At 59.8% G+C, this 57212-nt stretch carries 51 protein-coding genes (2 of these 51 running past the window's edge); 31 read left to right on the plus strand and 20 right to left on the minus strand.

The window, feature by feature from the left end; all coding sequences use genetic code 11:
• The 5 genes from AB4N44_RS03195 to AB4N44_RS03215 all read left to right on the plus strand — a co-directional run.
• Positions 1 to 1182 carry the 3' portion of a glutamine synthetase family protein gene (locus AB4N44_RS03195; RefSeq protein ID WP_460110254.1) on the plus strand. It extends 177 nt beyond the left edge of the window, so only the last 1182 of its 1359 coding nucleotides appear in the window; its start codon lies off the left edge, out of view; it ends in the stop codon at positions 1180 to 1182.
• Between the two features lie 174 nt (positions 1183 to 1356).
• Complete coding sequence (locus tag AB4N44_RS03200) at positions 1357 to 2445, plus strand: polyamine ABC transporter substrate-binding protein (protein ID WP_460110252.1); 1089 nt, start codon at positions 1357 to 1359, stop codon at positions 2443 to 2445.
• Positions 2442 to 3743: an NAD(P)/FAD-dependent oxidoreductase gene (locus AB4N44_RS03205; RefSeq protein ID WP_460110250.1), complete on the plus strand. Its 1302-nt coding sequence runs from the start codon at positions 2442 to 2444 to the stop codon at positions 3741 to 3743. The genes AB4N44_RS03200 and AB4N44_RS03205 overlap by 4 nt, the downstream gene beginning before the upstream one ends.
• Before the next feature lie 239 nt (positions 3744 to 3982).
• Positions 3983 to 5638, plus strand: a complete 1656-nt coding sequence (locus AB4N44_RS03210) for a PqiB family protein (protein WP_127927760.1) — start codon at positions 3983 to 3985, stop codon at positions 5636 to 5638.
• Between the two features lie 16 nt (positions 5639 to 5654).
• Positions 5655 to 6209 carry a PqiC family protein gene (locus AB4N44_RS03215; protein ID WP_460110248.1) on the plus strand — a complete coding sequence of 185 codons (555 nt, stop codon included), beginning with the start codon at positions 5655 to 5657 and terminating at the stop codon, positions 6207 to 6209.
• Between the two features lie 5 nt (positions 6210 to 6214).
• Here the strand turns inward: AB4N44_RS03215 and AB4N44_RS03220 are convergent, their stop codons facing one another.
• Complete coding sequence (locus AB4N44_RS03220) at positions 6215 to 7060, minus strand: site-specific integrase (protein ID WP_238704415.1); 846 nt, start codon at positions 7058 to 7060, stop codon at positions 6215 to 6217.
• A 447-nt stretch (positions 7061 to 7507) separates the two neighbouring features.
• On the opposite strand from AB4N44_RS03220, the gene arnB reads away from it, so the two are divergent.
• The 8 genes from arnB to AB4N44_RS03260 are packed head-to-tail and all read left to right on the plus strand — an operon-like array spanning position 7508 to position 16308.
• Positions 7508 to 8656, plus strand: coding sequence for a UDP-4-amino-4-deoxy-L-arabinose aminotransferase (gene arnB / locus AB4N44_RS03225; protein ID WP_460110247.1), 1149 nt, complete (start codon positions 7508 to 7510; stop codon positions 8654 to 8656).
• Positions 8653 to 9669: an undecaprenyl-phosphate 4-deoxy-4-formamido-L-arabinose transferase gene (gene arnC, locus AB4N44_RS03230; RefSeq protein WP_127927766.1), complete on the plus strand. Its 1017-nt coding sequence runs from the start codon at positions 8653 to 8655 to the stop codon at positions 9667 to 9669. Before arnB ends, arnC begins: the two co-directional genes overlap by 4 nt.
• The gene (arnA, locus tag AB4N44_RS03235; RefSeq protein ID WP_460110245.1) at positions 9666 to 11657 is read left to right on the plus strand and encodes a bifunctional UDP-4-amino-4-deoxy-L-arabinose formyltransferase/UDP-glucuronic acid oxidase ArnA; all 1992 of its coding nucleotides are present in this window, start codon (positions 9666 to 9668) and stop codon (positions 11655 to 11657) included. Before arnC ends, arnA begins: the two co-directional genes overlap by 4 nt.
• Positions 11657 to 12541: a 4-deoxy-4-formamido-L-arabinose-phosphoundecaprenol deformylase gene (gene arnD, locus AB4N44_RS03240; RefSeq protein ID WP_455805362.1), complete on the plus strand. Its 885-nt coding sequence runs from the start codon at positions 11657 to 11659 to the stop codon at positions 12539 to 12541. The genes arnA and arnD overlap by 1 nt, the downstream gene beginning before the upstream one ends.
• Positions 12538 to 14190 carry a lipid IV(A) 4-amino-4-deoxy-L-arabinosyltransferase gene (arnT, locus tag AB4N44_RS03245; RefSeq protein ID WP_460110243.1) on the plus strand — a complete coding sequence of 551 codons (1653 nt, stop codon included), beginning with the start codon at positions 12538 to 12540 and terminating at the stop codon, positions 14188 to 14190. Before arnD ends, arnT begins: the two co-directional genes overlap by 4 nt.
• On the plus strand, positions 14187 to 14531 hold the full coding sequence (arnE, locus tag AB4N44_RS03250; protein ID WP_127927774.1) for a 4-amino-4-deoxy-L-arabinose-phosphoundecaprenol flippase subunit ArnE: 345 nt from the start codon (positions 14187 to 14189) through the stop codon (positions 14529 to 14531). Before arnT ends, arnE begins: the two co-directional genes overlap by 4 nt.
• Entirely contained in the window at positions 14528 to 14932 is a 405-nt protein-coding gene (gene arnF, locus AB4N44_RS03255; RefSeq protein ID WP_150775961.1) for a 4-amino-4-deoxy-L-arabinose-phosphoundecaprenol flippase subunit ArnF, read from the plus strand. The genes arnE and arnF overlap by 4 nt, the downstream gene beginning before the upstream one ends.
• Complete coding sequence (locus AB4N44_RS03260) at positions 14929 to 16308, plus strand: UDP-glucose dehydrogenase family protein (protein ID WP_134175313.1); 1380 nt, start codon at positions 14929 to 14931, stop codon at positions 16306 to 16308. The genes arnF and AB4N44_RS03260 overlap by 4 nt, the downstream gene beginning before the upstream one ends.
• 363 nt (positions 16309 to 16671) lie before the next feature.
• Here the strand turns inward: AB4N44_RS03260 and AB4N44_RS03265 are convergent, their stop codons facing one another.
• A complete protein-coding gene (locus AB4N44_RS03265; RefSeq protein WP_460111625.1) occupies positions 16672 to 17730 on the minus strand; it encodes an IS110 family RNA-guided transposase in 1059 nt (352 codons plus the stop codon).
• Between the two features lie 127 nt (positions 17731 to 17857).
• Here AB4N44_RS03265 and AB4N44_RS03270 point away from each other — a divergent pair, with 127 nt between their 5' ends.
• From AB4N44_RS03270 to AB4N44_RS03290, 5 genes are all read left to right on the plus strand, one after another.
• Positions 17858 to 18370 carry a GNAT family N-acetyltransferase gene (locus AB4N44_RS03270; protein ID WP_460110240.1) on the plus strand — a complete coding sequence of 171 codons (513 nt, stop codon included), beginning with the start codon at positions 17858 to 17860 and terminating at the stop codon, positions 18368 to 18370.
• Between the two features lie 200 nt (positions 18371 to 18570).
• Complete coding sequence (locus AB4N44_RS03275; RefSeq protein ID WP_127927782.1) at positions 18571 to 19749, plus strand: MFS transporter; 1179 nt, start codon at positions 18571 to 18573, stop codon at positions 19747 to 19749.
• Positions 19750 to 19906: 157 nt separating this feature from the next.
• The gene (locus AB4N44_RS03280) at positions 19907 to 20593 is read left to right on the plus strand and encodes an HPP family protein (RefSeq protein WP_460110238.1); all 687 of its coding nucleotides are present in this window, start codon (positions 19907 to 19909) and stop codon (positions 20591 to 20593) included.
• A gap of 234 nt (positions 20594 to 20827) precedes the next feature.
• Entirely contained in the window at positions 20828 to 21934 is a 1107-nt protein-coding gene (locus AB4N44_RS03285) for an enoyl-CoA hydratase/isomerase family protein (protein ID WP_127927786.1), read from the plus strand.
• A gap of 3 nt (positions 21935 to 21937) precedes the next feature.
• Positions 21938 to 23089 (plus strand): acyl-CoA dehydrogenase family protein, encoded by a 1152-nt coding sequence (locus AB4N44_RS03290; protein WP_460110236.1) that lies wholly within the window; start codon positions 21938 to 21940, stop codon positions 23087 to 23089.
• A 340-nt stretch (positions 23090 to 23429) separates the two neighbouring features.
• Here the strand turns inward: AB4N44_RS03290 and AB4N44_RS03295 are convergent, their stop codons facing one another.
• The 6 genes from AB4N44_RS03295 to AB4N44_RS03320 form a co-directional block, all read right to left on the minus strand.
• A complete protein-coding gene (locus AB4N44_RS03295) occupies positions 23430 to 24203 on the minus strand; it encodes an enoyl-CoA hydratase (RefSeq protein WP_460110235.1) in 774 nt (257 codons plus the stop codon).
• A 16-nt stretch (positions 24204 to 24219) separates the two neighbouring features.
• Entirely contained in the window at positions 24220 to 25347 is a 1128-nt protein-coding gene (locus AB4N44_RS03300) for an acyl-CoA dehydrogenase (protein WP_460110234.1), read from the minus strand.
• Positions 25348 to 25490: 143 nt separating this feature from the next.
• Positions 25491 to 26684: an acetyl-CoA C-acyltransferase gene (locus tag AB4N44_RS03305; protein ID WP_460110233.1), complete on the minus strand. Its 1194-nt coding sequence runs from the start codon at positions 26682 to 26684 to the stop codon at positions 25491 to 25493.
• Between the two features lie 12 nt (positions 26685 to 26696).
• Positions 26697 to 27458 (minus strand): SDR family NAD(P)-dependent oxidoreductase, encoded by a 762-nt coding sequence (locus AB4N44_RS03310; protein ID WP_007918867.1) that lies wholly within the window; start codon positions 27456 to 27458, stop codon positions 26697 to 26699.
• Positions 27459 to 27474: 16 nt separating this feature from the next.
• Positions 27475 to 29139 carry an AMP-binding protein gene (locus AB4N44_RS03315; RefSeq protein ID WP_460110231.1) on the minus strand — a complete coding sequence of 555 codons (1665 nt, stop codon included), beginning with the start codon at positions 29137 to 29139 and terminating at the stop codon, positions 27475 to 27477.
• Between the two features lie 907 nt (positions 29140 to 30046).
• Entirely contained in the window at positions 30047 to 31063 is a 1017-nt protein-coding gene (locus AB4N44_RS03320) for an AraC family transcriptional regulator (RefSeq protein WP_160040203.1), read from the minus strand.
• Between the two features lie 290 nt (positions 31064 to 31353).
• Here AB4N44_RS03320 and efeU point away from each other — a divergent pair, with 290 nt between their 5' ends.
• Genes efeU through efeO (AB4N44_RS03340) form a run of 4 tightly spaced genes read left to right on the plus strand, consistent with a single transcriptional unit; the run spans position 31354 to position 35578 of the window.
• The gene (efeU, locus tag AB4N44_RS03325; RefSeq protein ID WP_077572785.1) at positions 31354 to 32199 is read left to right on the plus strand and encodes an iron uptake transporter permease EfeU; all 846 of its coding nucleotides are present in this window, start codon (positions 31354 to 31356) and stop codon (positions 32197 to 32199) included.
• Positions 32200 to 32207: 8 nt separating this feature from the next.
• A complete protein-coding gene (gene efeO, locus AB4N44_RS03330) occupies positions 32208 to 33407 on the plus strand; it encodes an iron uptake system protein EfeO (protein ID WP_460110230.1) in 1200 nt (399 codons plus the stop codon).
• A gap of 18 nt (positions 33408 to 33425) precedes the next feature.
• The gene (gene efeB / locus AB4N44_RS03335; RefSeq protein ID WP_460110228.1) at positions 33426 to 34724 is read left to right on the plus strand and encodes an iron uptake transporter deferrochelatase/peroxidase subunit; all 1299 of its coding nucleotides are present in this window, start codon (positions 33426 to 33428) and stop codon (positions 34722 to 34724) included.
• Positions 34725 to 34753: 29 nt separating this feature from the next.
• Entirely contained in the window at positions 34754 to 35578 is an 825-nt protein-coding gene (gene efeO, locus AB4N44_RS03340; RefSeq protein ID WP_127927807.1) for an iron uptake system protein EfeO, read from the plus strand.
• 123 nt (positions 35579 to 35701) lie between these two features.
• On the opposite strand, the gene pssA is transcribed toward efeO (AB4N44_RS03340), so the two are convergent.
• Positions 35702 to 37045: a CDP-diacylglycerol--serine O-phosphatidyltransferase gene (gene pssA / locus AB4N44_RS03345; protein WP_150776603.1), complete on the minus strand. Its 1344-nt coding sequence runs from the start codon at positions 37043 to 37045 to the stop codon at positions 35702 to 35704.
• A 216-nt stretch (positions 37046 to 37261) separates the two neighbouring features.
• Here pssA and AB4N44_RS03350 point away from each other — a divergent pair, with 216 nt between their 5' ends.
• Both AB4N44_RS03350 and AB4N44_RS03355 read left to right on the plus strand, forming a co-directional pair.
• Complete coding sequence (locus AB4N44_RS03350) at positions 37262 to 37825, plus strand: TetR/AcrR family transcriptional regulator (RefSeq protein ID WP_127927811.1); 564 nt, start codon at positions 37262 to 37264, stop codon at positions 37823 to 37825.
• A 55-nt stretch (positions 37826 to 37880) separates the two neighbouring features.
• Positions 37881 to 38360, plus strand: coding sequence for a nuclear transport factor 2 family protein (locus AB4N44_RS03355; protein ID WP_460110226.1), 480 nt, complete (start codon positions 37881 to 37883; stop codon positions 38358 to 38360).
• Between the two features lie 122 nt (positions 38361 to 38482).
• On the opposite strand, the gene sfnG is transcribed toward AB4N44_RS03355, so the two are convergent.
• Positions 38483 to 39565, minus strand: coding sequence for a dimethylsulfone monooxygenase SfnG (sfnG, locus tag AB4N44_RS03360; protein ID WP_460110225.1), 1083 nt, complete (start codon positions 39563 to 39565; stop codon positions 38483 to 38485).
• 335 nt (positions 39566 to 39900) lie between these two features.
• Between sfnG and AB4N44_RS03365 the strand changes: the two genes are divergently transcribed.
• Complete coding sequence (locus tag AB4N44_RS03365) at positions 39901 to 40680, plus strand: TSUP family transporter (protein ID WP_103302453.1); 780 nt, start codon at positions 39901 to 39903, stop codon at positions 40678 to 40680.
• On the opposite strand, the gene nudC is transcribed toward AB4N44_RS03365, so the two are convergent.
• From nudC to AB4N44_RS03385, 4 genes are all read right to left on the minus strand, one after another.
• Positions 40648 to 41478 (minus strand): NAD(+) diphosphatase, encoded by an 831-nt coding sequence (nudC, locus tag AB4N44_RS03370; protein ID WP_160040213.1) that lies wholly within the window; start codon positions 41476 to 41478, stop codon positions 40648 to 40650. The genes AB4N44_RS03365 and nudC overlap by 33 nt on opposite strands.
• A gap of 6 nt (positions 41479 to 41484) precedes the next feature.
• Entirely contained in the window at positions 41485 to 42297 is an 813-nt protein-coding gene (locus AB4N44_RS03375; protein ID WP_129393953.1) for a crotonase/enoyl-CoA hydratase family protein, read from the minus strand.
• 203 nt (positions 42298 to 42500) lie between these two features.
• Positions 42501 to 43424: a magnesium transporter CorA family protein gene (locus tag AB4N44_RS03380; protein ID WP_110718565.1), complete on the minus strand. Its 924-nt coding sequence runs from the start codon at positions 43422 to 43424 to the stop codon at positions 42501 to 42503.
• Positions 43425 to 43431: 7 nt separating this feature from the next.
• Positions 43432 to 45006: a RimK family protein gene (locus tag AB4N44_RS03385; protein ID WP_127927824.1), complete on the minus strand. Its 1575-nt coding sequence runs from the start codon at positions 45004 to 45006 to the stop codon at positions 43432 to 43434.
• Positions 45007 to 45098: 92 nt separating this feature from the next.
• On the opposite strand from AB4N44_RS03385, the gene AB4N44_RS03390 reads away from it, so the two are divergent.
• Complete coding sequence (locus AB4N44_RS03390; RefSeq protein ID WP_460110221.1) at positions 45099 to 46199, plus strand: peptidase C39 family protein; 1101 nt, start codon at positions 45099 to 45101, stop codon at positions 46197 to 46199.
• Positions 46200 to 46307: 108 nt separating this feature from the next.
• On the opposite strand, the gene AB4N44_RS03395 is transcribed toward AB4N44_RS03390, so the two are convergent.
• A complete protein-coding gene (locus AB4N44_RS03395; RefSeq protein ID WP_460110219.1) occupies positions 46308 to 47462 on the minus strand; it encodes a PQQ-dependent sugar dehydrogenase in 1155 nt (384 codons plus the stop codon).
• Positions 47463 to 47515: 53 nt separating this feature from the next.
• Positions 47516 to 47836 (minus strand): hypothetical protein, encoded by a 321-nt coding sequence (locus AB4N44_RS03400; protein ID WP_460110217.1) that lies wholly within the window; start codon positions 47834 to 47836, stop codon positions 47516 to 47518.
• Between the two features lie 190 nt (positions 47837 to 48026).
• Here AB4N44_RS03400 and ku point away from each other — a divergent pair, with 190 nt between their 5' ends.
• Positions 48027 to 48893, plus strand: coding sequence for a non-homologous end joining protein Ku (ku, locus tag AB4N44_RS03405; RefSeq protein ID WP_160040221.1), 867 nt, complete (start codon positions 48027 to 48029; stop codon positions 48891 to 48893).
• Between the two features lie 164 nt (positions 48894 to 49057).
• Here the strand turns inward: ku and lpxO are convergent, their stop codons facing one another.
• Positions 49058 to 49957 (minus strand): lipid A hydroxylase LpxO, encoded by a 900-nt coding sequence (gene lpxO, locus AB4N44_RS03410; RefSeq protein ID WP_160040233.1) that lies wholly within the window; start codon positions 49955 to 49957, stop codon positions 49058 to 49060.
• A gap of 376 nt (positions 49958 to 50333) precedes the next feature.
• On the opposite strand from lpxO, the gene AB4N44_RS03415 reads away from it, so the two are divergent.
• Entirely contained in the window at positions 50334 to 51920 is a 1587-nt protein-coding gene (locus AB4N44_RS03415; RefSeq protein ID WP_077572769.1) for an ABC-F family ATPase, read from the plus strand.
• Positions 51921 to 52197: 277 nt separating this feature from the next.
• Positions 52198 to 53385, plus strand: a complete 1188-nt coding sequence (locus AB4N44_RS03420; protein WP_127927836.1) for an MFS transporter — start codon at positions 52198 to 52200, stop codon at positions 53383 to 53385.
• Positions 53386 to 53408: 23 nt separating this feature from the next.
• Here the strand turns inward: AB4N44_RS03420 and AB4N44_RS03425 are convergent, their stop codons facing one another.
• Positions 53409 to 54446, minus strand: coding sequence for an alpha/beta hydrolase family protein (locus AB4N44_RS03425; RefSeq protein ID WP_127927838.1), 1038 nt, complete (start codon positions 54444 to 54446; stop codon positions 53409 to 53411).
• Between the two features lie 236 nt (positions 54447 to 54682).
• Complete coding sequence (locus AB4N44_RS03430) at positions 54683 to 55294, minus strand: FMN-dependent NADH-azoreductase (protein ID WP_034153941.1); 612 nt, start codon at positions 55292 to 55294, stop codon at positions 54683 to 54685.
• A gap of 127 nt (positions 55295 to 55421) precedes the next feature.
• Between AB4N44_RS03430 and AB4N44_RS03435 the strand changes: the two genes are divergently transcribed.
• Positions 55422 to 56330, plus strand: coding sequence for a LysR substrate-binding domain-containing protein (locus tag AB4N44_RS03435; protein ID WP_127927842.1), 909 nt, complete (start codon positions 55422 to 55424; stop codon positions 56328 to 56330).
• Positions 56327 to 56686 (plus strand): MmcQ/YjbR family DNA-binding protein, encoded by a 360-nt coding sequence (locus AB4N44_RS03440; RefSeq protein WP_127927844.1) that lies wholly within the window; start codon positions 56327 to 56329, stop codon positions 56684 to 56686. Before AB4N44_RS03435 ends, AB4N44_RS03440 begins: the two co-directional genes overlap by 4 nt.
• Positions 56687 to 56807: 121 nt before the next feature.
• Here AB4N44_RS03440 and AB4N44_RS03445 read toward each other — a convergent pair whose 3' ends face one another.
• Positions 56808 to 57212: the 3' portion of a DUF1294 domain-containing protein gene (locus AB4N44_RS03445; RefSeq protein WP_460110213.1), read on the minus strand. Its footprint extends 24 nt past the window's final position; 405 of the gene's 429 nt are visible here — the last part of the coding sequence; its start codon lies beyond the right edge, outside the window; the stop codon is at positions 56808 to 56810.

Raw genomic sequence — 57212 nt, forward strand, 5'->3', positions numbered from 1 at the left:
GGGGATTTTGTCGACGACGACATCTACTACGACCTGCTTGATCCTGCCGATATCGACATGGTCTGCAAGCCCGTGGCTGACGCGGTCTACGTGATTCCATGGGCGATCGAGCCGACCGCCATCGTCATCCACGACACCTTCGACAAGTTCGGCAACCCGATCGAACTATCGCCGCGCAACGTGCTGAAGAAAGTCTTGCAGCTGTACACCGACAAAGGCTGGAAGCCGATTGTGGCGCCGGAAATGGAGTTCTACCTGACTCAGCGCTGCGAAGACCCGGACTTGCCGCTCAAGGCACCACTGGGCCGCTCGGGCCGTGCTGAAAGCGGTCGGCAGTCGTTCTCCATCGATGCTGCCAACGAATTCGATCCGTTGTTTGAAGACGTCTACGACTGGTGCGAACTGCAAGGCCTGGACCTCGACACGCTGATCCACGAAGACGGCCCGGCGCAGATGGAAATCAACTTCCGCCACGGTGATGCGCTGGATCTGGCTGACCAGATCACCGTGTTCAAACGCACCATGCGTGAGGCCGCACTCAAGCACAACGTCGCCGCGACCTTCATGGCCAAGCCGATCGGCGATGAGCCGGGCAGCGCCATGCACATTCACCAGAGCGTGGTCGAAATCGCCACCGGCAAGCCGATCTTCGCCAATGAAGACGGGCAGATGAGCGAGCTGTTCCTGCATTACATCGGCGGTTTGCAGAAGTACATCCCGAAAGTGCTGCCGATGTTCGCGCCGAACGTCAACTCGTTCCGCCGCTTCCTGCCGGACACCTCGGCGCCGGTCAACGTCGAATGGGGCGAAGAAAACCGCACCGTCGGCCTGCGTGTACCGACGTCCAGCCCGGAAGCCATGCGCGTGGAAAACCGCCTGCCGGGCGCCGATGCCAACCCGTACCTGGCGATTGCCGCGAGTCTGCTCTGCGGTTACATCGGCATGGTCGAAGCCATCGCGCCGAGCGCTGCGGTCCAGGGCCGCGCTTACGAACGCCGCAACCTGCGCCTGCCGATCACCATCGAGGAAGCGCTGACGCAGATGGAAGAGTGCGAGACCGTGGCGCGATATCTGGGCGACAAGTTCGTCCGTGGCTATGTCGCGGTGAAGCGTGCCGAGCATGAAAACTTCAAGCGCGTGATCAGCTCGTGGGAGCGTGAGTTCCTGATGCTGAGCGTCTAACCCAAATCTGCACAAATCCCTGTGGGAGCGAGCCTGCTCCGGGCGGCGTTCCGACGAAGGCGTCAGCACAGTCACCATTGATGTTGCCTGACCCACCGCTTTCGCGAGCAGGCTCGCTCCCACAAGGGATTAGCGAACCACCTGAGAAATCCAATAAATTTAAGAGGTGTCGAAATGCGTCTGTTGAAAACCATGGTTCCCGCCGCTCTGGCCCTGATGTGCAGCATCGGAGCCCAAGCCCAGCCACAAGTCAGCGTCTACAACTGGACCGACTATATCGGTGAAACCACCCTCGCCGACTTCCAGAGCACAACCGGGATCAAGGTGATCTACGACGTTTTCGATTCCAACGAAACCCTCGAAGGCAAACTGCTCGCCGGCCGCACCGGGTATGACGTGGTCGTACCATCCAACCACTTCCTCGCCCGTCAGGTGAAGGCCGGCGCGTTCCTCAAGCTCGACCGTGCGCAACTGCCGAACTTCAAGAACCTCGACCCGAAACTGCTCGAACTGCTGGAGAAAAACGACCCGGGCAATGAGCACTCGGTGCCGTACCTGTGGGGCACCAACGGCATCGGCTACAACGTCGACAAGGTCAAGCAAGTGCTGGGCGTCGACCACATCGATTCCTGGGCCGTGCTGTTCGAGCCTGAGAACCTGAAAAAACTCAGCCAGTGCGGCGTGTCGATGATGGACTCCGCTGACGAGGTGTTCCCTGCCGTGCTCAACTACATGGGCATGGACCCGCGCAGCGAAAATCCGGAAGACTTCAAAAAGGCCGAAGCCAAACTGCTGAGCATTCGTCCGTACATCACCTATTTCCATTCATCGAAATACGTGTCGGACCTGGCCAACGGTGATATCTGTGTGGCGTTCGGTTATTCCGGCGACGTGTTCCAGGCCGCCAACCGCGCCAAGGAAGCCAAGAACGGCGTGAACATCGCTTACGCCATTCCGAAAGAAGGCGCCAACCTCTGGTTCGACCTGCTGGCCATCCCGGCCGACGCCAGCAACACCAAAGAAGCCCATGCCTTCATTAATTACCTGCTCGATCCGCAAGTAATCGCCAAGGTCAGCGCGTCGGTCGGTTACGCCAACCCGAACCCGGCGGCCAAGCAATACATGGATCAGGAGCTGGTCAACAATCCAGAGGTTTACCCACCTCAAGCAGTCCTCGACAAACTCTATATTTCTACCACCCCGCCCCAAGCGATCATGCGTCTGATGACCCGTTCCTGGAGCAAAGTGAAGTCGAACAAATGAATCAGTACACCCAGGAGCACGCCCGCTCCTATTACGCCGCTTCGGCGCGGGCGACCACACCTTATCCAGTACTGGACGGTGACCTGACGGCCGATGTCTGCGTGATCGGCGGCGGGTTCACCGGCGTCAACACCGCCATCGAACTGGCTCAACGCGGATTGTCGGTGGTGTTGATCGAAGCCCGGCGCATCGGCTGGGGCGCCAGCGGGCGCAACGGCGGTCAGTTGATTCGCGGGATCGGTCATGAGGTTGAAGGCTTCGCCAAGTATGTCGGTCAGGAAGGCGTGCGCTATTTGCAGCGCGCCGGCATCGATTCGGTGGAACTGGTGCGTCAACGCATCGGCGACAACGCCATCGAGTGTGATCTGCGCTGGGGCTTCTGCGATCTGGCCAACACCCCGGCGCAATTCGATGCCTTCAAGGATGAATTGCTCGACCTCGCCGAACTCGGCTATGCCCACGAAACCCGCCTGATCGGCCCGGAACAGATCCGCCAGCAAGTGGTCAACTCCGACATTTATGCCGGTGGGCTGGTGGACATGGGTTCCGGCCACCTGCACCCGTTGGATCTGGTGCAAGGCGAAGCGCGGCTGGCAGCGTCGCTTGGCGTGCGGATTTTCGAGCAGAGCGAGGTGCTGGAAATCATCCACGGCCCGACCGTACAGGTGCGTTGCGCAAACGGCACCGTGCGCGCGGGCAGTCTGGTGCTCGGCTGCAATGCGCATCTGGACGACCTCGAACAACAACTCAGTGGCAAGGTGCTGCCGGCCGGCAGCTACATCATCGCCACCGAACCGTTGTCAGAGGCGCGCGCCGCGCAGCTGATCCCGCACAATCTGGCGGTGTGCGACCAGAAAGTCGGCCTCGATTACTACCGGCTCTCGGCGGACCGGCGCTTGTTGTTCGGCGGTGCCTGCCACTATTCCGGCCGCGATCCGGCGGACATCGCCGCTTATATGAGACCGAAGATGCTCAAAGTCTTCCCGCAACTGGCGGACGTGCGCATCGATTACCAGTGGGGCGGCAAGATCGGCATCACCGCCAACCGCTTCCCGCAGGTCGGCCGGCTCAAGCAGCACCCGAACGTGTTCTACGCGCAGGGCTATTCCGGTCACGGCCTGAACGTCACGCACTGGTGCGCGAAACTGCTCGGCGAGGCAATTCATGCCGGTCACAGTCAGGGCATGGACGTGTTCAGCGGCGTGCCGCACATGACCTTCCCCGGCGGCCCGGCCCTGCGCTCGCCACTGCTGGCACTGGGCATGTTCTGGTATCGCCTGCGGGAAATGCTCGGCTGACAGCACAAGCAGCGCTGTCGCGATCTGATCGTTCCCACGCTCTGCGTGGGAACGCAGCCCGTGACGCTCCGCGTCACTGGACGCAGAGCGTCCCTTGAGGCATTCCCACGCAGAGCGTGGGAACGATCATCAAGCACAGGTGAGCTATACACATTTGCTCTATCGCCAAGCACTTCTATATTGATGAGGTGCTTTTGCGTTCCTGACGCTCAGTGCCCAATCAATCGAGGAGGACATGGATGAAGTCGTCAGCCACCGACGAGCCGCGAGCACCAGGCCAAGCCCCAGTCAAAACCCGCCGTTTCGGCATTTCGCTCGTCTGGATTGTGCCGATCGTGGCGGTGCTCGTGGGCATCTCGCTGGTGGTGCACAACGTGATGCAGGAAGGGCCGACGATCATCGTCAACTTCAAGACCGGCAGCGGCCTGACGGCGAACAAGACCGAGGTCAAATACCGCAACGTGGTCATCGGTCAGGTCACGGACGTCGAGTTGAGTGGCGACCAGAAAAGCGTCGACGCCACCATCAAACTGTCCAAACAGGCGGAAACCTTCACGCGCGAAGATTCACAGTTCTGGGTGGTGCGCCCGCGCATTGGCGCCGGCGGCGTCTCGGGCATCGACACCCTGCTTTCCGGTGACTACATCGGCGCCGACGTCGGCCAGTCCGATAGCCGCGCAAAGAACTTCAAGGGTCTGGAAAATCCTCCGCCGATCACCTATGGCGAACCCGGCAAGCGCTTCATGCTGCATGCGCCGGATCTCGGTTCACTGGACATCGGTTCACCGGTTTATTACCGCAAGATTCCGGTCGGCCAGGTCGTCACTTACGCCCTTAACCCGGAAGGCAAAGGGGTCGATATCGAGGTGTTCATTCACGCGCCGAACGACGCGTTCGTCACCGAAAACACCCGTTTCTGGAATGCCAGCGGCATCGACATCAATGTCGGTGCCAACGGCTTTGCCGTGAAGACCGAATCGCTGTCAACCATGCTGGTGGGCGGCATTGCGTTCCGTGCTCCGGATTACAGTCCCAACGATGTGGCCGCCGCCGACGACAAGGATTTCGAACTGTTCGCCGACCAGCAGAGCGCCCTCGCCCCGCCGAACGGCAAGGCGCAATACATGGTGCTGCGTTTCGAGCAGTCACTGCGCGGACTCAAGGTCGATGCGCCGGTCGAGTTCCTCGGTATGGAAATCGGCCGGGTCGTGGGCATCAACCTGGATTTCGATGCGAAAAAACGCACCTTCCCGCTGAACGTCGGCATCGTCATTTACCCGCAGCGTCTCGGTCAGGCCTACAAAAAGATGCTCACCGAATTCAAGCACGACCCCAACGACGAAGCGGCCGGCATCCGCCTGCTGGGCACCTTCGTCGATAATGGCCTGCGTGCTCAGGCGCGCAGTGGCAACCTGCTGACCGGCCAGTTGTACGTGGCACTGGACTTCTTCCCGAAAGCGGAGAAAGTCGCGTTCGACCCGAGCGCTCGCCCGGTCGTTCTACCGACCGTTCCGGGAAGCCTCGAACAGCTGCAGGAGAAACTCGAAGCCGTGGTCGACAAGCTCAACAAGCTGCCGGTCGATCGCATCGCCAACAACCTCGACAGCAATCTGATCGAGCTGCGCAAAGGCCTGACCCAGTTCAACGCCAAGACCCTGCCGGGCGTGCAGAGCACCCTCGCCGACGTCAGCAAGACCTTGCAGTCCGCCAGCTCGACCCTGGCCGAAGATTCGCCGCAACGCGAGAAACTCACCGAGACCCTCGACGAACTCGGACGCATGTCGCGTTCGCTGCGTGAGCTGTCGGATTACTTGGGCCGGCATCCGGAATCGCTGATTCGTGGTCGCCCCGATAACGCCGCGCCTATAGACCTGAAAGGCCCGCCACGCAACTGAGCACAGGAGCTGAACCATGGCTGTACCGCTGAAAATCACCGTGCTCGCTGCGTTCATGCTGCTTGGCGCCTGCCGCAGCGACCCGATCAGCTTCCACACCCTGACGCCGGTACAGATCGCCAACACCCGGACCGGCGCGCAGATTCCGATTGAAGCGCTGAGCGTGCCGCCGCAGGTCGACCGTGCGCAAATCGTTATCCGCCAGGGCAACAGCGGCCTGGCGATTCTGGAAACCGATTGGTGGGGGGCGACACTGGCGGATGAGTTGCGCGGTGCGTTGGCCGATCAATTGAGCAATACCAGTGGGCAAGGCAATGTTTCGGTGCGCATCGAAGTGCAACGCTTCGACTCGATCCCCGGTCAGTACGGCCTGATCGACGCCAAATGGCGCTTGCGTCCTGTCGGCGCCACTGACAATGGCTCGCTGACCTGCCGTTCGACCCTGCAAACACCGTCCGGCCCGACCATCGATGATCTGGTGGGCGCCCAGCAGCACAACGTCAAACGGCTGGCCGAGCAGATCAGTCGGGCGGCAACCGGCAACGCGCGCACCTGCCCTTCCCCGTCCTGACAGGCCTACAGATCGAAGCGATCCACCGCACGCCGCCGCTCGTTGTCATCACGCACATCGTAGTTGGCGGTGGTCTGGATGTTGCTGTGGTGCGCGAGCTTCTGCGCGATCGACAGATCATGCTCCTCGATGACCCGCGTAATAAACGAGCGGCGGAAGTCGTGAGGCATGATCTTCACCCCGACCTGGGTGCCACGCTGACGGGCGATGTAATAGATCGCGTGTTTGGTGATGCGCTCGCGGGTGATGTGGCTGCCGCGACGGATACGATTGAACAAAAAGGCATCGTCGCTCTCGCCTTCCTTGAGTTGCGAACGCCGCAGCTCCAGCCACGCATCGAGTTTGGCGAACGCCCACGCCGGCGCGTACTTGATCAGTTGTTTATTGCCCTTGCCGGTGACGGTCAGGCTGCGCTCAGTGAAGTCGACCTGATTCAAGTCCAGGTCCACCGACTCCGATTTACGCATGCCGGTGCCGTACAACAGCGCAATCACTGCCGCGTCGCGCAGGCCTTGTGGGCGTGGATCGGCGGCGCAAACTTCCATCAGTTCGTGAATCAAGGTGCGCTTCAAGTTGCGGCCCTGAGATAACCGCGTGCCGGCAATGCCTTTGACCGAACGCATCTTCAAAAGATGATCCTGACTGATCAGACTCATGCGCCACGCTTCATTCATCACCCCGCGCACGGCATTCACATACAGCGACGAGGTATTCGGCGCATAGCCGTCGGCGCGCAATGCGGCGACCAGCGCCACCACATCTTCTGGTTGCAAGCCGTGCCAGGGGATTTCTTCGATATCCACGTCTTCGAAACCGAGGCGGTCCGCAGCATCCTGCAAGACATAGCGCATGGTCAGTTGGCTGGAAGGCGCCAGTCGCGCCAGATAAAGCGTCAGCGGATTAGTGTTGGACGGGGTGGATTCAGTACTCGACAAGTCAATCAAACGAAACGGCCTTGAATAGAAAACAGTTCAACAAAACAACTTAAAAGTGCAAACAAACTTATATAAAGAGCGACTCTTCCGTAAGACTTTCCGACTAAAACAGCCGATGAACGGAAGAAGTCTGAACGGCGGCTGTATGGCTTACAGATAGACGAATCGCCGACCGTTTTTTCATGTTCCTTTGACAAAAACGCGCATAACCTTAGTTACAACAGGTTGCCCCGAAAGGCCTGCAACCCTGCCGGCCGCGGACTGGAAAGTCAATCAGGTATTCCCCGACCGGTAACTCAACCCTTTGAAATTCCGCGTTTTTCAGACAATCGGCTGAAGGATGGCTGTCGCCCCGAGGTTCTTATGAGTCAAGCGTTTCTGCCGTTTTCCCGTCCGAGTATCGGCGAAGAAGAAATAGCCGCCGTCGAACAAGTATTACGTTCGGGCTGGATTACTACCGGCCCTAAAAACCAGGCACTGGAAGAACAGTTCGCACACTATGTCGGTTGCAAACACGCCGTGGCACTTTCCTCGGCCACCGGTGGCATGCACATCACCTTGTTGGCTTTGGGCATCGGCCCGGGCGACGAAGTCATCACCCCGTCGCAGACCTGGGTGTCGACGGCCAACATGATCTCGCTGCTCGGCGCCACACCGGTATTCGTCGATGTTGATCGCGACACCTTGATGACCGACGCCGCGCGCATCGAAGCGGCGATCACCTCGCGCACCAAAGCAATCATCCCGGTGCATTACGCCGGCGCCGCGTTTGATCTTGATCCGCTGTACGCGCTGGCCAACAAACACGGCATCGCCGTTATCGAAGACGCCGCCCACGCTGCAGGCACCCGTTACAAGGGTCGCCACGTCGGCTCGCAGGGCACGGCGATTTTCTCCTTCCATGCGATCAAGAACATGACCTGTGCCGAAGGCGCGATGTTCGTCACCGACGACGAGGCCTTGGCCAATCGCGTGCGCATGCTCAAGTTCCATGGTCTGGGCGTTGACGCCTACGATCGCCTGACGGGTGGCCGCAAGCCGCAGGCCCAGGTGATGGAACCGGGATTCAAATACAACCTCGCCGACATCAACGCCGCGATTGCGTTGGTGCAGCTTGAGCGTCTGGACGCGATCAACGCCCGTCGCTCTGAATTGGCCGCCGCCTACCGGCAAAAACTCGAAGGCCTGCCGGTGCAACCGCTGGCCCTGCCCGCCTACGCGCAGACCCACGCCTGGCACCTGTTCATCCTGCGCATCGACAGCGAGCGCTGCGGCATGGACCGCGAAGCCTTTATGAAAGGTTTGCAGGACCAAGGCATCGGCACCGGTATCCATTTCATCGCCACCCACCTGCACACCTGGTATCGCCAGCGTGACCCCGACCTCTACCTGCCCGACACCGAATGGAACTCGGCGCGGCTGTGTTCGATTCCGCTGTTCCCCGACATGAGCGATCAGGACCTTGATCGCGTGGTCGGCGCCATCGCCACCCTTATGGACAAACGCCCGTGAAAACCTATCCGATCCGCTGTGTGTCGATCGTCATCCCGGTCTACAACGAACAGGACAGCCTGCCGGAACTGCTGCGCCGTACCGAAGCTGCCTGCCGGATGCTGCGTCACGACTATGAAATCGTCCTCGTTGACGACGGCAGCCGTGACGATTCCGCCCACCTTCTGGAAGAAGCCGCGAGCCGTGAAGACAGCCCGTTCGTGGCGGTCATCCTCAACCGCAACTACGGCCAGCACGCGGCAATCATGGCCGGTTTCGAGCAGTGCAAAGGCGATGTCGTCATCACCCTCGACGCCGACCTGCAGAACCCGCCGGAAGAAATCCCCCGGCTGGTCGCCGAAGCCGAAAAGGGTTACGACGTGGTCGGCACCGTGCGCGGCAACCGCCAGGATTCGGCCCTGCGCCGCTATCCGTCGAAGCTGATCAACCTCGCCGTGCAGCGCTCTACCGGCGTCGCCATGAGCGACTACGGCTGCATGCTCCGTGCTTACCGGCGCACGATCATCGACGCGATGCTCGCCTGCCGTGAACGCAGCACCTTCATTCCGATTCTGGCCAACAGCTTCGCTCGCCACACCACCGAGATTGTCGTCGCCCACGCCGAGCGTGAACACGGCGATTCGAAGTACAGCCCGATGCGTTTGATCAATCTGATGTTCGACCTGATCACCTGCATGACCACCACGCCGCTGCGCCTGCTGAGCATTGTCGGCTTCGCCATGGCCGGCCTCGGCGTGCTGTTTGCCGCCGCACTGATCGTGTTGCGCCTGGTGTTCGGTGCCGGCTGGGCCGGTGACGGCATGTTCGTGCTGTTCGCGGTGTTGTTCGTGTTCACCGGTGGCCAGTTCATCGGCATGGGCCTGCTCGGCGAATACCTGGGGCGCATGTACAGCGACGTGCGCGCCCGCCCGCGTTTCTTCGTGGAAAAAGTCTTGCGCGGCCAACCCGCCATGCCGCCGCGCGCCATCACCGTCGACGGTCTCTCCTCCTCCAATGATCAGGTTCTCTCATGAGCGCAAAAACGGTTGTCTTCGCTTATCACGATATCGGCTGCGCCGGCATTCAAGCCCTGCTGGACAGCGGCTATGACATCGCGGCGGTGTTCACTCACGCCGACGACCCGAAAGAGAACGCCTTCTACGCCTCGGTTGCGCAACTGTGCGCACGCAAAGGCATTCCGGTGCACGCCCCGGAAGACGTCAACCACCCGTTGTGGATCGAGCGGATCGCCAAACTCAATCCGGACTACGTGTTTTCCTTCTACTACCGCCACCTGCTGAGCGAATCGTTGCTGGCCACCGCAAAAAAAGGCGCGTTCAACCTGCACGGTTCTCTGTTGCCGAGCTACCGTGGCCGCGCCCCAGCCAACTGGGTGCTGGTCAACGGCGAAAGCGAAACCGGCGTCACCCTGCACCGCATGGTCAAACGTGCCGATGCCGGCGCCATCGTCGCTCAACAACGCGTGGCCATCGAACGCAGCGACACCGCGTTGAGCCTGCACGGCAAGCTGCGCATCGCCGCGACGGATCTGCTGCGCGACACTTTGCCAGCCATGCTGCAAGGCAAGATCAGCGAAACCGCACAGGACGAATCGAAGGCCACAGTATTCGGGCGTCGCATGGCGGCGGACGGCAAACTGCTCTGGGCCAAACCCGCCGAGCAACTGTTCAACCTGGTGCGTGCGGTGACTCAACCGTATCCGGGTGCTTTCTGCGCGGTCGGTGAGCACAAACTCATCGTCTGGAGCGCCGAAGTCGTCAAAGGCAATGACGGCCAGGCGCCGGGCCGGGTGATCAGTGTCGATCCACTGCGCATTGCCTGCGGTGAAGATTCGCTGGTGATCCTCTCCGGCCAGCGCAATGACAGCGGCCTGTTCCTCAGCGGCCCGCAACTGGCCAGTGAACTCGGTCTGGTCGACGGCTCGCTGCTGCGCGGCGCCGAGTCCGGCCGTGGGCCACGCCGTACGCGGGTGCTGATCCTCGGTGTCAACGGTTTTATCGGCAATCACTTGTCCGAACGCCTGCTGCGTGATGACCGCTATGAAGTCTATGGCCTGGACATCGGTTCCGACGCCATCGACCGTCTGCGCAGCCATCCGCACTTCCACTACGTCGAAGGCGACATCAGCATTCACTCCGAGTGGATCGAGTACCACATCAAGAAGTGCGACGTGGTGCTGCCGCTGGTGGCCATCGCCACGCCGATCGAATACACCCGCAACCCGCTGCGCGTGTTCGAGCTCGACTTCGAAGAAAACCTCAAACTGGTGCGCTACTGCGTCAAGTACAACAAGCGCGTGATCTTCCCGTCGACCTCGGAAGTCTATGGCATGTGCCAGGACAAGCACTTCGACGAAGACACCTCCAACCTGGTGGTCGGCCCGATCAACAAGCAGCGCTGGATCTACTCCGTCTCCAAGCAACTGCTGGACCGGGTGATCTGGGCGTACGGCGCCAAGGGCTTGAATTTCACCCTGTTCCGCCCGTTCAACTGGATGGGGCCGCGCCTTGATCGTCTGGATTCGGCACGCATCGGCAGTTCGCGCGCCATCACTCAACTGATCCTCAATCTGGTCGAAGGCACGCCGATTCGCCTGTTCGACGGCGGCGAGCAGAAACGCTGCTTCACCGACATCGCTGACGGCGTCGAAGCCTTGGCGCGGATCATCGATAACGACAACGACGTCTGCAACGGCCAGATCATCAACATCGGCAACCCGGACAACGAAGCGAGCATCCGTCAGTTGGGCGAAGAGCTGCTGCGTCAGTTCGAAGCGCATCCGTTGCGCGACAACTTCCCACCGTTCGCCGGTTTCCGCGACGTGGAAAGCAAGGCGTTCTACGGTGCGGGTTACCAGGACGTCGAACACCGCAAACCCAGCATCGCCAACGCCAAGCGCCTGCTCGACTGGACGCCGACCGTGGAGATGCGCGAGACCATTGGCAACACACTGGATTTCTTCTTGCGTGAAGCCATGCTCGAACAAGCGGACAAGCGCTAATGCAGGCAGGCCTTCGTATCGACGTCGATACCTATCGCGGCACCCGAGAAGGTGTGCCGCGCTTGCTGGAAATGCTCGATGAAGCGCAGATCAAGGCGACGTTCTTCTTCAGTGTCGGCCCCGACAACATGGGCCGGCATCTGTGGCGCCTGATCCGCCCGCAGTTCCTCTGGAAAATGCTCCGCTCCAATGCGGCCGGCCTGTATGGCTGGGACATTCTGCTGGCCGGTACGGCGTGGCCGGGCAAACCGATTGGCCGCGAACTCGGGCACCTGATGCGTCAGGCCCGGGATGCCGGTCATGAAGTGGGTTTGCATGCGTGGGATCACCACGGCTGGCAGGCCAATGCCGGGCGCTGGAGCAACGCGCAACTGATCGAGCAGATCCGTCAGGGCGTCGACACTTTGAGCGACATTCTCGGCGAGAAAGTCGAGTGCTCGGCCGCCGCCGGTTGGCGTGCGGACGAGCGCGTGATCGAGGCCAAGCAAGCCTTCGACTTTCGCTACAACAGCGATTGCCGAGGCAATCGCCTGTTTCGTCCGCTGCTGGCCGACGGCACGCCGGGCACGCCACAGATTCCAGTGGATCTGCCAACTTTCGACGAAGTCGTCGGCCCCATCGTTGCCGCGCGGGATTACAACGCGTTCCTCCTCGATCACTTTCGCCCGCAACAGCTCAACGTCTACACCATTCATGCCGAGGTAGAAGGGATTCTGATGGCCGAGGATTTTCGTCAATTGCTGGCCGCTGCACGTCAGCGCAACATCGATTTCAAACCGCTGGGCGACTTGCTGCCCGAGTTCTTCAACACCTTGCCCGTAGGTCGCGTGCAGCGCGGCGCCCTCGACGGCCGTGAAGGCTGGCTGGGAGTGCAAGGCGCATGACTAAACGCTGGACGCTGCCACTGTTGTTGCTGGTCATTTGCTTGCTGGCCTATCTGCTGCCGCTGGGCACGCATGGCTTGTGGATTCCCGACGAAACCCGTTACGCGCAGATCAGCCAGGACATGCTGCTCAGTGGCAACCGGGTGTCGCCGCACTTCATGAGCCTGCGTTATTTCGAGAAGCCGATTGCCGGTTACTGGATGATCGCACTGGGTCAGCAATTGTTCGGGCAAAACCTGTTCGGCGTGCGCTTCGCTTCAGCGCTGAGCACCGGGTTGAGTGTGTTGCTGTGCTATCTGGTCGCCCGGCGTTTGTGGAACGAGCCGCGCAAAAGCTGCGTCTGCGCCCTGCTCTACATGAGTTTCACGATTGTTGCCGGTCAGGCTGGGTACGCCAACCTTGATCCGCAATTCACCTTCTGGGTCAACCTCAGCCTGGTGGCGCTGTGGGTTGCCGTCGTCAGTCATACCACTGGCAAGCGCATGGCCGCGTGGGCCGTATTGGGTCTGGCCTGCGGCATGGGTTTCATGACCAAGGGGTTTCTTGCCTGGTTGCTGCCGGTGTTGATCGCGGTGCCGTGGATGCTCTGGCAAAAACGCTGGCGTGAACTGCTGATGTTTGGCCCGGTGGCGATTGCCGTGGCGATCCTGATCAGCCTGCCGTGGGTGCTCTCGGTGCATGCGCAGGAGCCGGACTACTGGCGGTTCTTCTTCTGGCACGAACACATTCGTCGCTTTGCCGGCGACGATGCGCAACACGACGCGCCGTGGTGGTTCTACCTGCCGCTGCTGGTCGCGTTCAGTCTGCCGTGGGCGGGATTGCTGCCGACGGCGTTCAAGCAAGCCTGGCAAAGCCGCGCTCAGCCCAAAGTCGTATTCCTGCTGCTGTGGCTGCTGATGCCGCTGCTGTTTTTCAGCCTGAGCAACGGCAAATTGCCGACGTACATCCTGCCGTGCCTGCTGCCGATGGCGCTGTTGCTGGGCAATGCGCTGGCCGACCGCTTGCGTCTTGAGCAAGGTCGGGCGCTGAGCATCAATGGCTTGCTGAATCTGTTGCTGGGCGTCGTCACGTTGATCGCGCTGGTCTATCTGCAACTGAGCAAACCGGTCTACGACCACGAACTGCACAGCATGGTGCTGGTGTTTATCGCGCTGATCGGCTGGATCATCGCCAACCTGCTGCAAGCCTTTCTGCCGCTGCAATGCTGGGCCGCGCCGGCGCTGGGCAGCCTGTTGCTGATCGCGGTGTTGCCGGCGGCGCTGCCGAAGTCGGTGGTCGCCAACAAGATGCCGGATCAGTTCATCAAGCATCACGTCACCGAACTGGCGCAAACCACCCACCTGCTGAGTAACGACCTCGGTGCCGCGTCCGCACTGGCCTGGCGCCTGAAAACCCCGCAAGTCGCGTTGTACAACACGATAGGCGAATTGAAATATGGCCTTGCCTATCCTGACGGCATTCAACAGCGGGTCGATCCCGATCACGTGCAACAGTGGATGCGCGAGGCACGCCGCAGCGGTGCGGTCGGCGTGGTGATGCGCGTCAAGGGGCAGGACGAACTGGACGAAATCGACAGATTGCCAAAGGACGGCGTCCGTTATGAGCAGGGCAACCTGGTGATCATGATCCTGCCCAAGGAGGCGTCATGAGCCTGTTGCTGCTGTTGGCTGCGTGCCTGCTGACCTGTCTGGGCCAAGTGGCGCAGAAATACGCCGTCGAGAGCTGGCGTGGCGTCGAGTCGGGCTGGGCCGACAAACTGCGCTCGCCGTGGTTATGGCTGGCCCTGCTCGCCCTCGGCTCGGGTCTGTTGGTCTGGCTGCTGGTGTTGCAGCGTCTGGAAGTCGGCATCGCCTACCCGATGCTCAGCCTCAATTTCGTCCTGATCACCCTGATCGCGCGCTTCGTCTTCGGTGAACCCATCGACCGCCAGCATTGGCTTGGCGTGGCGTTGGTGATCGGCGGCGTGGTGTTGCTGGGGCAACAGTCATGAACCAACGTCGTGGCATCACCTTCGCACTGGGCAGCGTGTTCCTCGTCAGCGCTGCGCAACTGGGCATGCGCTGGAGCATGACCCGCCTGCCCGTGCCGGACCAATGGCTGCACATTGACAGCCTCGACTGGCGTGCGCTGGCCGTGGTCATCGCGGCGATTTTTGCCTACGCGCTGTCGATGCTCTGCTGGCTGGCCGCCCTGCGCGATCTGCCGTTGGGCCGGGCTTATTCGCTGCTGAGCATCAGCTATGCGCTGGTGTATCTGCTGGCGGCCAGTCTGCCGCTGTTCAACGAATCCTTCAGTTTCACCAAATCACTGGGCGTGGCGCTGGTCATGCTCGGGGTCATCACCATCAACACGCGTCCGGCTCGTGCGCCCGAATTCAGGAGTGCTCCATGAAAATCACAGTATTTGGCAGCGGTTACGTCGGTCTGGTGCAAGCGGCGGTGTTGGCCGAAGTCGGCCATGATGTCGTGTGCATGGACGTCGACCAGAAGAAGGTCGACCTGTTGCGCCAGGGCCATGTCAGCATTTTCGAACCGGGGCTGGCCAGTCTGGTGCGTGAAGGGCTGGACTCCAAACGCTTGCAGTTCACCACCGACGAAAAACTCGCCGTGCAGCACGCTCGGGTGGCGTTTATTGCCGTGGGTACGCCGTCGCGTGAGGACGGGTCGGCCGATCTGCGCTACGTGCTTTCCGTGGGCGACGCGATTGCCCGGCATCGTGAACAGCCGTTGATCATCGTCGAGAAATCCACGGTGCCGGTGGGCACTGGCGACACCCTGCGCACGCACATCGAAAAAGCCCTGATCAAGGTCGGCCGCCTGCTGCAATTCGATATCGTCTCCAACCCGGAATTCCTCAAGGAAGGCTCGGCTGTTGCCGACTGCCGCCGTCCGGACCGTATCGTTATCGGTTGCGAAGGCGATGACGTACGCGATGTGATGCGTGATCTGTACTCGCCGTTCAACCGCAACCACGACCGCATCATGTTCATGGACCTGCGCAGCGCCGAGCTGACCAAATACGCCGCCAACTGCATGCTGGCGACCAAGATCAGTTTCATCAACCAGATCGCCGAACTCGCCGAACACCTGGGTGCCGACATCGAATCGGTGCGTCAGGGCATCGGTGCCGACACGCGCATCGGTTACCACTTCATCTACCCGGGCTGCGGTTATGGCGGTTCGTGCTTTCCGAAAGACATGCGCGCGTTGATCCACAGCGCCGAAGAAGCGCATTGCTCCAGCGATTTGCTGCAAGCGGTCGAGGCGATCAACCAGCGGCAGAAACACAAGTTGTTCGAGCGCATCAACGCGTTCTACCGCGGTGATCTGCGAGGTAAAACCTTCGCCTTGTGGGGCTTGGCGTTTAAACCGAATACCGACGACATGCGTGACGCGCCGAGCCGCGTGCTGCTGGAGGAGTTGTGGGCCGCTGGTGCCAGTGTGCGCGCCTTCGACCCGGAGGCCATGCAGGAAACCCAGAACCTTTACCCGGACGAATCGAAACTGATGCTGATGGGCACGCCGGAATCGGTACTGCCCGGGGCCGATGCGCTGATCATCTGCACCGAGTGGCAGCAGTTCAAAGCCCCGGATTTCGACTTGATCAAACAGCGCCTCAACACCCCGGTGATCTTCGACGGGCGCAACCTGTACGACGCCGAGCGTCTGGCGCGCAACGGCTTCCAGTACTTCCCGATGGGCCGTGGCGAATCGCGTAAGTTGCCGATCCCGCTGCAGCAGTGGCCGCACGCGTCCGACGTCGCTTGATGACGCCATCACTCTGTACACCGCCCCCCTTGTAGGCGCTGCCGAAGGCTGCGATCTTTTGATCTTGTTTCTTGAAATCCAGATCAAAAGATCGCAACCGGCGGCAGCTCCTATGTATGGACTCGCCCCACCATTCAACCCGCTTTTGAACACTGCTACCCGGTTGCATCTATGTATAAGGCCTATTCGAGGAAGCGTTAACCGGCTTCTGGCCAACATTGGGTAAGCTCGCGATATGCCGATTACAGTAAGGCCTCAAGGGCCAGTAGGAGCTCAGGCATCAATTCGCGACGGTCTGACCTGGGGTCAATGTTCTTAGCAGGGGTTGAAGCGGCTTAGCGCCTCGGTGGCAGAACTCTTTTATCAGTGACTCATCGTCGCCTCCTGGCCGTTGCCCGGCTGGCGACGATATGTTTGATCGTTTTGCAGCAGCACCCACAAAATCCGAAGGTTGCGATTAGCCAATCGCACCGCAGCTTCCTTGCGACCCAAGCGGTTGATCCAGCGTTGCAGCCGCTGATCGTCCGGCTGCTGTGAATCAGGCCGCAGTTGCCTTAAAACAGCATGAGCGCCCTGGATCGTCAGACTGCGCAAATACGCATCACCATGCTTGCTCATCTTGCCCAGTCGGGTCTTCTCGCCAGAACTGTGCTGGCTGGGCACCAACCCGAAATAGGCGGCGAACAAGCGGGCGTTGGCGAACCGTTCAGGCTCGGTCTGCTTGGCGATCAGCGCCGTGGCGATGATCGGGCCAACACCGCGCACCGTCATCAGCCGCTTCGCCGTCTCGTCTTCTTTCGCTGCCATTTCCAGCCGGCCGGTCAGCACGTTGACGCGATCGCCCAATTGACTCCATTCGCCCAGCAATTCAGCAATCAGTTCACGCAACAAATCAGGCAGCGGTTGGGTGGCATCTTCCAATATTCGAGGCACGAGCTGGCTGATCGCAATTTCGCCCTGTGCCATGGCCACTCCATGTTCGAGCAGTAAACCGCGCATTTGATTGCCGACCGCAGTGCGCCGCCGCACATATCCCTGACGCGCCCGGTGTAGAGCCTGCATCGCCATCGCGGCCGCGCTCTTGATCGGCACCGCCGAGATTTTGCAGTCGCGGCCGGCACGCAAGATAGCCAAAGCATCGTTGCGATCATTTTTCGGGCCGCTGCGGTGGCTGGCGACCAGTTGAGCGGGCAGGATGCGAACAGGATTACCCTGCACTTGCAGCAACCGCGCCCATGCTTGAGCACCGGGCCCGGTTTCCACCAACACCGTCACGCTCGGAGGAAGCTCACGGAGAAATACCTGAAAGGCTTCGCGTGACTTGATTCTCTCCTCGAATATCAGCAGGCCGAGGGCATCTTCCCCTGCCACCTGGAAAACCCTTTTGGCAAGATCCACTGCGACTGTGGAGCATGCCGACACGTCGGCTGACAAAGACTGATTATTCGTCGTATGCTTTTTCATGGCCTCGCCCTCGCTGTCGTTGGCTTCTATAAGAATGCCACCGTGGCGCACAGACGCCTCGGCTTGGGCGAGTCCATACAATTACATGAACATGATCATTCGCATCGCAAGGCCCGCTGACGCGTTGGCCCTCCCTGCCATCGAACGCTCGGCTGCCGAGCTGTTCCGTCTTGACCCGCAATTGGCCTGGCTGGCGGATGCCGAGGTGGCGGAGGTTGCGCAACATGTGCGGGCTATCGAGGAGGCGAATGTGTGGGTCGCCGAAAGTACCGAACTGGCAGGGTTTCTCCGCGCAGTCGAAATCGACCAGCACCTGCACATTGAAGAGTTGTCTGTCAGTCAGGCCTTTCAGGGCCAGGGCATCGGTCGACGGCTGGTTTCGGCGGCGATTGAACAAGCGCGCGCGTTGAGGTTGAACGCAGTGACATTGACCACGTTTCGCGACCTGCCGTGGAATGCGCCGTTTTATCAGCGCATGGGGTTTGTCGAGTTGACGTCCGCACCTACCGCTGGCTATTTGCACGACGCCGTACAGGCCGAAATCGCACTGGGTTTTCCCGCGAACCGCCGCTGCGCCATGCACCTGCCCCTGATTTGAACGCAACGAAAATCCCCTGTGGGAGCGAGCCTGCTCGCGAAGGCGCAGTGTCAGTCAACATTGATGTATCTGACACAACGCATTCGCGAGCAGGCTCGCTCCCACAGGGGATGGTGTTATGGCAGCTTGACCGTTGGTGATTGCCCGGTAAGGATGGCGTACGCCCGCCAGGCATTCTCAAATAAGGACATTGACCCTTCGTGGCCACCTACTCGCGCCTCATCCGCCGGTTGATGATCAGCTCGCTGACCGTCGTTATCAGCCGCGCCCTGATCAGCCCGCTACTGACGCTGTTCCTCAGCAACAAGCTCGGCCTCAACCCGCAAGACGTCGGTCTGCTGCTGGGCATTGCGGTGTTCAGCGCCACGCTGTTGTCGTTGTACGGGGGTTACATCATCGATCGGCTCGACAAACGCCAGTTGCTGATCCTGACCATGCTCTCCAGCGGTATCGGTCTGATCCTGCTGACCTTCGCGCAGAATCTGTATCTGGTCACCCTGGTGCTGATCATCAGCGAAACGGCATCGGCGCTGTTCCTCATCTGCTCCAAAGCCATCCTCAGTGAAAACCTGCCAGTCGGCCAACGGGTCAAGGCGTTTTCCCTCAACTACACATTGACCAACATCGGCTATGCCGTCGGCCCGATGATCGGCGTGGTGATTGCCGGGGTGCAGCCCTCTGCGCCCTTTATCGTGGCCGGTGCGATTGCCATCGGCAGCATCTTTCTGCTGCTCGGCGCCGGCCGGGAAGCCAGCCCGATTGCTCCAGTCGCCGCACCGCCGAGTTTTCTGAAAACCCTGATCATCCTGAAAAACGACCGCACGATGATCCTGTTTACTCTGGGCTGCCTGCTCAGCACGCTGGTGCACGGACGTTTCACCCTGTACCTGTCGCAATACCTACTGGTCACCCACACCCAGCAACAGACGCTGGACACCATGGCCGCCCTGCTCGCCTGCAACGCAATCACGGTGATCCTGTTGCAGTACCAGATCGGCCGCTTGCTCAGCCGTGAACACCTGCGTCACTGGATAGCCGGCGGCACCGCGTTGTTCATCGTCGGGCTGATCGGCTTCAGTCTGGCCGACAGCCTGATCGGTTGGTGCGTGGCGATGTTCATCTTCACCTTGGGCGAGATGATCATTTACCCGGCCGACTTTCTGTTCGTCGACACATTGGCCCCGGAAGACCTGCGCGGCAGCTATTACGGCGCGCAGAATCTGGCGGCGCTGGGTGGTGCGGCCAGCCCAGTCATGTGCGGATTTCTGCTGATGCACACACCGGCGCCGAGCATGTTCTATGCCTTGAGCGCACTGGCGGCGGTGGGCGGCTATTTGTGTTTCGTCAGTGGCCGTCGCGTCGCTTCAATTCAAAATTAATGCACTAAATGTGCATTAATATGAATTTGTCAGCATCGATTTTGATCGGCACACTGTGCGTGTTCCTCCCCCAATGTTGGAACGCTTCGAGGGCTTTCCGGATATGCCGGACAAGTCCTTTTTTTTGCCTCGAATTTGCTGCAAGGATCGGATTCACATGCTCGCTCGCTGGTTGCCCGCCGCCATCAATACCCGCCCCACCGAATGGAGCCGTGCCGCGATCGGCATGGCATTGGGCACATTGTTCAGTGTGTGGCTGTGCGCGCAGGTGTTTGGCCATGAAGTCGCCTATCACCTGATCGGACCGCTGGGGGCGTCGGCGGTGTTGCTGTTTGCCGTGTCGTCCGGTGCCCTCGCCCAGCCCTGGTCGATTCTCGGCGGCTACTTGTGTGCCGGCGTCGTGGCGTTGCTGGTGGCCCACGTGCTCGGCCGAACTCTGGGCAGCGCCTGTCTGGCGGCGGGCATGGCGCTGATTCTGATGTGCTGGCTGCGCTGTCTGCATCCGCCGGCCGGTGCGTTGGCACTGACACTGGTTCTGGCCGATCCGGCGACCATCGCGATGGACTGGAAAGCCATGGAACCGGTGATGCTCGGCGCGGCGTGCATGCTGCTCAGTGCCCTCGCTTACAACAACCTGACACGGATTCGTTATCCGAAACGTCCGGCTGAACCGGCGCCGCTGGTTGCACCGGTCGACAATCAGGCGATCACCGCCGAAGACCTCAAGCTGGCGCTGGCCGACATGGAGGCCTTCATCGACATCACCCCCGAAGATCTGGAACAGTTGATCCACGCCAGCGAACTGCACGCCAAGCGCCGCAGCATTACCCAAACCTTCCGCTGAATCCCTGTGTAGGAGCTGCCGCAGGCTGCGATCTTTTGATCTTGTTCTTAAAGGTCAAAAGATCGCAGCCTTCGGCAGCTCCTACATGAGCCCGCGTACATTTTCGACTAAGGTAAAAACGCAGACAGGCCCTGCACTTATCCCCGTTGTACAGGGCAAATTTGCACTGTTACGATCCGGTAACGCTCGCGCGCGAGCTTCTCGAATAAAGACAATAAAAGCAGGGAGTTACTGATGACAGCTCAGGCTTCATCCCCGCGGACTCAGTCCATGGACGCCACGCAGAACGAAGTGCTGGCCGAGGTTCGCAACCATATCGGTCACCTGACCCTCAACCGCCCCGCCGGTCTCAACGCCATTACCCTCGACATGGTGCGTTTGCTGCAACAGCAGCTCGATGCCTGGGCGACTGACGCCAATGTTCACGCCGTGGTCCTGCGCGGTGCCGGTGAAAAAGCCTTCTGTGCCGGCGGCGACATTCGTTCGCTGTACGACAGTTTCAAAAGCGGCGACACGCTGCACGAAGATTTCTTCGTCGAGGAATACGCCCTCGACCTGACGATTCATCACTACCGCAAACCCGTGCTGGCGCTGATGGACGGTTTCGTCCTCGGCGGCGGCATGGGCCTGGTGCAAGGCGCCGATCTGCGCGTGGTCACCGAGAAGAGCCGTCTGGCGATGCCGGAAGTGGCCATCGGTTATTTCCCGGATGTCGGTGGCAGTTATTTCCTGCCGCGCATTCCCGGTGAGCTGGGGATTTACCTGGGCGTCAGCGGCGTGCAGATCCGTGCCGCCGATGCGCTGTATTGCGGCCTCGCCGATTGGTATCTGGACAGCAGCAAACTGGCGCTGCTCGACGAAAAACTCGATCAGATGGAATGGCAGGACACGCCGCTCAAGGCGCTGCAGAATCTATTGGCCAAACACGCCGTGCAGACCTTGCCTGACGCTCCTCTTGAAGCTTTGCGCCCGGCCATCGACCATTTCTTCGCGCTGCCGGACGTACCGAGCATGGTCGAGCAACTGCGCGCGGTGACCGTCGCCGACAGCCACGAATGGGCGACCACCACGGCTGATCTGCTGGAAACCCGCTCGCCGCTGGCGATGGCAGTGACCCTGGAAATGCTCCGTCGCGGCCGTCACTTGAGCCTGGAACACTGCTTCGCTCTCGAACTGCATCTGGATCGCCAGTGGTTCGCGCGCGGCGACCTGATCGAAGGCGTACGCGCCCTGCTGATCGATAAAGACAAGACACCGCGCTGGAACCCGCCGACCCTCGCTGCGCTGAACGCTACGCATGTCGCGAGTTTCTTCCACGGTTTTGATGAGAGCGGGAGCTGAGCCATGCACGATCTCGAACTGACTGAAGAACAAGTGATGATCCGCGACATGGCCCGGGACTTTGCCCGTGGCGAAATCGCACCCCATGCGCAGGCCTGGGAAAAGGCTGGCTGGATTGACGACGCACTCGTCGCCAAGATGGGTGAGCTCGGTTTGCTCGGCATGGTGGTGCCCGAGGAATGGGGTGGCACCTACGTCGATTACGTCGCTTATGCACTGGCCGTGGAAGAGATTTCCGCCGGTGATGGCGCGACCGGCGCATTCATGAGCATCCACAACTCGGTCGGCTGCGGTCCGGTGCTCAACTACGGCAGCGAAGCACAGAAACAGACCTGGCTGGCGGATCTGGCCAGCGGCAAAACCATCGGCTGCTTTTGCCTGACCGAACCGCAGGCCGGCTCCGAAGCGCACAACCTGCGCACCCGCGCCGAACTGCGTGACGGCCAGTGGGTGATCAACGGCGCCAAGCAATTTGTCAGCAACGGCAAACGGGCGAAGCTGGCGATCGTGTTTGCGGTGACTGATCCGGATCTGGGCAAGAAAGGCATTTCGGCGTTTCTGGTGCCGACCGATACCGCCGGTTTTATCGTTGATCGTACTGAACACAAAATGGGCATCCGCGCTTCAGACACCTGCGCGGTGACGCTGAACAACTGCAGCATTCCCGAGGCCAATCTGCTCGGCGAGCGCGGCAAAGGCCTGGCGATTGCACTGTCCAACCTTGAAGGCGGACGCATCGGCATTGCCGCGCAAGCACTGGGTATCGCCCGTGCGGCGTTTGAAGCGGCGCTGGTGTATTCGCGTGATCGTATCCAGTTCGGCAAGCCGATCAACGAACACCAGAGCATCGCCAACATGCTGGCTGACATGCACATGCAGATCAATGCGGCGCGGCTGATGATCCTGCATGCGGCGCGTCTGCGTACGGCGGGCAAACCGTGTTTGTCCGAAGCGTCACAGGCCAAGCTGTTTGCATCGGAAATGGCCGAGAAAGTGTGTTCGTCGGCGATTCAGATTCATGGCGGGTATGGGTATCTGGAGGATTACCCGGTCGAGAAGTACTACCGTGATGCGCGGATTACGCAGATCTATGAGGGCTCGAGCGAGATTCAGCGGATGGTCATTGCGCGGGAGTTGAAGAACTATCAGTTGTGATGGTGTTGGCCCCTTCCCTCACCCCAGCCCTCTCCCAGAGGGAGAGGGAGCCGACCGAGGTGTCTGGCGTTATACGTCGACCTGAAAGACCGAGTCGATTACGGATTCAATAAAGCACTTTCAGGTCGGCGTACCTCCCAAGCATCCCCCAATCAGTCCCCTCTCCCTCCGGGAGAGGGTTAGGGTGAGGGGCTTTTGATTTTGATGTATATCAAACCTTAAAAGCTTCGCGAGCAGGCTCGCTCCCACAGAGATCTCCAGCGAACACAGATTGTGTGAACGCCGAGAACCTCATGTGGGAGCGAGCCTGCTCGCGAAGGCGTCAGCTCAGGCACCACATTTATTTGCCTTGGAATGCAGCCTCACGCTTGGCAATAAACGCCGCCATCCCTTCCTTCTGATCCTGCGTGGCAAACGCCGCATGGAACACCCGACGCTCGAAACGCACGCCTTCCGTCAGGTTCACTTCAAAGGCACGATTGACGCTCTCCTTGATCATCATCGCAATCGGCAGCGACTTGCTGGCAATCACCGCCGCCACCTTCAGCGCTTCATCGAGCAACTCATCACTCGGCACGATCCGCGCAACGATGCCGCAACGCTCGGCCTCAACCGCATCGATCAAGCGCCCGCTCAGGCACATCTCCATGGCTTTCGCTTTGCCGACGGCGCGCGTCAGGCGCTGGGTGCCACCCATACCCGGCAACACCCCGAGGTTGATTTCCGGTTGGCCAAACTTCGCGTTATCACCGGCCAGAATAAAGTCGCACATCAACGCCAGCTCACAACCACCGCCGAGGGCAAAACCGTTGACCGCCGCAATAATCGGCTTACGCCGGTTGGCCACGCGGTCACTGTCGCTGAACAGGTCGTCCATGTAGATCTGCGGGTAGGTCAGTTCGGCCATTTCCTTGATGTCGGCACCGGCGGCAAAGGCCTTTTTCGAACCGGTGAGGACAATGCAACCGATGTTCGCATCCGCTTCCAGCGCATCAAGGGCCTGGTTCACTTCGCTGACCAGTTGCGCATTCAGCGCATTCAGCGCCTGCGGGCGGTTGAGGGTGATCAGGCCAACGCCGCCGTGGGTTTCGAGCAGAATGGTTTCGTACGTCATGAATAAAAATTCCTTCTTAAAGATTGCGCGAAATGACAATGCGCTGAATATCGCTGGTGCCTTCGTAGATCTGGCAGACGCGTACGTCGCGGTAGATACGTTCCAGCGGGAAGTCGTTGAGGTAACCGTAACCGCCGAGGGTTTGCAACGCCATCGAACAGACCTTTTCGGCCATTTCCGAAGCGAACAGTTTTGCCATAGAGGCTTCGACCAGTGCCGGTTGCCCGCTGTCGCGCAGGGCCGCAGCGTAATGCACCATCTGCCGGGCGACGGCGATTTGCGTGGCCATGTCGGCCAGGCGGAATGCCACGGCCTGATGTTCAATAATTGGTTTGCCGAAGGTGTCGCGCTCACGGGCATAATCGCGCGCTGCTTCAAATGCGGCGCGGGCCATGCCTACCGATTGCGACGCAATGCCGACGCGGCCACCTTCAAGATTGGCCAGCGCAATCTTGTAGCCCTCGCCCTCTTCACCCAAACGGTTGGCCACCGGCACTTTCACATCTTCAAAGAGAATCTGGCAGGTGTCGGACGCGTGTTGACCGAGCTTGTCTTCGACGCGGGCGACTTTGTAGCCCGGTGAATCGGTCGGCACGATAAACGCAGTGATGCCGCGTTTGCCGGCACTCGGATCGGTCACCGCAAACACAATCACGATCCCGGCGTTTTGCCCTGAAGTGATGAACTGTTTGCAGCCATTCAGCACATAGTGATCGCCTTCCAGCCGTGCCCGGGTTTTCAGGCTGCTGGCATCGGAACCGGCTTGCGGCTCGGTCAGCGCAAATGCGCCGAGCATGGTGCCGCTGGCCAAGGGTTTGAGGAAGCGTTCGCGCTGATCGTCGTTGCCGAACTTGAGGATCGGCACGCAGCCGACCGAGTTGTGCACGCTCATGATCGTCGAGCAGGCGCCGTCGCCGGCGGCGATTTCTTCCAGGGCCATGGCGTACGCCAAGTAACCGGTGTCGCAACCGCCCCACTGCTCCGGCACGAGCATGCCGAAGAAGCCCAGCCCGGCCATCTGGCCGATGGCTTCCTTGGGAAAACGGTGCTCGCGATCCCACTCGGCGGCGAACGGTTTCAGGCGTTCCTCGGCAAACTGCCGGGCCATGTCGCGGATCTGGGTTTGGTCTTCGTTGGGAATCATGGGGAATCCTTAAATATCAGTCGCACCGCTTTCACCTGTAGGAGTGAGCCTGCTCGCGATAGCGGTGGGTCATATAAATCAGTGGTGACTGACACGACGTCATCGCGAGCAGGCTCACTCCTACAAGGGGATTGGCGTTTGTTTCAGTAGACGCATTCCACAGCCATGGCCGTCGCTTCGCCGCCGCCAATGCAGATCGCCGCGATGCCGCGTTTCTGCTTTCTCTGGCGCAAAGCCGAGAGCAACGTCACCAGAATCCGCGCCCCCGACGCACCGATCGGATGACCCAGCGCACAGGCACCGCCATGCACATTCAGCTTGTCATGCGGGATTTCCAGGTGCGTCATCGCCGCCATGCCAACCACGGCAAACGCCTCGTTGACCTCAAACAGATCGACATCACCCAGCGACCAACCGGTTTTCTTGATCAGTTTCTTGATCGCACCAATCGGCGCCACCGGGAACAGGCCTGGGGTGTCGGCAAACGCGGCATGACCATGGATCACCGCCAACGGTTTCAGACCGAGTTTCTGCGCTTGCGACTGACGCATCAGCACCAGTGCCGCCGCGCCGTCCGAGATCGAACTGGAGTTCGCCGCCGTCACCGTGCCGCCCTCACGGAACGCCGGTTTCAGCGAGGCCACTTTGTCGAGTTTGGCTTTCGGCGGCTGCTCGTCATGGCTGATCAGCACCTGTTCTTTGCCGACGGTCACGGTCAGCGGGACGATTTCGTCCTTGAAGCTGCCGTCCTTGATCGCCTGCTGCGCGCGGGTGGTCGAGGCGATGGCAAAAGCGTCCTGCGCCTCACGGCTGAAGCCATTGGTTTCGGCGCAATCCTCGGCGAAGGTGCCCATCAGGCGCCCTTTGTCGTAAGCGTCTTCAAGGCCATCGAGGAACATCGAGTCGAGCACACGGCCATGGCCCATGCGGTAACCGGCGCGGGCACGATCCAGCAGGTATGGCGAGTTGGACATGCTTTCCATGCCACCGGCGATCACCACATCGGCGCTGCCAGCGATCAGCATATCGTGGGCGAGAATGGTGGTTTCCATGCCCGAGCCGCACATCTTGTTGACGGTGGTGCAACGGGTCGATTTATCCAGCCCGGCGCCCAACGCAGCCTGACGCGCAGGCGCCTGACCGAGGCCCGCAGGCAATACGCAACCAAACAACACTTCATCGACTGCATCGCTGGCGACACCGGCGCGTTCAACCGCAGCCTTGATCGCCGCAGCACCGAGTTGCGGCGCGGTGAGATTTTTCAGTTCGCCCTGAAAGCCGCCCATTGGCGTGCGCACGGCGCTGACGATAACAATCGGATCGTTGGAAATAGTCATGACAAATCCTCCTTACTTGGCGGCCATACGCAAGGCGCCGTCGAGACGGATCACCTCGCCGTTGAGCATGCTGTTTTCGATGATATGCCGAACCAGCGCGGCGTACTCGGCAGGCTTGCCCAGGCGCGGCGGGAACGGCACGCCGGCGGCCAGCGAATCGCGGACTTCCGGGGTCATGCCAGCCATCATCGGCGTTTCGAAAATGCCTGGGGCGATGGTCATTACGCGAATGCCGAAGCGCGCCAGTTCGCGGGCAGCCGGCAGGGTCAGGCTGGCGATCGCGCCTTTCGAAGCAGAGTACGCCGCTTGGCCGATCTGGCCGTCGAACGCCGCGACAGATGCAGTGTTGATGATCACGCCGCGTTCGCCATCAGCGTTTGCCTCGGATTCGGCAATCGCCGCAGCGGCCAGACGCAGCATGTTGAAGCTGCCGATCAGGTTGACATTGATCACTTGCGCGAAGCTGCTCAGCGCATGTGGGCCGTTCTTGCCGAGGATCTTCTCGCCACGGACGATACCGGCGCAGTTGACCAGACCGTTGAGGCTGCCGAAGGCTTTGACGGTCGCCTGCACGGCGGCTTCTGCAGCGGCTTCGTTGCTGATGTCGGCGACCACACTTTGTGCGCCCAGACGCTGAGCCTGAGCGGCGACGGCTTCGGCGTTCATGTCCACCAGCATCACTTTGGCGCCGGCACTGACCAACAATTCAGCGGTGGCTGCACCGAGGCCCGATGCGCCGCCGGTGACGATAAAAACCTTGTTCTCGATCTGCATGACTGTATTTCCTGATTCAAGCTGAAACGTTATGCGCCGCAGCCTCTTGAGCTTTGGCGATTTCCTGGTTGCGCAAGATAAAGCGCTGCAATTTGCCACTTGGGGTCTTGGGCAATTCGCTGACAAATTCGATTTCACGCGGGTATGAGTGCGCTGCCAGGCGCTTACGCACATGTTGCCGCAGCTCTTCGGCCAGCTCGGGCGCGGCGCGGTATTGCGCACTCAATACGACAAAAGCTTTGACCAGCTCGGTGCGTTCCGGATCGGGTTTACCGACCACCGCTGCTTCGACCACCGCCGGGTGTTCGATCAGCGCGCTTTCCACGTCGAACGGGCCGACGCGGTAGCCGGAGGTGGTGATCACGTCATCGCTGCGACCGACGAAGCTGATGCTGCCGTCCGGGTTCCATTCCACGGTGTCGCCGCTCAGGTAGTAATCGCCGACGAAGGCTTTGGTCGGCGCGCCTTCATAACCGCCGAACCAGCACATCGGCGATTGCGGCCGGTCGATGGCGAGAATGCCCGGCTGTCCGACGCCGAGTTCGTTGTACTGCTCATCCAGCACGACGATGCGATGGCCCGGCGAGGCAAAACCGGCGGCGCCGACGTGCACCGGATGGTCGAGGCCGTGGTGATTGCACAGGACCATACCCAGTTCGGTCTGGCCGTAATGGTCATGAATGACCACATCGAGGTTGTCGGCGAACCAACGAATCACTTCCGGGTTCAGCGGCTCACCGGCGCTGCTGACGATGCGCAATTTACCTTTGATCGACTTGGCGAACTCATCGCCGCCGGCAATCAACAAACGATAAGCCGTTGGCGAACCGGTGAGGTTAGTGATGCCGTACTTGTTGATCACCCGGCAGGTGCTTTCGAGGGTGAACGGGCCATCGTAGAAGGTGATCGGATGGCCCATCGACAACGGGCCGGTGACGCCGAAATAGATGCCGTAGGCCCAGCCCGGATCGGCGACGTTCCAGAATGAATCTTCCGGGCGCAGATCGACGGCATCGCGAGTGTAACTCTGGAAGGCGACGATGGCTTTGAGTGGCACCGACAGCGCTTTCGACGGGCCGGTGGTGCCTGAGGTGAACATCAGCAAAAACGGGTCTTCACCCGTCAGCAATACCGGTTCGCAGACGCTGGAATGGTTGGCCAGTTCGGCCCAGAAACTGAAGTCGCCACGGACGATGCCCTGGCCTTTCGCGCCGCCGACGGTAACGAGGGTCGGGCAATCGGCGACTTCAGCGAGTTTCGGCCGGTTGACCGCGTCGGTGACCACGACTTTGGCGCCGGAGCTGTTCAGGCGATGTTCGAGGGCTTTGGGGCCGAACGCGGTGAACAGCGGCTGATACACCGCGCCAATGCGCCAGGTGGCCAACACAGTGATGAGCAATTCGACGTTGCGCGGCAGCAGACCAGCGACCTTGTCACCTTTCTGCACGCCTTGGGCGAGAAGGAAATTGGCGAAACGCGCGGCTTTGTCTTGCAGATCGCTGAAGGTGTACGTCGCACTGGCGCCGTCGCGGCCCTCCCAGAACAGCGCGATGCGCCCCGGCAAGGCATGGCGGTCGCAGCATTCGACGCAGGCGTTGAGCGCCTCAAGCGTACCGCTGAGCGCGGCATCCACGGTGTGCTGATAGTTGAACTGTGCGGTGGCAGACAAGTAATCGCGCATTGCCAGAATCCCTCTGTTTTTTATTAGGCTGGGAAGCGTAAACAACAGAGGGATAGTCGCGCTGTGCGGGGGTTGGGGCAATGGTCAAAGCTATCAATGTGGCTGACTGGTTTGGCCATGCCCTGCCACACCGATCGTTCCCACGCTCTGCGTGGGAATGCAGCCTCGGACGCTCTGCGTCCGCTCCAGAACTGGAACGCGGAGCGTCCCTTGAGGCATTCCCACGCGGAGCGTGGGAACGATCAAGCGGCGGGAAGTGTTCGATCAGACAACCTCATTCAGAATCAGCGTGCGGTAATGTCCCGGATTGGACCCCGACCACTTGCGAAACGCCCTCCTGCCACACCGATCGTTCCCACGCTCTGCGTGGGAATGCAGCCTCGGACGCTCTGCGTCCGCTCCGAGCTGGAACGCGGAGCGTCCCTTGAGGCATTCCCACGCGGAGCGTGGGAACGATCAAACGGCGGGATGTGTTGGGTCAGACAACCTCGTTCAGGATCAACGTGCGATAGTGGCCCGGATTCGACCCCGACCACTTGCGAAACGCCCTCCTGCCACACCGATCATTCCCACGCTCTGCGTGGGAATGCAGCCTCGGACGCTCTGCGTCCGCTCCAGAGCTGGAACGCGGAGCGTCCCTTGAGGCATTCCCACGCAGAGCGTGGGAACGATCAAGCGGCGGATGTGTTGGATCAGACAACCTCATTCAGGATCAGCGTGCGATAGTGGCCCGGATTCGACCCCGACCACTTGCGAAACGCCCTCCTGCCACACCGATCGTTCCCACGCTCTGCGTGGGAATGCAGCCTCGGACGCTCTGCGTCCGCTCCAGAACTGGAACGCGGAGCGTCCCTTGAGGCATTCCCACGCGGAGCGTGGGAACGATCAAGCGGCGGGATGTGTTGGGTCAGACAACCTCGTTCAGGATCAACGTGCGATAGTGGCCCGGATTCGACCCCGACCACTTGCGAAACGCCTTGTAGAACGAACTCGCATCGGCAAACCCCAAGCGGCTGGCAATCTCGACAAAACTGATAGAAGGTTCCGCCAGCCAGATAATCGCCAACTCCTTGCGCACGCTGTCCTTGAGGCCTTGATAGGTCTGCCCTTCCTCGGCCAGTCGCCGGCGCAAGGTCGAGGCCGACATGCACAACTGTTGCGCCAGTGCCTCGGTTTCCGGCCATTGTTCAGCGGGCAGTTGTCGCAGGTCGTGTTTGATCCGACTGGCCAGACTCTGCGGGTCGCGGTACTTCACCAGAATGTTCGCCGGTGCATGAGCTAGAAAGCGTTTCAGTTCTTCCGCGCTGCGCTTGATCGGCAGATCGAGGCAATCCGCCGAGAAAATCATCCGCGTACGCGGCCGCTCGAAACGCAGGTTTTCCGAGAACATCACCCGGTAATCATCGGTGAAGTCCGGCGCCGCGCAGCGCAGTTCGATGGCCAGAATCGGAATCCGCCGCCCGGCCAGCCAGCAGGCCACACCGTGGACGATCATCCAGTAGGTGAAATAAGTGAAGGCGCGGCGCGGTTCGGGGTCATCCTCCAGCAGGACGATTTCCGCGAGACTTTGCTGGTGCACCAGTTGCGCCGGCATGCGTTCAAGCATCAATGACAGAAAGCTCAGGCCCGTGCTCAAACCCGCTGCCAGCGTCGGTTGCGCCATCGCGCTGCGACAGAGGAATTCAAGGCTGCCGGACTTGAGCTTGCGCGGGTCCATGCCGAAGAACTCGTCATCGCCACGGCGGGCCAGCAAGCGCCAGAGCTTTGCGTACTGCGAGGCCGGCACCCGGCTGTGTTCGGTTGGCAGCAACGCCGGATCAATCCCGACCTTGTTCAAGACCTCTTCGGTGGCTGCGCCCGGAGCACAACTTTGCAGCAGCGCTTCACGCACCAGTTGAACGGCGATGGTGTCTTTTTCCGACATGGAGCGCGGTTAACCTTGTTGTTTTGGGTGGTGGGCATATTACCGCAGGTGGCGAATTCAACACGAACCCCCTGTAGGAGTGAGCCTGCTCGCGATAGCGGTGGGTCTGAAAAATCAGCGCTGACTGACACGACGCCATCGCGAGCAGGCGAAGGCCTACAGGGATCAATGCGAGGCAAAAATTGAGGTCGTTCAGCAACTGTTCAGGTTTATGTCAATCAATGTCATGTGAGAATGACTTTCATTATGTTACAACTTGTAACCTCTTCGAATGACTTGTTGGATGCCGAATGCTCGTTCCCTTTCTGATCATGCTGCGCGAAGGCATTGAAGCCGCGCTGATCGTTGGCATTATCGCCAGCTACCTGCAACAGACCGGCCGTGGCCAGTGGATGCCCGCCGTGTGGATCGGCGTGTTTCTCGCCGCAGCCCTCGCCCTGCTGGTCGGCGGTGGACTGGAGTTGGTCAGCGCTGAATTCCCGCAAAAGCAGCAGGAGCTGTTCGAGGGCATTGTCGGCCTGGTGGCCGTGGGCATTCTCAGCTCCATGGTGTTCTGGATGCGCAAGGTCGCGCGCTCGATCAAGCATTCGCTGCAAGCTTCGCTGGATCAGGCGCTGACTTCTTCGAAGCATCAAGTGATCGCCTTGATCGCCATGGTCTTTTTCGCCGTCGCCCGGGAAGGCCTGGAAACGGTGTTTTTCCTGCTCGCGGTGTTCCAGCAGAGCGAAGGCCCGGGCGCGCCGATCGGTGCCCTGCTCGGGTTGATTCTGGCGATCATCGTCGGTTTCCTGATCTACAGCGGCAGCATGCGCCTGAACCTTTCGGCGTTCTTCAAGTGGACCGGCCTGTTCATTCTGGTGGTTGCCGCCGGGATTCTTGCCAACTCGGTGCAGGCGCTGCATGAAGCCGGGCTGTGGAATCACCTGCAAACCGTGCTGTTCGACTTCAGCGCGACGCTGCCGATGGACGGCCCGCTGGGCTCGGTGCTGGCCGGCATGTTCGGTTATCAGGATGCGCCGACCGTCAGCACCCTTGGGGCGTATCTGATCTATCTGCTGGTGGCACTGGTGATGTTCTTTTACCCGGCTCCCGCGCCGAAGCCTTCCGCACAATCGTCTTCCGTTTCCAGCCAATAAGGGCATTCATGTCAAAGCCTAATACTCCTCAGGCCTCCCCTCCCCGCGCCTTGCGCTGGGCGGTGGCCGGCTCGGTGGTGGTGATGATCGCCGCCGGTGGTCTGTTTTATTACGCCTCGAAAATGGCTGCGGCCAAGCGTCAGCACAATCACGATGAAGTGGTGGTGAACATTCATCCGGGCAGTTGCGAGCCGAACGCGCTGACGGTGCCGGCCGGCCGCGCCAGTTTCCGCATCGTCAACCGCTCCGATCGTGCGGTGGAATGGGAAATCCTCGACGGCGTGCTCGTCGTTGAGGAGCGCGAAAACATCGCGCCGGGCCTGAGTCAGGTAATCAATGCCAACCTGCAACCCGGTGATTACGCGATCACTTGCGGTTTGCTGAGCAACCCGCGCGGCACCCTCCACGTAACGCCGACGGCAGCCTCTGATGCTGCGGCCAAAGCCAAACCGTCGATGGTCGCCTTCGTCGGGCCGCTGTCGGAATTCCGCGTGTACCTGGCCAGCCAGAGCAGCGCGCTGATCAAAGCCGTGACCGAGCTCAATCAAGCCATCGAAAGTGGCGACTTGAGTCAGGCGCAGGCGCTGTACTTGCCGGCGCGTGCCGCTTATCAACGTCTGGCCCCGGCCGCCCAGCGTCTGGCCGAACTGGACAACAGCATCAACGCCCGCGCCGATTACTTCGAAAAACGCGAACAGGATCCAGCGTTCGTCGGTTTCCACCGCCTCGAATACGCCCTGTTCCAGCAACGAAAACTCGACGAACTGACGCCGGTCGCCCAGCGTCTGCTCAGCGACGTCACCACGCTCAAACAACAACTGCTCGCGCAGAGCCTGCCACCGGAGCAACTGGTCAACATCGTCGTGCGCAACCTCAACACCCTGGCCGACGTGCGCGCCGCCAGCGGTGAAGAAGAACGCTACAGCCACAGCGACCTCAACGGTTTCGCTGCCAACGCGCAAACCGCACACAAAGTCGTCGATCTGCTGCGGCCAATGCTGAGCAAGTCGGCGGCCGAGCTGCTGCCGAAAATCGATAAGGCACTGGCGGATTTCGACAGCGAACTCGACACCTACAAGATCAAGGACGGCTACGCCAGCTACGACTCCGTCAGCGGCGCACAACGCAAGCAGATCGCCGACAAGGCCCAGGCTCTGGCCGACGCACTGGATGGCATCGATCCCGCCCTCGGCCTCTCCGGCCTGTAAGCAGAAGACGAATTCCCGATGAAAGATATCGAACCACTCAACCTGCAACGTCGCCGTGTCTTGATGGGCATGGGCGCCGCCGGTGTCGCCCTCGCTGGTTCCGCCTTGAGCTGCCCGGCCATGGCTGCCGCGCCTGCGCAAGTCACCGAAGCACCGAGCAGCGACAAAACCGAAGACCGCCACGATTTCCACGGCGTGCATCAGACCGGCATCGTCACCCCGCGCCCGGCCTCGGGCATGCTGGTGTCGTTCGATGTGTTGGCCAGTGATCGCGAAGATCTTGAGCGGCTTTTCCGCACCCTCAACGAGCGCATCGCGTTCCTGATGACGGGCGGCCCGGTCGCGCAGATCGATCCGAAACTGCCGCCGCCGGACTCCGGCATCCTCGGCCCGAACGTGACGCCGGACAACCTGACCATCACCGTTTCCGTCGGCGAGTCGCTGTTCGACGAGCGCTTCGGTCTGGCCGACGCCAAACCCAAACGGCTTATCCGTATGGTCGGCTTCCCCAACGATGCTCTGGAGGCCGATTGCTGCCACGGCGACCTGAGTTTGCAGTTCTGCTCGAACACCGCTGACACCAACATTCACGCCCTGCGCGACATCGTCAAAAACCTCCCTGATCTGCTGCTGGTGCGCTGGAAACAGGAAGGCAGCGTACCGCCGCAAGCCCCGGCGAAACCCGGTGTGCCGGCGCAATCGGCGCGCAACTTCCTTGGTTTCCGCGACGGCTCGGCCAACCCTGATTCCAACGATGGCAAAGCCATGGATCGTCTGGTCTGGGTGCAACCGGGCAGTGACGAACCGGCCTGGGCCGCCCACGGCAGTTATCAGGCTGTGCGGATCATCCGCAACTTCGTCGAGCGCTGGGATCGCACGCCGCTGCAGGAGCAGGAAAGCATTCTTGGCCGGGTCAAAACCACCGGTGCACCGATGGGTGGCCAGCATGAAAGCGAAGTCCCGGACTACAGCAAGGACCCGGCGGGCAAGCTGACCAAACTCGACGCGCACATTCGTCTGGCCAACCCACGCACCACCGAGAGCCAAGCCAATTTGATCCTGCGCCGGCCATTCAACTACTCCAACGGCGTCAACAAGAACGGCCAGCTCGACATGGGCCTGCTGTTCATCTGCTACCAGGCCGATCTGGAAAAAGGCTTCATCACCGTGCAGACCCGCCTCAACGGCGAGCCGCTGGAGGAATACCTCAAGCCGGTCGGCGGCGGTTACTTCTTCACCTTGCCGGGTGTCACGGGCGACAAGGACTTCATCGGTCGCTCGCTGCTCAACGCCACACAACCAAAAACTGCTGCCTGAAACAACATCTCAACACTGGAGCCGCCCCCATGAAAAAGACGCCACTCGCGCTATTGCTGACCCTTGGTTTGCTCAACACCCCGCTGTCGGCGTTTGCCGCGACAGCGCCGCTGGATCTGGTCGGGCCGGTGTCGGACTACAAGATTTACGTCACCGAAAAACTCGATGAACTGGGCAGCCACACTCAACAATTCACCGATGCGGTGAAGAAAGGCGACCTGGCCACTGCGCAAAAGCTCTACGCGCCGACCCGCGTTTACTACGAGTCGATCGAGCCGATTGCCGAACTGTTCAGTGACCTTGATGCGTCCATCGACTCCCGTGTCGACGATCACGAGCAAGGCGTGAAAGCAGAAGATTTCACCGGTTTCCACCGCATCGAATACACGCTGTTCTCGGAGAAAAGCACTCAGGGCCTGAACGCGCTGGCGGATAAGCTCAACAGCGACGTCAAAGACCTGCAGACCCGCGTGGCTGGTCTGACTTTCCCGCCTGAGAAAGTCGTCGGTGGTGCTGCCGCACTGCTGGAAGAAGTCGCTGCGACCAAGATCTCCGGCGAAGAAGATCGCTACAGCCACACCGACCTGTATGACTTCCAGGGCAATATCGACGGTGCGAAGAAAATCGTTGATCTGTTCCGTCCGCAAATTGAAGAACAGGACAAGGCGTTTGTCGCGAAGGTCGACAAGAACTTTGCCACGGTCGACAAGATTCTGGCCAAGTACAAGACCAAGGACGGCGGTTTCGAGACGTATGACAAGGTGAAGGATAACGACCGTAAAGCGCTGGTTGGGCCGGTGAATACGCTGGCTGAAGACCTGTCCACGTTGCGTGGCAAACTCGGTCTCAACTGAGTTCTTGTAGCGTATGTTGAGACCCTATCGCGAGCAGGCTCACTCCTACATTTGGAATGCGTTCCCCTGTAGGAGTGAGCCTGCTCGCGATAGCGGTTGTATGACCGCTACAAATTTAAAGCCTTACAGAATCCGGTAGAGCAACCGCTCAATCCGCACCCGACTCACGCGCTTGAGAAACTTGGCCACCCCGGCCGGGTACTCTGGCAGCGTCTCCAGACTCTGAAAGCTGTCGATCCGCGTGGTATGGCGGAAAATCTCTTCCAGCTCCTTCGCTCGCGGCTCCAGCCATTCGCCTTTCGGGTCATCAATCAGCAGCGCGTTTTCCAGGTCCAGGCGGAACGCCCGTGGATTGAGGTTGTTGCCGGTCAGCAACGTATAGCGCTGATCGATCCACATGCCCTTGAGGTGATAGGTGTTGTCGCCATCACGCCACAAGTGCAGGTTCAACTGACCGCTGTCGATGTTGCGCTGATGGCGCTTGGCAAAGCGGCGCAGGCTGATCTCGTACAGATAGGGCAACGCCGCAATCACCTTGAACGGCTCGCTCGGCGGAATGTAGAAGTCGTTGGCGGTCTTGTCGCCGACGACGATGTCGATCTTCACGCCACGGGCCAACGCACGGTTGATCTCACGGATCACGCCCAGCGGCAGGTTGAAGTACGGCGTGCAGATGGTCAGTTGTTTTTGCGCGCTGGCGATCAACTCAAGAATCGCCCGGTTCAACGGGTTGTTCTTGCCGACGCCGAGCAACGGCGTAACGCACAGGCCATCTCGGGCGGTGCTGCCAGTGGCGGTGTCGTACGTGGCGTACTTGAGACGGCTGCGCAGGTCGCCGATGTCGTTGCGCAGGCTGCGCGTGGTCGGCAGGTTCGGCAGGTCGAGGCGGTGCACGGCTTTCGATTCAATCAGACCGTGCTTGACCAGGTGATGCATCGAGTCGGCCAGTTCGCGGCTTTGCAGGACGTGATAACGGTCGAAGCGGTACTTGTCGAACTTGTGCAGGTAGACGTTGTTCAGGCTCGCGCCGCTGTAGACCACACAGTCGTCGATCACGAAGCCCTTCAGATGCAGCACGCCAAACAACTCGCGGGTCTGCACCGGCACGCCGTACACCGGCACTTCGCTCTGGTGCGTGCGGGTCATTTCCTGATACCACGCCGAGTTACCCGGCTGTTTACCGGCACCGATCAGCCCGCGCTGGGCGCGCAACCAATCGACCACCACGGCAATTTCCAGCTCGGGACGCTTGAGCTTGGCGGCGTGCAGCGCATCGAGGATTTCCTGACCGGCTTCGTCTTGCTGCAGATACAGCGCAACGATGTAGATGCGCTGGGTCGCGGCAGCGATTTTCTCGAGCAGGCAACGACGGAACTCGGCGGCGCCGGACAGAATGGTCACGGCTTCGGCGGTCAGCGGAAAGCTGCGCAATTTGGGCAGCAAGGAACGTTTGAAAAGCAACGGCATAGGGCTCGCAATGGGTCGAATCCGAAGAACCCGAGAGCTTACACCATCGCATCCTTGGGGTCTTGTCAGTGTCTGTAATGCCCCCTTCGCGAGCAAGCTCGCTCCCACATTTGAAATGCATTCCCCTGTGGGAGCGAGCTTGCTCGCGAAAGCGATTTCACCAGCAATAAAAATACCCGCTTGACCAAGGAGAACAATCGTTCTACTGTTCGCCACATGAAAGAAATCACTAGCAACGACACACGCGACATCATTCTGGATGTCACCGAAAAGCTGATCTACAAAAGTGGCATCGCTGCCACCAGCATGGATCTTCTGGTGAAAACCGCCGGCGTCTCCAGAAAAAGTATCTACCGTTACTTTGCCGACAAGGACGCCTTGACCGTTGCCGCCCTGCAACGCCGCGACGTGCGCTGGATGCACTGGTACCGAAGCGCTGTCGATCAGGCTGAAACCCCGGCTGATCGCCTGCTCAACCTGTTCACCGTGCTCAAGAGCTGGTTCGCCTCGGAAGGTTTCCGTGGCTGCGCGTTCATCAACACCAGCGGCGAGACCGGCGACCCGCAGGACCCGGTGCGCCTGGTCGCCAAAGAACACAAACAGAAGCTGCTCGACTATGTGTGCGAGCTGTGTACCGAACATGGCGCCGAGGATCCGCAACTGCTGGCCAGACAGCTGCTGATTCTGATTGACGGTGCCATTACCGTAGCGCTTGTGATGGGTGATCACAGTGCCGCCGATAATGCGCAATGCATGGCGCGAAAGTTATTGGACCTGTAACGCCTTAATAAGCCGGACAAGTTGTTTTAACCGTTAACTATTTCGGGAGACTGATATGTCTACTGCAGCCCAGGTACGTCCGCCATTGCCGCCCTTCAACCGTGAATCGGCGATCGAAAAAGTTCGTCTGGCCGAGGATGGCTGGAACTCTCGCGACCCGGAACGGGTTTCGCTGGCTTACACCCTTGATACCAAGTGGCGCAATCGCGCCGAATTCGCCAACAGCCGTGAAGAGGCCAAAGCGTTTTTGACCCGTAAATGGGCGAAGGAACTGGATTACCGTTTGATCAAGGAACTGTGGGCCTACTCCGATACGCGCATCGCCGTGCGTTATGCCTATGAATGGCACGATGATTCGGGCAACTGGTTCCGCTCTTACGGCAACGAAAACTGGGAATTCGATGAGCAAGGCCTGATGTTCCAGCGCTACGCATGCATCAACGACATGCCGATCAAGGAAAGCGAACGCAAGTTCCACTGGCCGCTGGGCCGTCGCCCGGATGATCATCCGGGCCTGTCCGACCTAGGCCTCTGATTTCACAGTGAGTTCAATTGTGGGAGCGAGCCTGCTCGCGAAGGCGTCGTATCAGTCAATGCAGTTGTTGCTGACACACCGCTTTCGCGACCAGGCTCGCTCCCACATGGGTTCCTCAGGGTTCAGGCGACGGCGGCGGTCTTCTCGGCCTCCAGTTCGCGCACCAGCGGTAACACCCGCCGCCCGAAATATTCGACTTCTTCCTGAAAGTGCAGAAACCCCGCCAGCACCAGATCCACACCCACCGCCTTCAGCGCCACAATCCGCTCGGCAATCTGCAACGGCGTGCCGATCAAGTTGGTCTTGAAGCCATCGTTGTACTGCACCAGATCCTCAAATGTTGATTTCGCCCAGTTGCCCTCACCCTCCGGCGATGCCCTGCCCGCTTGTTTCGCCGCGTCGCCAAACGCATTCACCGCCTCTGGATCCGCCTGATCGATGATCTGTGCGAGCACGGCCCTGGCCTCCTCTTCAGTGTCGCGGGCGATGACAAAGGCATTCACGCCAATCTTCACCGAATGCTTGTTGGCTGCAGCTTTCTGACGAATATCGTCGACCTGCGCCTTGATCCCTTCAACGCTGTTGCCATTGGTGAAATACCAGTCCGAAACCCGCGCCGCCATGTCCCGTGCCGCACGCGAACTGCCACCCTGAAAGATCTCCGGACGGCCCAAGGGTTTCGGTTTCAGGCTGTAATTGTCGAAACGGTAGAAGTCGCCGCGAAAGGTGAAGCTGTCCTCGCTCCACACGCCGCGCAATGAACGGATGAACTCTTCGGAACGACGATAACGCTCGTCGTGCTCCAGCCAATGCTCGCCGATGGCTTGAAACTCGCCTTTGAACCAGCCGCTGACGATGTTCACCGCGATGCGGCCGTTGGTGAGTTGATCGATCGTCGCCAGTTGCTTGGCCGCCAGCGCCGGTTGCCACGGGCCGGGCAGGATCGCTGCGATCACCTTGAGTTTGCTGGTGGCCGCGAGTAACGCGTGGCTGAACGCAACTGACTCATGCTGAAACTCGGCGCCGTAACCGGCGGTGAAGCGGATCTGCGTCAGCGCGTATTCGAACCCGGCAGCCTCGGCGAGCTGCGCCAGTTTGCGGTTGTAGTCGATGCCCCAATCGGTGCGCTGTTCGATCTTGCTGACCACCAGCCCACCGCTGACGTTCGGCACCCAGTAGGCAAATTTCACGGCTTGCTGACTCATTGGCGTGTCCTCGGGACGTTTGCGGAGATGAGGGTGGTAGAGCAGCAAGCGTGCCAGGGTTGAAATGCCTGGTTTTATTGGTGTTCGGCGTTGGATAGATGTTTTGTAGAGGGGAGATTTGTTGGCTGGATGTTGAGTGGGCAACAGTAGATTTTGCAGTGGCTGGAAAGCCGCCTTCGCGAGCAGGCTCGCTCCCACAGGGTGGAATGCATTCCAAATGTGGGAGCGAGCCTGCTCGCGAAGGCGTCAGACGGGTCGCCGCAACAGTTGGATACAGGTAACATGACCGCCCTCCCCGCAGCCAAATCTGCGCCCTGCCGAAATAAGCCGATTCCATGCCTTTCGAACTCAGCGTTGACCTCACCACCCTGGCCATTCTGGCCCTCGTCGCTTTCATTGCCGGTTTCATCGACGCCATCGCTGGCGGCGGCGGTCTGTTGACCACGCCTGCGCTGTTGACCGCCGGCCTGCCGCCGCACCTGGTGCTGGGCACCAACAAGTTGAGTTCGACCTTCGGTTCGGCCACCGCCAGTTTCACCTTCTACCGCCGCAAGCTGTTCCACCCTCGGCAATGGGTGCACGCCATCGTCGGCACACTGGTCGGCGCACTGACTGGCGCCATCGTCGCCCATTACTTGCCGGCCGAATGGCTGAACAAGATGCTTCCGGTAATCGTCTTCGCCTGCGGCCTGTATCTATTGTTCGGCGGCACGCCAAAAGCACCGCTGGACAGCGATGCGCCGATCAAAAAGAAATGGCAGTCGACCCAGGGCTTCAGCCTCGGCTTCTACGACGGCGTGGCGGGTCCGGGCACAGGCGCGTTCTGGACAGTCAGCAGTCTGCTGCTTTACCCGATCGACCTGGTCAAGGCCAGCGGCGTAGCGCGCAGCATGAACTTCGTCAGCAACATTGCGGCGCTGTCGGTGTTCGTGTTTTCCGGGCAGGTGGACTGGATCATCGGCCTGAGCATGGGCCTGTCGGTGATGGTCGGCGCGTTCTTTGGCGCGCGCACCGCAATCAGCGGTGGCGCCAAATTCATTCGCCCGGTGTTCATCACCGTGGTGCTGGGTTTGACTGTGCGCCTAGCCTGGCAGCACTGGTTCAGCGTGGCCTAAGCGCCGCGCCACATAGACGTCGATCAGGTAACGGGCAATCGATTTGGACGCCGGCAGCGGCGGCAAATCGTGTACGTTGAACCATTGGGCGTCTTCAATCTCGTCTTCCTGACAGACAATCTCGCCGCCGGCATATTCGGCATGGAAGCCGAGCATCATCGAATGCGGGAACGGCCAGCACTGGCTGCCCAGATACTGGATGTTTTTCACCTCGATCTGCACTTCCTCGCGCACTTCGCGAATCAGGCAATCCTCGGCCGACTCGCCCGGCTCGGCGAACCCCGCCAGCGTGCTGTACACCCCGGTAACGAAGCGCGGTGAGCGCGCCAACAGGACCTCGTCGCCACGGGTGATCAGCACGATCATGCTCGGCGAAATACGCGGATAACTGCGCAGATCGCACGGCTGGCAATACATCGCCCGTTCACGCGGCACTTGCGTCATGGCTTGCCCGCAATTGCCGCAGAAACGATGTTCGCGGGCCCAGGTGCCGATCTGCGCGGCGTAACCGAGCACTTTGTAGATCGTGTGATCGCCGTCGAGCATGAACGCCCGCAGGCCTTTCCAGTTGCAACCCGGCACCTCACTGGTACTGCGCAGTTCGAGCAGGTACACCGGCTCGCCATCGAGATGGCCAATGCCGTGTTCGGCGAGGACTGACAAGTCCTGCCGCTTGAGCCATTCCCGAGGGAATAACGCGCCGTTGTCATCGAACAGAAAGCCTTCCGGGCTGCGCGCCACGGCCCAGCCGCCAGGTTGATCGGTGTCCAGTACTGCAGTGGTCCAGCGAGCTGTCATGGTTTCTCAGTCCAGAAATTCGGGTTTCTGTTTGCTCATATGGGCGGCCATGGCCACGCGCAAATCGGTGGATTGCAGCATGGCGGCGTTCCAGGTGGCAACGTATTCGAGGCCGTCGTCGATGCGATGGTCGCGCATGTAGCTGATCATTTCCTTGGTGCCGGTGACCGCGATCGGCGATTTCGAAGCGATCTCACGAGCAATGTCGATCACACCTTCGAGCAGCGCGTCCTTGTCGCTGTAGACGCGGTTGACCAGGCCAATGCTGCGCGCCTCGTCAGCGCCGAAAGTGCGACCGGTGTAAGCCAGCTCACGCAGCATGCCGTCACCGATGATCCGTGGCAACCGTTGCAAAGTGCCAACATCGGCGGCCATGCCGATATCGATTTCCTTGATCGAGAATTGCGCGTCTTCGGCGGCGTAGCGCATGTCGCAAGCAGCGATCAGATCGATGGCGCCACCCAGGCAGTAACCCTGAATGGCGGCGAGCACCGGTTTGCGGCAGTTATCGACGGCGTTGAACGAGGCTTGCAGGGTCAGAATCTTGCGACGCAGCAGGCGCGCATTACGGCCAACGTCCTTGCCCAGTTCATTGGCGACGCCGGCGAGCATCATCAGGTCGATGCCGGAGGAAAAGTGTTTGCCGTTGCCGCTGAGCACTACCACGCGCACTTCGTCGGTGTCGTCGATCCACTGGAAGATCTCGACGATCTCGCTCCAGAACGCGGCGTTCATCGAATTGATTTTTTCCGGGCGATTGATCTGCACATGGGCGATGTTGTCGGCCAGTTCGACGCTGAAGGCGGAGTATTGAGTCATGGCAGTGATCCTTTACCGGGCTGAAAATGAGGCCCGAACTATAACAAGGCATCACGGTGGCGGTTCGGCCAATTGCGGGACTGTCCTGAGTTTTACTTTGCCTGTGCCGGCCTCTTCGCGAGCAGGCTCGCTCCCACAGGAGAATGCATTTCAAAATGTGGGAGCGAGCCTGCTCGCGAAGGCGCCGGATCAGACAACCTGATTCATCGAGCCAATCGCCGCAGCCCAAACAACATCCCCCCCGCCCCCAGCAACATCGCCGCCAGAAACAGCGGATAGGAAACCCACCACGGCGTCCCCGCCGTCATCATGCTGAACTCCGACATCCCGCCAATACTGGCAATCAGGTTCAACGGCAGAAACACCACGTTGATCAACGTCAGCTTGCGCAGCAGGTTGTTCATGCTGTTGTTCATCAGATTGCCACGCGCATCGATCAGTCCGGAAAACACCGTGGAGTAAATCTCTGCCTGCTTGTAGCACTGGTTGTTTTCGATGATCAGGTCGTCGATCAGGCCGATCGCCTCACTGCCGAAATGCTGCTTCTCGGCATGATTGCGCAGGCGCGTGAGGACCGCGCCGTTGCTGTGTAGCGCGTTGATGTAATAGATCAGGCTTTCGCTGAGGTTGAACATCTGCACCAGATGCTGGTTCTGCATCGAGGCGTTGAATTTCTGCTGCAACTCGCGGGCGACCAGTTTGATCACCTTCAAGTGCCCGAGGTAGTGATGGATGTTGTTGAACAGCAGGTCGAGCAAGACATCCAGCGGCGTATTCAGCGGCTGGCGAGTGCCGAGGCCGTGCAGCGGTGTGTCGTCGGTGGCGATCACCAGCAATTGCCCCGGCGCGAACAGCAATCCGCAGGACGACACTTCAAACGCGAGACTGCCACCACCGGAATAGTTTTCCGGACGCTTCCAGATCAGGAACAGATGGTCGGGATGGAACTCGATGCGCGAGACCTCGTCCGGATCCAGCGCTGACGCCAGTGCATGCTCATCGACCTTGAAATGACTGTGTAGCAAATCGCGCTCGGCAGCATCAGGGTTGCTGAACAACATGACCTCGGCGTCCAGCCGCTCGACCCGCTGCAAAGCGCCGTGGCTCAGTGCAAAGCTGTTGATCATCGGCGCCTCACCAGGCCTGACCGCGACGTTTGAGTTCCAGGCGGCGCACGAACTCTTCCAGCACCAGTGAATACAGATCGTCGTGCAAATAGGCGTCTTCGATGCCAGCGTCGAGGTTGGGATTGTCGTTGACTTCGATCACCACGACTTTGTCGCCCGCCTGTTTCAAATCGACACCGTAAAGGCCATCGCCGATCAGGTTGGCAGTCTTTACCGCCAGTTCAACCACCGCACGTGGCGCCTCGTGGATTGCCATCGTTCGGCATTCGCCGTTGACGTCCTGGCCTTTGGCCTTGTGGTTGTAGATCTGCCAGTGGCCCTTGGACATGAAGTACTGGCAGGCGAAGATCGGTTTGCGGTTGAGTACACCGATGCGCCAGTCGTATTCGGTGTAGAAAAACTCCTGGGCCAGCAGCAACACCGAGTGTTCGAATAGTTCGGCGGTGGCTTCGAGCAAAGCCTGCTGGCTTTCGACCTTGATCACGCCACGGGAAAAGCAACCGTCGGGAATTTTCAGCACCAGCGGAAAACCAAGGCGCTCGCCCACGCGCTCGAAGTCTTCGGGTCGCTCCTTGTAGAGGATCTCGGTGGCGGGCATGCCCAGTTGATGGCTGTTGAGCAGATCGGTCAGATAGACCTTGTTGGTGCAGCGCAAGATCGATGTCGGGTCATCCATCACCACCAATCCTTCGCTCTCGGCTTTCTTGGCAAAGCGATAGGTGTGATTGTCGACGCTGGTGGTCTCACGGATCAGCAAGCCGTCGTACTCGGCCAGACGTGCGTAATCCTTGCGTTCAATCAGCTCAACATCGATGCCCATGGTTTTGCCGACCCGGACGAAATTCGCCAGTGCCTTGGCGTTGGACGGCGGCAAGGCTTCTTGCGGATCGTGCAGAATCGCCAGGTCGTAGCGCGCCACTTGCGGAGAACGCGGTACTCGCCAGACTTTACGGCTGAAACCGTCCAGCGCATTGGCGAATTGATCTTCCTGATCATCGCGCAACTTGTGCAAAGCGCCAGACTTTATCCCTTCGATGTGCCAGCCGTTAGTTCGACGAAACTCAACTAACAGAATCGGACAGGGAAATACTTCAAACAACTGCCGGGCCAGATCCTGTAAGGGCTCGATATGGGTTCGGCCAAAATACAGGGTCAGGGTAAAACCTTCGGTATCACTGTAGAGGTGATGACTGAGGGCTTTTTCCAGGGTTTTATCGAGATCATCCAGAGCCAGACCGTACAGTGATTTTTTCGTCAATTCGCTGATGGTGCGCACCGACGGAATCACCTTGTGCCCCCGCGCTTCGGCCAGCAACGAGCAGTAGTAGCCGTGGCCCAGGTACTTGTAGCTGCGGCACAGATTGATCACCTGCACGCGTTTTCCCGACTCGCTGTCACAGCTGTGTTCGAGGTATTCCTGGGCGGTCACGATGTCTTCGCTGGGAAAGTATGAAGCCCAGTCTTCCTTGCGCTCGACAATAATTACAACCTGGCTGGATGCTTTGATCGCCGAGTTTAAATAAGTTGCCGCCGGCAAACTTTGCTCGGATACTTCGCGCCAATGACCCTGTACCGCTGACATAGAGATTGATCCGTTGGAGAACAAGACCTTTTCTATTAAGCACGAAGTTTTTCGAAAGTCTCGTTTCGTTACGCAACTTTTACGGTGGTCATATGAAGGCTGTTTTTCGTTTGGCGGTAGTTGAAGACTTGCCGGCGCTGCTGGCACTGGAAATGCAATGTTTCACCACGGACCGGCTCACCAGCCGCAGCTTTCAGTGGATGATCACCCGCGCTCACGGCCGGTTGCTGGTGGCCGAGTCCAACGGTCAATTGCTGGGTTACGCGCTGGTGTTGTTCCATCGCGGCACTTCACTCGCGCGGCTGTATTCCATCGCACTCGCCGTCGAGGCGCGCGGCACCGGCCTGAGCAAACAATTGCTGCAACGCATTGAGGCGCTGGCGCTCGAACACGACTGCGCGTATCTGCGCCTGGAGGTTCGCTTAGACAATCCCGCCGCGATTGCGCTGTATGAACGCAATGGCTACCGGCGCTTTGCACTGATTCACGATTACTACGAAGACCACGCGGATGCGCTGCGCTTGGAGAAACGCATTCTTCAGCACCGCGACTCGCGCAGCATCAAGGTGCCCTACTACCCGCAAACCACCGATTTCACTTGCGGCCCGGCATGTCTGCTGATGGCTATGGGCGCACTGCAATCTGAACGGTTACTGGAGCGACGTGAAGAACTGCAGGTCTGGCGTGAAGCAACCACGGTGTTCATGACATCCGGCCATGGCGGTTGCAGCCCGCAGGGATTGGCGTTGGCGGCATGGCGTCGTGGGTTCAAGGTGTGCCTGCAGTTGAGTCTGGCTGGGCCGTTGTTCCTCGACGGGGTGCGTGATGCGCATAAAAAAGACGTCATGCGTTTGGTACACGACGAGTTCACGGCGCAACTGCGGGAAACCGATGTCGAGTGCATGATCGGTGCGGCGCTGGATCTGCCGCGCTTGCTGGCTGCCGGTGGGCAACCGCTGGTATTGATCAGCAGCTATCGACTGACCCGCTCTAAATCACCGCATTGGGTGGTCGTGACCGATTGCGACGAAGATTTCGTTTACCTGCACGACCCGGATGTCGATCACAGCCAGCATCGACAGCCCATGGATTGCCAGCATGTGCCGGTGAGCCATGGTGAGTTCGAGAAAATGTGCCGGTTTGGCCGGGGCAAATTGCGTGCTGCGGTGGTGCTGTATTCCCGCGAAACGTGAGAACCCACCTGTAGGAGCTGCCGCAGGCTGCGATCCTTTGATTTTGAAAAACAAGATCAAAAGATCGCAGCCTCGTTGCACTCGACAGCTCCTACAGGAGGATCGTCTTTAAAGCGCGGGCTTCAGGCCGATCTTGTACAGCGACCCCTTCTCCTCATCGGTCAGCACATACAAATAGCCATCAGGACCTTGCCGCACATCGCGAATCCGCTGATTCAGTTCACCGAGCAAGCGCTCTTCGTGCACAACCTTGTCGCCATCGAACTGCAAGCGAATCAATTCCTGAGTCACCAAGGCTCCGATAAACGCATTGTGCTGCCACGGCTTGAAGCGATCGGCATCGTAGAACGCCATACCGGTGACGCCCGGCGACTTCTCCCAGACATGGTGCGGCGCGACCGTGCCTTCGGCGGTTTTACCCTGGGCTTCCGGGATCGGCTGCATCGAGTAATTGATGCCGTGGGTCGCCAGTGGCCAGCCGTAATTCTTGCCGCGTTCGATGATGTTCACCTCATCGCCACCGCGCGGGCCGTGTTCGTTCTCCCACAACGTACCGGTCCAAGGATTGAGTGCTGCGCCCTGCGGGTTGCGCAGGCCGTAGGCCCAGATCTCGGGACGAACGCCAGACTGACCAACAAAGGGGTTGTCATCCGGCACCTTGCCGTCCGGGTAGATGCGCACGACCTTGCCTTGCAACTTGTCGAGATCCTGCGCCGTTGGCCGGTCGTTGTTCTCACCCAGGGTGATGAACAGATAGCCGTCGCGGTCAAACACCAGCCGCGAACCGAAATGATTGCCGACCGAAAGATTCGGTTCCTGACGGAAGATCACTTTGAAATCCTTCAGCGTCTTCAAGTCATCCGAAAGCCGACCACGCCCGACGGCGGTGCCGGCCTTGTCACCGGCACCACCGCCTTCGGCATACGACAGGTAGACCAGGCGATCCTCTTTGAAATCCGGCGACAGCACGACATCCAGCAACCCGCCCTGCCCTTTGGCCCAGACCTGTGGCACGCCGGAGATCGGCGCCGACAGTTTGCCGTCAGCGCCCACCACACGCAGATTGCCGGGACGCTCAGTGACCAGCATGCCTTGGCGATCCGGTAGAAACGCCAGTGCCCACGGATGCTCGAGCCCCGCGGAAATGGTCGTGACTTCGAGGGTGCCCTGTTCGCTTTGCAGCTCTTTAGGGGCGGCGGCGAATACCGGAGCGCTGATCAGCGCTCCGGCACACAGTGTGGCTAGAAGAGTTTTACGCAACATGCACGATTCCTTTTGTTCGTTTGCAATGGCCGGCAGAACCTCAGTCCTGCCGCTCAACGGTTGCTGTCTCCGCTGCGCGAAGGTGGATTGGGAATGAACGTGGGTGGTGTGCCCGGCACCGGGCGGATCGGCTGGCCGTTGCCAATGCCTCGGTTCTCGACCGTAGGCTGACGTGGCGTCGGCACAGAGTTCGGCCCCCGAATGGGTGGAGCGCTGGGCTGAGTGCCCTGCATGCTGTTGGGGTTGGCCCGGCGGATCGGGCTGTTGTAGGGATTGTTGCTGTTGCCGGTCGGGCTTTGCGCCAGCAAGACGTCGGCATGAACCAGACCGCCACTGAGGGTCAGGACGACGATGCCAAGCAGAATTCGGTTCATGACGCTGCCTCTCGATGGGGCCGGGGATAGAGCCTTCGAGTCCACGCTACGCCGAGGGTTCGGATTTGTTAACCCACAAGCCTTAAACAACATGTAACACGACTTGACCGAGTCCCCGAAACCCCGTGCATTCCGGGGAAACTTTCAGTCACAGCCGCAGGTCATCCGATCATCACTCGGAGAACTCACCATGGCTCGGGCAATCTGGAAAGGCGCGATCAGTTTCGGACTGGTGCACATCCCTGTCGCACTGGTCTCGGCGACGTCGTCGCAGGGCGTGGATTTCGATTGGCTCGACAGCCGCAGCATGGACCCGGTGGGTTATAAACGGGTGAACAAGGTCACCGGCAAGGAAGTCACCAAGGAGCACATCGTCAAAGGCGTGGCCTATGAAAAAGGCCGTTATGTGGTACTCAGCGAAGAGGAAATCCGCTCGGCGCACCCGGTTTCAACGCAGACCATCGACATTTTTTCTTTCGTCGACGCCGAACAGATTCCCCTGCAAAACATCGACACGCCCTACTATCTGGCACCCGACAAACGCGGTGGCAAGGTCTATGCGCTACTGCGCGAAACCCTGAGCAAAACCAATAAAGTCGCCCTCGCCCGTGTGGTCCTGCATACGCGCCAGTACCTGGCGGCGTTGATGCCGCTGGAGTCTGCACTGGTGCTGGTGAAACTGCGTTGGCCGCAGGAGGTACGTGGCCTCGACGAGCTGGAACTGGGCAGCGAAGTGACCAAACCGCAGTTGGCCAAGGGTGAACTGGACATGGCCAAACGGCTGGTACAGGACATGAGCGCGGACTGGAAACCCGAAGACTACAAGGATGAGTTCGAAGACAAGATCATGGCCCTGGTCGAGAAAAAGGCTCATGAGGGCAAAATCGAGGATGTTGAAACGGTGGGTGGCGAGGAAGAGCGCAAGACGGCCGATGTTATCGACCTGACCGAGTTGCTGAAGCGCAGTCTGGGCGGGAAAGCGCCGGCGAAGCCAAAAGCGAAGGCCGCCACCAAGGCTGCGCCAGCCAAGAGGACAAAGAAGGCCTCTGGTGAATGACAATCCAAGGATCGTCAGGCAACTGACAGGTTGTATTTGAGAGAGTCATCGCTAGCAGGGTAGCTCCCACAGGGTTCTGAGTCGAATGCAAAAATTGCTATCACTCAAGACTAAAGTGGGAGCGAGCCTGCTCGCGAAGGCGCCAGCCAAACCAATGCAAAAATTCAGATCAGAATGAAGATCGCCAGCAAACCACCGAAGATCGCCCACTTTTCCATGTAGTAACGCTTGCGATTGCGTTTTTTCAGCTCTTTACCACGCAGGCGAATCTTGTAGATCCGGGTAAACAAACGGTTGATCCCGCCAGTACGGTCGCCAGCATCGTTCGGTGCACCTGCCGCCGACATAACGGTACGGCTGAACCAGGCGTTGAACGCTGCGGCCCAGCGGTACTTCATCGGCCGCTCGATGTCGCAGAACAGGATGATGCGGTTCTTGTCGGTGGTGTTTTCGGCGTAATGAATAAACGTCTCGTCGAACATTACCGCTTCGCCATCGCGCCAGTGGTAGCTCTCGCCATCGACATTGATGTAGCAGCCGGCGTCGTTCGGCGTGTCCAGGCCCAAGTGATAACGATAGGAGCCCGCATAGGGATCACGATGACGCACCAGCTTCGAACCCGGTGGCAGCTCGGCAAACATCGCGGCCTTGATCGAACCGATGTTCTGCACCAGCTCGGTGGTGCGCGGGCACAGCTTCATGGCCGACGGATGGCTCTCGCCGTACCACTTCAGGTAGAAACGCTTCCAGCCACTCTTGAAGAAGGAGTTGAAGCCAACATCGTCGTACTGGTTAGAGCGCTTGATCTCGCCGGCACGCAGCAGGTTCTGTCCTTCCTCGCGGATTTCCTCCCAGTGCGCCTGTAGCGGGCTCAAGTCGGGAAAATCAGCCGGGTCGAGGTAAGGCTTGTTCGGCTTTTTCGAGAACAGATACAAGAAGCAGTTGATCGGCGCGAGGAACGTCGAATGGTCGCTGAGCTGTCGGCCGAGTTTGTGGCGCACACGGCCACGAAGATGAACGTATGCAATTGAAATGACATAAATAGCAGCAATGATGAGTTTCACGGAAATCGTCACACGTCAGAAGTGAACAAACTGCGCGCCGGCGGCCTGAAGCCCCGCGTCTTAAGCAGTGGTCTGAATACACATGGCACGTCCTTGGCCCGCGCCGTTACCGGACGCTCGGTGAAAGGTGGCATTTTAGCCACAGTTTGTAACCGATAGTGAACCTTCATCTGTGAAAAACTGTCCCGCGATCATGCCAATCGGCGATCGTGGCGTCTTCGCCCTATCGTTTAAAGAGCCAGACCAGTACAATCGCCGCCAAACTTTACGCGCCCCCTTGGTTGATGTCGGAATTCTCCCGCTTCAGCGCACTTTGACTCGGGCCGAGCGCTCCAGCCGCACCTCGCTTTTTAAGAATGCTTCGCAGGAATAACTCTTGATTTCTACAGCTAACATCACGATGCAGTTCGGCGCCAAGCCGCTCTTCGAAAACGTTTCGGTCAAATTCGGCGCGGGCAATCGCTACGGCCTGATCGGCGCCAACGGTTGCGGCAAGTCGACCTTCATGAAAATCCTCGGCGGTGACCTCGACCCGTCCGGTGGTCAGGTCATGCTCGAGCCGAACGTGCGTCTGGGTAAATTGCGCCAGGACCAGTTCGCCTACGAAGAATTCACCGTGATCGATACCGTGATCATGGGTCACGAAGAGCTGTGGAAGGTCAAGGCCGAGCGCGATCGCATCTACTCGCTGCCGGAAATGAGCGAAGAAGACGGCATGGCCGTGGCCGAACTGGAAACCGAATTCGCCGAAATGGACGGCTACACCGCCGAATCCCGTGCCGGTGAACTGTTGCTGGGCCTGGGTATCGGCATCGAGCAGCACTTCGGCCCGATGAGCGAAGTTTCGCCGGGCTGGAAACTGCGCGTGTTGCTGGCGCAGGCACTGTTCTCCGATCCGGAAGTGCTGTTGCTCGACGAACCGACCAACCACCTGGACATCAACACCATCCGCTGGCTGGAAAACGTGCTGACCCAGCGCAACAGCCTGATGATCATCATCTCTCACGACCGTCACTTCCTGAACAGCGTGTGCACGCACATGGCTGACCTGGATTACGGCGAGCTGCGTCTGTTCCCGGGCAACTACGACGAGTACATGACCGTGGCGACCCAGTCGCGCGAGCAACTGCTGTCGGACAACGCCAAGAAGAAAGCGCAGATTTCCGAGCTGCAATCGTTCGTCAGCCGCTTCTCGGCCAACGCCTCGAAAGCCAAGCAGGCCACCTCCCGCGCCAAGGCGATCGACAAGATCCAGCTGGCCGAGGTCAAGCCTTCGAGCCGCGTGAGCCCGTTCATCCGCTTCGATCAGAACAAGAAGCTGCACCGCCAGGCGGTCATCGTCGAGAAAATGGCCAAAGGCTTCGACGGCAAACCACTGTTCAAAGACTTCAGCTTCCAGGTTGAAGCCGGCGAGCGCGTGGCGATCATCGGCCCGAACGGTATCGGTAAAACCACCCTGCTGCGCACCCTGGTCAACGAACTGACCCCGGACGCCGGCGCCATCAAGTGGACCGACGCCGCGGAACTGGGCTACTACGCTCAGGACCACGCGCACGACTTCGAAGACGACGTTACCCTGTTCGACTGGATGGGTCAGTGGACTCAGGGCGAGCAGATGATTCGCGGTACCTTGGGCCGCATGCTGTTCTCCAACGACGAGATCCTCAAGTCGGTCAAAGTGATTTCCGGTGGTGAGCAAGGTCGCATGCTGTTCGGCAAGCTGATCCTGCAAAAGCCGAACGTGCTGATCATGGACGAACCGACCAACCACCTGGACATGGAATCGATCGAGGCGCTGAACCTGGCGCTGGAAAACTACCCGGGCACGCTGATCTTCGTCAGCCACGACCGTGAGTTCGTATCGTCCCTGGCCACGCGCATCATCGAGCTGAGCCCGGATGGCGTGACTGACTTCAGCGGCACTTACGATGACTACCTGCGTAGTCAGGGTGTTGTGTTCTAAACAGCAGCTTCTAGTGTTGAGCTGCTAGCTTCAAGCTAAAGCCCTGTCCATGTGACGGGGCTTTTTGCATTCAGGACGCTGATCGTTCCCACGCTCTGCGTGGTAACGCCGCCACGGACGCTCCGCGTCCCGCTCGTGTGACGCGGAGCGTCACGGGATTCATTCCCACGCAGAGCGTGGGAACGATCAGTCTGGAAAGATAGTTAGCCTGCTTTCTTTTATCTCAAGCCCACGCCATGATGCGAACTCTCCCACCGCCGCCCGCGAACGAGTCCTCATGTCTGCGCAGCAACTGCCACCGCAAAGCTCCATGGCGATCACCCTGCAGATCGTCTCCATCGTTTTCTACACCTTTATCGCGTTCCTCTGCATCGGTTTGCCGATCGCAGTGTTGCCCGGTTATGTGCACGAACAATTGGGTTTCAGCGCGGTCATCGCCGGGCTGGTGATTGGCTCGCAATATCTGGCCACCCTGCTCAGCCGGCCGATGGCCGGGCGCATGTCGGATACGCTCGGCACCAAACGGGCGATCATTTATGGCTTGTGGGGGATTGTCCTCAGCGGCTTGCTGACGCTGGTCTCTACGCTGCTACAGGACTTTGCGCTGACCAGCCTGATCATCTTGATTATCGGGCGTTTGCTGCTCGGCATCGCGCAAGGGCTGATTGGCGTTGGCACGATCAGTTGGTGCATGGGCCAGGTCGGCGTCGAACACACCGCAAAATCCATTGGCTGGAACGGCATCGCTTCCTATGGCGCGATTGCCATTGGTGCGCCGCTGGGTGTGATAATGGTCGCCGATTACGGTTTCACCAGCCTCGGCATCGCGCTAGCGGTCCTTGCGGCCGGCGCACTGCTGCTGATCCGCAATAAACCGTCGGTGCCGGTGATCCGTGGCGAGCGGCTACCGTTCTGGGCCGTGTTCGGGCGGATCGCGCCGTATGGCGCCAGCCTGACCCTCGCCTCGATCGGCTACGGCACGCTGACCACGTTTATCACCCTTTATTACCTTAATCGCGGCTGGAGCGGCGCGGCGTATTGCCTGACAGTGTTCGGCGTATGTTTCATTCTGTCGCGGCTGCTGTTTATTTCGGCGATCAGCCGTTTCGGCGGCTTCAAATCGGCGATCGCCTGCATGACCATCGAAACCGCCGGGCTGCTGATGTTGTGGCTGGCACCGTCCACCGCTTTCGCTTTGATCGGCGCGGGACTGGCGGGGTTTGGCCTGTCGCTGGTGTACCCGGCGCTGGGCGTTGAGGCGATCAAGCAGGTGCCCAGTTCCAGTCGCGGTTCGGGCTTGGGCGCTTACGCGGTGTTCTTCGATCTGGCGCTGGCGATTGCCGGGCCGCTGATGGGCGCGGTGGCGTTGAATCTGGGGTATTCGTGGATATTCTTCAGTGCGGCGCTGTTGTCGGTGATCGGGCTGGGCCTGACTTTGTTGCTCCAGCGCCGGGCAACGACCTAAAGTCCTACAGGGGATTTGCGGGGTTATTGATCTGCGGTTTGCATGCCGGCCCGGGTCGGTTTGCCCAGCGTGTGCGAGAAGAAGCGCCCGGCTTCAGAGATCAGATTGCGGTGGATATCCTCGCGATCCACCCCATCAGCATCGGTGCACAGCGCCGGCATCGCGCGAATTTGCTCTTCATTACACGGCGCCATAAAAACGAAGTGCCCTGCCCCGGCCAGCAGCTTGAAATCCGGCGCTGTCGGCAGTTTGCGCGCCAGCGCGGCAGCGTTCTTGTCGAAGGCCACCAGTTTGTCGCCGTCGCCGCTGTAGAGCAGCACCGGCACATGCACATCAGCCAGGGTGTGACGGCCGAACTTCAGGCTCAGCGGCGCCATCAGCAGCAAGGCGTGCACGCGCGGATCGGCCACCGGTTGCAGGTCATCGCGATCGACGATCAATTCACCCTGCGTATTGCAGGCGTCACGATCATCCGGACGTTCCTGGCAATAACGACGCAGGCGATCGAGGTCCGGTTGCGCCCCGGACAGAATCAACGCCGTCTCGCCGCCCGCCGAATAACCGATCACGCCCACCTGTTCGGCATTGACGTACGGCGCGAGCATGCGGTCGCCGAGGGTTGCAGTGATCGCTTCGGAAATCTGGATCGGCCGCCCGTACAGATTGCTCAGGGTACCGAGTCGGCTGTGGTCTTTGGAGTTGTCACCGGGGTGAATCACCGCCACCACGACAAAGCCTTTGCGTGCCAGCGAGGTGGCAAGGTCGTGCAGCGCCAGGGGCGTGCCGGTGTTGCCGTGGGAGAGCATCAACATCGGAAAGCGGCCGATGGCGACTTTGGTGTCTTCGCCGGCCTCGACTGAGTAGCCCTCGAGCAGGCTCATGTGTTCGCGATCGCTGGAGGGATAAAACGCGATGGCGCGCATCGGTTGCAGATCCAAAGGATCGAGGAAGGTCATCTCGTGATAGCCGACGCTCCACACAGGGTGTCGCCCAGGCGCAGCATGCACTGTGTTAAGGCTGCCAAGCAGGCAAATCAGTAACGTTGCACAAAGACGCATCATGGGATGCCCCACCCTGTTGTTACTCAATCGAAAGATCCGTTGCGTGGCGGGCCAGAACCACCGGGGATTCGGTGTTTCGGTACGACATTGCACTCAGATGCTGATTGTCTGACTGCATAACCCGGGCCAGATTATGTAACAGTCAGAAACAAAAAACTCCGTATTCGCCCCTTGCGGAACCAGAATACAGAGTTTTTCGGGTGTTACCTGAACATCAGCTGTTCTTTACGCAAGCCTTACGCCGCGGCGAACAATTGCTCGCTGATCTTCGCTTGCGCAGCGGTCATCGCGTTGTTGCGCACTTCTTCGCCATAAGCGAGGCCTTCGGCGCGAACGATTTCGATATCGGTGATGCCAAGGAAGCCCAGTACCAGCTTCAGATATTCTTCGTGAGCGATGCCGCTGGCCTGACCGGCATGAATGCCGCCGGAAGTCGATACGATCACGACTTTCTTGCCGCCGCACAGGCCTTCAGGGCCGGCTTCGGTGTAACGGAAGGTTTGACCGGCGACGGCAACGCGGTCGATCCACGCTTTGAGTTGGGTCGGCACGGTGAAGTTGTACATTGGTGCAGCGATGACGACTGCGTCGGCAGCGATGAACTCGGCCAGGGTCGAAGCGCTCAGTTCGGCTTCGTGCTGTTGTGCGGCGTTACGCAGCTCAGCAGTGGTGCCGGCGGCAACCAGGGTGGTCGACGAGAAGTGGCTGATGGCGTCGGCGGCCAGATCGCGGTAGGTCACCACGGCGCTTGGCTCGGCGGCTTGCCAGGCTTTGACGACTTCGCCGCTCAACTGACGGGAAGCCGAGTTGTCGCCCAGAATGCTCGAATCGATATGCAGCAGTTTCATGTGGAATCTCCTGGAAGGAATCGCCGGTGGCGACGGAATGGAGATAATCCTACGCAAGAAACCAATGGATGATTAGCCGCTTTAAATGCGATAGTTTGTCCCACTGATAGAACAGCCGGATTTCCCTATGCAAGACCTCAACGATCTTTACTATTTCGCCAAAGTCGTCGAGGCCGGCGGGTTCGCGGCGGCCGGGCGCTTGCTGGGCATTCCCAAGTCACGACTGTCACGCCGCATTGCCGAACTGGAAGAACGCCTCGGCGCGCGTTTGCTGCAACGCACCACCCGACAACTCAACCTCACGGCGGTGGGTGAACGCTATCTGCGTCACTGTCAGGCGATGTTGCTGGAAGCAGAAATGGCCGATGAGGCCGTGGCGAGCATGTCCAGCGAGCCGCGCGGCCGTTTGCGGGTCTCCTGCCCCACCGGTCTGGCCCGGGAAATGTTGCCGTGGGTCATCAGCGAATTTTTAGGCAAATTTCCGCAGGTGCAACTGGAAGTGGTATTGCTCAATCGCCGGGTCGATCTGGTCGGCGAAGGTTTTGATGTCGCGCTGCGTGTGCGCGAGCACGGTGACGAAGATCCGTTGTTGGTGACCCGGCGTTTGCGCCAGGCGCAAATGGTCGTGGTGGCCAGTCCGGCATTTATCGATGGGCAAACGATCAACCATCCGCAAGACCTCAAAAGCCTGCCCGTGCTCGGCGCGCTGGAGGCGGATCGCATGGTGCATGTGCGCTTGCTCGATCAGCAAGGCCACAGCTTTGAACTGAACATGGAAGCGCGCCTGGGCATCGATGACTTTATTGTGCGCAAAGCCTGCGTGCTGGCGGGTCAGGGTTTTACTTTGCTGCCGATGATGTACTGCGAAGAGGAACTGAGAAACGGCACCTTGGTGCAATTGCTGCCAGAGTGGTCGCTGCCCGGCGGCTGGCTGCAAGCGGTGTATCCGCATCGGCGCGGGGTGATGCCGGCGGTGCGCGCGTGGATCGATCATCTGGTCGAGTCGTTCAATGCCTGTGGGGAGCGGTTGTTATGAGCAAGGGAAAGATGAGCGAAGCCGATGTCGCGGCGTTCTGCCTGGCATTGCCGGGCGCTCGGGAAGATTACAAATGGGGTGGCGTGCGGGTGTTTTCGATTGCCGGCAACAAGATGTTTGCCTTGCAGGGACTGCGCGGTGATTCGCTGGCATTCAAGGTCGACAAGGATCTGTTTCTCGGCCATTGCGACCGCCCGGGGATTCACCCTGCGCCGTATCTGGCGCGGGCGCAGTGGATCATCATGCACCCGCCCTACCCGCTGGGTGCTGAGGAGTTACGCGGGTTGTTGCAGCGCTCGCACCAGTTGGTGGTGAGCAAGTTGCCGAAAAAGACCCAGGTGGGATTATTGCTCTAACCCCAATCCCCCCTGTGGGAGCGAGCCTGCTCGCGAAAGCGGACTTTCATTCAACGATGATGTTGTCTGACACGGCCTCTTCGCGAGCAGGCTCGCTCCCACATTGGTTTTTTGCAGTTCTTTAGAACAGCGTCAGCAGATTCGAGCCAAGAAACAACTGGTCGATCCAGAACACTTGGTGCAGCACGACAATCACCCAGAACAGAACCTGAAACGACACCTTGCGCGTCTTGTGCCGGAACACCTGCTGGGCAATCAACGCGCCCGGCCAGCCGCCCGCCAGCTCTACGGCATGCAGGATGTTCTCCGGTGTACGCCAGGCAGCCGTCTGCGCCTTGCGCTTATCGGCCCAATACATGAAGAACGCTAGCACGCTGACGATCCCGTAAGCGGCCAGCGGCACCAGCGAAATCCCGCGCAGCCACATCGACAACGAGCCGAACAGCGGCAGCGCGCAGACGATCAGCAGAACCAGCAGTTTCAATTTCAGGTACTGAATGTTGCCGCCCGAAGGTCGCCCTTCGGG

This window comes from Pseudomonas sp. S3_C06 (assembly GCF_054667675.1).

Bases quoted from the DNA above. Each gene is read 5' to 3' on its own strand.
- AB4N44_RS03210 (WP_127927760.1), top strand. From the start codon at position 3,983: ATGAAGTCGTCAGCCACCGACGAGCCGCGAGCACCAGGCCAAGCCCCA.
- efeO (WP_460110230.1), top strand. From the start codon at position 32,208: ATGTCAAAGCCTAATACTCCTCAGGCCTCCCCTCCCCGCGCCTTGCGC.
- arnA (WP_460110245.1), top strand. From the start codon at position 9,666: ATGAGCGCAAAAACGGTTGTCTTCGCTTATCACGATATCGGCTGCGCC.
- AB4N44_RS03295 (WP_460110235.1), bottom strand. From the start codon at position 24,203: ATGACGTACGAAACCATTCTGCTCGAAACCCACGGCGGCGTTGGCCTG.
- arnB (WP_460110247.1), top strand. From the start codon at position 7,508: ATGAGTCAAGCGTTTCTGCCGTTTTCCCGTCCGAGTATCGGCGAAGAA.
- arnE (WP_127927774.1), top strand. From the start codon at position 14,187: ATGAGCCTGTTGCTGCTGTTGGCTGCGTGCCTGCTGACCTGTCTGGGC.
- AB4N44_RS03365 (WP_103302453.1), top strand. From the start codon at position 39,901: ATGCCTTTCGAACTCAGCGTTGACCTCACCACCCTGGCCATTCTGGCC.
- AB4N44_RS03375 (WP_129393953.1), bottom strand. From the start codon at position 42,297: ATGACTCAATACTCCGCCTTCAGCGTCGAACTGGCCGACAACATCGCC.
- AB4N44_RS03350 (WP_127927811.1), top strand. From the start codon at position 37,262: ATGAAAGAAATCACTAGCAACGACACACGCGACATCATTCTGGATGTC.
- AB4N44_RS03270 (WP_460110240.1), top strand. From the start codon at position 17,858: ATGAACATGATCATTCGCATCGCAAGGCCCGCTGACGCGTTGGCCCTC.
- AB4N44_RS03430 (WP_034153941.1), bottom strand. From the start codon at position 55,294: ATGAAACTGCTGCATATCGATTCGAGCATTCTGGGCGACAACTCGGCT.
- AB4N44_RS03220 (WP_238704415.1), bottom strand. From the start codon at position 7,060: ATGCGCTATGTCTTGCAGGATGCTGCGGACCGCCTCGGTTTCGAAGAC.
- arnD (WP_455805362.1), top strand. From the start codon at position 11,657: ATGCAGGCAGGCCTTCGTATCGACGTCGATACCTATCGCGGCACCCGA.
- AB4N44_RS03390 (WP_460110221.1), top strand. From the start codon at position 45,099: ATGAAGGCTGTTTTTCGTTTGGCGGTAGTTGAAGACTTGCCGGCGCTG.
- sfnG (WP_460110225.1), bottom strand. From the start codon at position 39,565: ATGAGTCAGCAAGCCGTGAAATTTGCCTACTGGGTGCCGAACGTCAGC.
- ku (WP_160040221.1), top strand. From the start codon at position 48,027: ATGGCTCGGGCAATCTGGAAAGGCGCGATCAGTTTCGGACTGGTGCAC.
- AB4N44_RS03395 (WP_460110219.1), bottom strand. From the start codon at position 47,462: ATGTTGCGTAAAACTCTTCTAGCCACACTGTGTGCCGGAGCGCTGATC.
- AB4N44_RS03385 (WP_127927824.1), bottom strand. From the start codon at position 45,006: ATGTCAGCGGTACAGGGTCATTGGCGCGAAGTATCCGAGCAAAGTTTG.
- AB4N44_RS03305 (WP_460110233.1), bottom strand. From the start codon at position 26,684: ATGACTATTTCCAACGATCCGATTGTTATCGTCAGCGCCGTGCGCACG.
- AB4N44_RS03420 (WP_127927836.1), top strand. From the start codon at position 52,198: ATGTCTGCGCAGCAACTGCCACCGCAAAGCTCCATGGCGATCACCCTG.
- arnT (WP_460110243.1), top strand. From the start codon at position 12,538: ATGACTAAACGCTGGACGCTGCCACTGTTGTTGCTGGTCATTTGCTTG.
- AB4N44_RS03215 (WP_460110248.1), top strand. From the start codon at position 5,655: ATGGCTGTACCGCTGAAAATCACCGTGCTCGCTGCGTTCATGCTGCTT.
- efeU (WP_077572785.1), top strand. From the start codon at position 31,354: ATGCTCGTTCCCTTTCTGATCATGCTGCGCGAAGGCATTGAAGCCGCG.
- AB4N44_RS03355 (WP_460110226.1), top strand. From the start codon at position 37,881: ATGTCTACTGCAGCCCAGGTACGTCCGCCATTGCCGCCCTTCAACCGT.
- AB4N44_RS03400 (WP_460110217.1), bottom strand. From the start codon at position 47,836: ATGAACCGAATTCTGCTTGGCATCGTCGTCCTGACCCTCAGTGGCGGT.
- AB4N44_RS03440 (WP_127927844.1), top strand. From the start codon at position 56,327: ATGAGCAAGGGAAAGATGAGCGAAGCCGATGTCGCGGCGTTCTGCCTG.
- nudC (WP_160040213.1), bottom strand. From the start codon at position 41,478: ATGACAGCTCGCTGGACCACTGCAGTACTGGACACCGATCAACCTGGC.
- AB4N44_RS03260 (WP_134175313.1), top strand. From the start codon at position 14,929: ATGAAAATCACAGTATTTGGCAGCGGTTACGTCGGTCTGGTGCAAGCG.
- AB4N44_RS03435 (WP_127927842.1), top strand. From the start codon at position 55,422: ATGCAAGACCTCAACGATCTTTACTATTTCGCCAAAGTCGTCGAGGCC.
- AB4N44_RS03200 (WP_460110252.1), top strand. From the start codon at position 1,357: ATGCGTCTGTTGAAAACCATGGTTCCCGCCGCTCTGGCCCTGATGTGC.
- AB4N44_RS03300 (WP_460110234.1), bottom strand. From the start codon at position 25,347: ATGATTCCCAACGAAGACCAAACCCAGATCCGCGACATGGCCCGGCAG.
- AB4N44_RS03380 (WP_110718565.1), bottom strand. From the start codon at position 43,424: ATGATCAACAGCTTTGCACTGAGCCACGGCGCTTTGCAGCGGGTCGAG.
- AB4N44_RS03205 (WP_460110250.1), top strand. From the start codon at position 2,442: ATGAATCAGTACACCCAGGAGCACGCCCGCTCCTATTACGCCGCTTCG.
- AB4N44_RS03425 (WP_127927838.1), bottom strand. From the start codon at position 54,446: ATGATGCGTCTTTGTGCAACGTTACTGATTTGCCTGCTTGGCAGCCTT.
- AB4N44_RS03285 (WP_127927786.1), top strand. From the start codon at position 20,828: ATGACAGCTCAGGCTTCATCCCCGCGGACTCAGTCCATGGACGCCACG.
- AB4N44_RS03320 (WP_160040203.1), bottom strand. From the start codon at position 31,063: ATGTCGGAAAAAGACACCATCGCCGTTCAACTGGTGCGTGAAGCGCTG.
- AB4N44_RS03280 (WP_460110238.1), top strand. From the start codon at position 19,907: ATGCTCGCTCGCTGGTTGCCCGCCGCCATCAATACCCGCCCCACCGAA.
- efeO (WP_127927807.1), top strand. From the start codon at position 34,754: ATGAAAAAGACGCCACTCGCGCTATTGCTGACCCTTGGTTTGCTCAAC.
- AB4N44_RS03310 (WP_007918867.1), bottom strand. From the start codon at position 27,458: ATGCAGATCGAGAACAAGGTTTTTATCGTCACCGGCGGCGCATCGGGC.
- arnF (WP_150775961.1), top strand. From the start codon at position 14,528: ATGAACCAACGTCGTGGCATCACCTTCGCACTGGGCAGCGTGTTCCTC.
- AB4N44_RS03290 (WP_460110236.1), top strand. From the start codon at position 21,938: ATGCACGATCTCGAACTGACTGAAGAACAAGTGATGATCCGCGACATG.
- efeB (WP_460110228.1), top strand. From the start codon at position 33,426: ATGAAAGATATCGAACCACTCAACCTGCAACGTCGCCGTGTCTTGATG.
- pssA (WP_150776603.1), bottom strand. From the start codon at position 37,045: ATGCCGTTGCTTTTCAAACGTTCCTTGCTGCCCAAATTGCGCAGCTTT.
- AB4N44_RS03315 (WP_460110231.1), bottom strand. From the start codon at position 29,139: ATGCGCGATTACTTGTCTGCCACCGCACAGTTCAACTATCAGCACACC.